This is a genomic window from uncultured Dysosmobacter sp., assembly GCF_947631165.1.
Lineage (GTDB): Bacteria > Bacillota > Clostridia > Oscillospirales > Oscillospiraceae > Oscillibacter.
In genome coordinates this window covers 57,672-112,564 of record NZ_CANRKH010000003.1, presented here as the reverse complement: position 1 = coordinate 112,564, position 54,893 = coordinate 57,672, and the positions used below count along the sequence as shown (strand labels likewise).

Sequence of the window (54,893 nt, the reverse complement as noted above, 5' to 3'; positions counted from 1 at the left end):
CGGGGCCAGGGGCGGGTACATTTACTGGGCCAAGCAGGAATCCACTCTGATCGCGGACGTGGTGGCAAACTCGCCAACTCCCGGCGTGGTGAAGCTCTATGTCCTGATGAACGATGGGACCCTGGCGAAAGAGGAACTCAAGAACCGGGTGCTGGCCGCTTGCAGCGCCGAGGAACGGCGCCCTCTTACCGATCAGGTATTTGTGGAGGATGCGGAAGAGGTGCCCTATGACATCAAGTTTACCTATTACCTCCAGACAGGCCGCACCAAGAGCGCGGCGGAAGTCGCGGAGGCGGTAAATGAAGCGGTTGAGCGGTACAAAGCGTGGCAGTGCGGCAAGCTGGGCAGGGACATCAATCCTGACGAACTGCGGGAATACCTCTATCATACCGGCATTAAGCGGATCGAGCTGACGGCCCCCACCTTTACCCCGCTGCGGGATGGGCGGGACAAGACCGTACCGCAGGTAGCAAAGGTGGGGACTGTCACCATTACGAACGGGGGCTATGAGGATGAATAAACATGGCCTTACCCGTGAAAACCTTGTGGCCACGCTGCCGCCTGCTTTGCAGAAAGATCCTTCTGCGGTGGCGCTGGCTGAGGCGGTGGCCGACCTGCTGTCCCAGCGTCCGGAGGAAATCAAACGGTTGCTCCTTTACCCGGCTATTGACAAGCTGGACGGGCCGCTGCTGGATATCCTCGCCCACGATTTCAAAGTAGATTGGTGGGATGCGGATTACACGCTGGAAGAAAAGCGGAAAACGCTGAAAGACAGCTGGAGGGTACACAAGCTGCTGGGGACAAAGGCCGCCGTCGTAACGGCCATATCCGCAGTATACCCGCATACGACACTGGAAGAATGGTTTGAATACGGCGGGGACCCGTTCCATTTTCGGCTGTGGATCAACTTGACCAATGACGATGTTGATTCAGAGCGTATGCGCCGGGTGCTGGACCGATTGAACTATTACAAAAGCCTCCGCAGTCATAACGACGGTATCCGCTACTTTACCGAGCTGGACGCGATGCCGCAGGTGAAGGCCAGTGTCCTGTATACCGGGTGCTTCTCCAAGCTGGATGTGCGAGTGCCGACGGAGCCAAAGCCCATCCCAGCCTATCAGGTGCAGGCAGTAACCGGCGTTGCGGTTAAAACCATGGAGGCAAAAATCGCAACGGTCCCCGTGGATATGAAAAAAGACGCTCCGACGTATCGTGTTCAGACCGGGAACTGTATCGGGGCGCTGGGTATGGCAATCGAGGCTTCTGCCAAACAGATTGAGGCACGGCAGGAGATCCCGGTTTATCACCAGCGGGCCGCGCCCGGCGTTGCGGTCAGCGTCATAGAAGCGAAACTCGGAACAAGTGAAATCCATGTTAATGCAGAAGTCCCCCGGTATGCCGTGTACGCCCCGCTGGGCGTCGGCGTTGGGGCTATCTGCATGAGCATAGATACAACAATTAAGGAGGGGTAGTATGGCTCATTTTACGGAAGCCGCCGTTACCGATGCAGGGAATGAACTGCTGAACGAGATGATGGCGGGGCGGTATGTCGAAGTCACAAAGGCCGCTGGAGGCACCGGCACGGTGCAGGAGGACCAGCTGCATGCACAGACGGACTTGCAGCAGAAAAAGCAGGACCTGAGCGTTATCGACGATGTGGTGGACAAGCAGGGGCGGACCATTGCCATCCAGATCGGGAATGCCGAGGAATCCTACAAGCTGGAGCAGATCGGCGTTTTTGGCAGGCTGCGGGACGGGGACGAAGAGGAAAAGCTGCTGTTTATCCTCCAGGATAGGGACCCGATCTCCGTTCCCGACAACACCGCGCCAACCTTCATGCTGAATATCTACACCCATTTGAACATCAACAACGTGGGGCGCTTCATTGTTACTGTCGATAAAACGGGAATTGTCAATATCGAGTTCCTGGAAAAGAAGATGCAGCAGCACAATGAAGCTGAGGACGCGCACCAGGATATCCGGAAGGAGCTGGCGGCCTTGGAGGAAGATACCGCTTCGGAAATCGGAACGGTCACGATTACCAATACCCAGCCCTATCCCTTCCCCCTGGACCCGGAGACTGTCAACCTGCAAACCCAGCGTAAAACCCTGGACTACACCGTTGTAACGGAGATTTCCAAAGCCACGGGGAATGTCCAGGCCATTGAGGTGTACGATAAGCAGCTCAATGGTTTTAAGATCAAGATTGATGGGTCGGCTACTTCGGCCACCATCAAATATTATGTGTCTGGAGGTATGAAGGCATGATTATCATTAACAAAAACGAGGGCAAGAAAATCCCCTATGAAGTCACCGGGACCAAGATCACTTTTGACGATGAAATTATGTGTAACCTCGCCAAGTATGAGCGGGACGATGCCAACCACCTGGACATCTGCCGTGATGCCTACGGCAATCTGGTGAACGGAGTCCCCGATGCGGCCGGGAAGTATGTGGCCCAGATCGACATCCCGCCCCGCACCTATCACATGGCAGACGCCGGCTATCAGGACGAGGACGGCCAGGAGGTTCAGGTTCCGGAGGCTGACCCCCTGGACATGGACAAGGTCAAACTGACCCTGTGGAGCGTGGAGGACTGAGGCATGAACTACTTTGACACAATGAAATTGGCCGTTGAGTCGGCCCTCCCCAATAACACGGTCCTTCTGGATGATGTAGGAATGCCGTCTATTATGGTGCGTGTTCCGAAATTCTATATCAAAGACGTATTTCCGGAATACAAAGGCGCCGAGACGGACGTATTCCCGGCCTTCATTGTGGACGGCAAGGAAGTTGATGAAGTCTACATCTCCAAGTATCAAAACATCGTTGTGGGAGAGCGGGCGTACAGCCTCCCCGGCCGTGACCCGCGCGCTCTGGTCACTTACGATCAGGCGCTTTCCTATTGCAAGGCCAAGGGTAAGGGATGGCACCTTATGAGCAATCCGGAGTGGATGGCCCTGGCCTTTTGGTGCAAGAAGCATGGCACCATCCCCCACGGCAACTGCAATTTCGGCCGCGATTTTACAGACCAGCATGAACACGGTATCGCCAGCTATACCTATATGGACTCGGCTGTAAAGCGTATCGGGCGGACGCTGACCGGCTCCGGACCTGCTACCTGGGCGCACGACCATACGCCGGCGGGTATCTACGACCTGTGCGGCAATGTGTGGGAGTGGGTGTCTGGACTCCGGGTGAAGGAGGGGCAGATTCAGGTTGTCAAGGATAACGACGCGGCCACCAATCCCGATATGAGCGACACTTCTGAGGCATGGAAAGCTATCAAGGCCGAGGATGGTTCTTTGGTCGAACCCGCAACCGGAGAGGGGACGCTGTATTACGACAGCCCCACCGAAGGGGACGCCCAAACGACGGATCATCAGTATGCCAATGACGTAGAGCTCAACACCAAACGGGAGCACCCCTTCTATACCGGCGATTCCAGCACCAACCCTTATTACGCATCGAACAACCGGGCCTTCGGCACCATTGGGAAAAACGCGAGTATTACCACCGTTCCTGATATCGCCAAAATCCTCGGTGTGTACCCCGTTGAATCCACCGCCGATGCACTTAACGGTGATTGGTTCTGGTGTCGTAACTACGGGGAACGGCTGCCTTTGCGCGGCGGCCATTGGTATGATACTTCTCGCGCTGGTGTGTTCGCGCTCAATTTGGACCACACCCGGCTGCTCTCCACTCAGTCTGTCGGTTTCCGCGCCGCTTTTGTAAATCTGTAATCTGTTTTTCGTAATCTGTTTTTCGTCGCGGTAGCGACGGTTCACCCCGCCGGGGCTTTGCCCCGGCGGGGTCGCGCAAAATTTGAAAATCGGGGGTAGCGTATCCGGCCCGGTTGTGATACAATCGACGGAGATTGAGACACAAAAGGGGGAACGATATGGACGAGGACCAGGAGCTTCAAGAGGATCAGCAGGAAACGGACATCAAGAAAAAAGACTTGCAGATTCAACAGCGAATTTATGACATGATCCTTTATGGGTATCCTGCACTGGAACAATTCCCCCGGTCCCAAAAATTCAGTTTGGCCCAAGATATCAAACGGTGTCTGGATCAAATTATGCGGCTGACCATCACCGCCAACAAGAAATACACCAAGCGTACCACCCTTCGGGATTTAGACGTGGAAGTGGCCTCGCTGAAGGTCTACCTGCGTATCGCGTATGACCTTCAGTATCTACCGCCAAAAAAATACGAAGTGTGGTCCGGAATGGCAGTTGAGGTTGGCAAGATGGTGGGCGGCTGGATCAAGTCCCAGGAGATGCCGGACCCCGGCCCAGACGCTGAAAAGCGGTACTGCGCGGACTGCTCCGCAGAGATGCCAGAAAAAGCATACCAATATTCCATGAAACACTTCGGAAGAGCGCTGTGCTACAAATGCCAGCGCAAGGAAAAAGGGAAAAAGTAAATACCTATGGGGGACAGGCCATAGCTGCCTTTGCGCGGCGGCAATTGGAATAATGGTGCCGGCGCTGGTGTGTTCGCGCTCAATCTGAACAACAGCCGGGTGGCCTCCAATACCAATGTCGGTTTCCGCGCCGCTCTACCCTCCCAGCCAGATATTCAGAGCTCAAGGGCTTTGTTTCAGAGCAGAGGGGATAAAGGGGCCTGCCTCCCTGCCAACGGAACTGTCTGCAAAAAAACAAAATCTTCATGGAGGCCGTGAGTAATCCGGGAAACCGGGTGAGCACCGTCACACATGAATCTCCCGGCAAACTGGGGGCGGCCCTGGGCTGCCTTTGCGCGGCGGCAATTGGAATGAAACTTCTCGCGCTGGTGTGTTCGCGCTCAATTTGAACAACACCCGGCTGATCTCCAATCAGAATGTCGGTTTCCGCGCCGCTTTACCCTCGCGGCCAGATACTCAAAGCTCAAGGGCTTTGTTTCAGTGCGGAGGGGATAAAGGGGGCTGTCCCCCATGCAGACCATTCCAGCGGCAAAAAACAAAAACCTCGTGGAAGCCGCCAGTAGTCCGGCGCAGGCCGGGCGAGAGCCGTGACACACGAACTTTTTTACGGAGTCGGACATGAAAACCATCAAGCACATCAAGGAGCAGGTCACGGATTACGACAATCTGTATAAGGCCTACCTTCACGCCCGGAGAAACAAACGCTTTCGGGATGAAGTGCTGGAGTTTTCCGCTAATCTGGAAGATTACCTCCACTGGATACAGGAAGGGTTAATCGACCAAACCTATGTGCCAGGACGATATTTCAGGCGCGTTATTCATGATCCGGTGGAGAGGCTTATCATGTGGCAGGCCTTTATCCACCGCGTGGTACAATGGGCCGTGTATCAGATCATCAACCCTGGTTTTGTCCGAAGTTACATTGAGGATTCCTACGCCTGCATCAAGGGCCGCGGCTCCGACGCGGCGGCCCAGCGGCTATTCTACTTCATGCAGCAGGCCGGGCGGGCAGAGAAAAGCGCGGGGCGGGATGAAAATGGCCGCCTCCGCCGGCGCTTTTATCTGGAAAAGCTGGACACCAGCAAATATTTTTACAGGATAGATCACCAAGTGTCCCTTGATTTAGTAGGCCGGAAGTGCGGATATGACCCGTGGCTTATGTGGCTTATGGATCTGTTCGTCAACGCCCCCGGGGAGAAATTCGGCTTTCCTCCGGGAAAAGGCGTGGGGGACGTGTCCCCGGAGGAAATGCTGGAGGACAAGGGGCTGGCGGTCGGGAGCCTGCTTAATCAGATGCTGGCGAACGTGAACCAAAACGAGGTAGACCACTTTGCCAAGCGGACGCTGCGCATCCACTACTACGTCCGGTACATGGATGATATCGTGATCCTGTCCGACAGCAAAGATCAGCTTGTAGAGTGGCGCCAACGGATTGAAGAGTTCATGGAGGACCGGCTGAAGCTGGAGCTGAACCCCAAAAAATCCTTCATCCAGCCCATAAACCAGGGGATAGACTTCTGCCAGTACCGGGTGTTCCCGGACCACATAAGGTTGAAGAAGTCCACCGCCCTGCGGATGAAAAAGCGGCTGAAGAAGATCCAACAGCTGTATGCGGACGGGGAGATTACGCTGGAGCGGGCGCAAATGACGGTCAATTCCTATCTTGGCCTCCTGTCCCACTGCGACAGCTACCAGCTGCGCAAGGCCATCTTTGGGGAATACAGTGATACCGAGTGGACGGAGGGCTGGTTTGTCCTCCGGCGAAACAGCGATAAAAATAATGGGAACGATGGATAAGCGTCCACCGTTCCCTTTTTTATGCGGGAGGTATGCGTATGTGGAAGGCAAGAGATAAGCCCGGCGGCACCGGGCAGGATCAATATTTCGGAAAAGGGAGTCCGGGGCGCCGGCCTCCCTATTTTTATTTGGCAGGTGAAGAAACATGACCCTTGAAACCCTTTTTGTCGCAGCCCTCCCTTCGCTGTGCGTGAGCCTCGTTATGATGTTCTTTAACGCGAAGCAGAAAAAGCGGGAGGAAGAGCTTAAGGAGCAGGCCGCCGCCCGGAAGAAAGAAAGTCTGCTGTCGCTGGAAATGCAAATGGCCACCGCAAAGATGTCCTATGCTGTGGCTATGGCCATGAAGCGCGGCCACGCCAACGGCGAGGTAGAGGATGCTATCACGGCCTATGAAGAAGCCCGAAAGAAGTATCTGGCCTTTCTCAATGAACAGGCCGCAGACCATTTGAATTAAGGAGGATTCCCCATGAAAGAAAAGATCGTCAATCGCCTGGTGTCGGTCAAATCCATCGTCACTATCGTTCTGACCCTTGTGTTCGCCGCTATGAGCATCAAGGGCCATCTGGACCAGAATTTTATGCTGGTTTACACGGTAATCATTTCCTTCTATTTCGGAACGCAGTCGCAGAAGGGGACTGATCCTACGCCCACTCCTTCGGATACCAGCCCTGTAGATGCAGAGGAATTGGGTGAGGCCGTGACAAAAGAAGTTATCTCCCGGCTCGGGCTCAATAATAAAGCGGTGTTGACCGTGGCGGAAACCAATACCAATGAACGGGCCTGAAGTAGCACTGCTTTTCACCGTCTGCATGATAGTTTGCCTCGGACTTGGCTACCATGTGGGTGAAAAGAGTGCTTCCTGGAACGGTAATCGCAGTAAAAAGGCAAAGAGGAAGAGCCGCCACATTGAGAAATCGACGGTTTTAGCCGTTATCTGCGTCCTTCTAGGTGGGGGGTCCATTGTAGCCTATTGGGTAGCAGTATTTAGGGGCTTTTATCCGGATGCCAGCGTCGCCACCACGAGCCTGCAAATCGTGGTCGGCGGCGTTTTGTCGTACTGCCTCTATCAGTTCGGATTGAAAAACAGCAGGAACAAGTATGGGGTGGATACCGAGGGAAACCCGTACAAGCAAAAGCTGACCGGGGAGGATGATCCCGGCGGCGTTGGATAGGAAGGAGGGCAGAAATGCCACTCACGGGAACTACGAATGAACAAAAAATCTGGAACTACCTGATTGCCAAGGGGTTATCCCCCTGCGGGGCTGCTGGCCTGATGGGGAACATCCAGGCGGAGAGCGGCTTTTCCTCCACCAACCTTCAGAACACCTACGAAAAGAAGCTGGGGTACACCGACGCCACCTACACGGCGGCGGTAGACAACGGCTCCTACACGAATTTCATTCACGACGGCGCCGGATACGGCCTGTGTCAGTGGACTTTTTGGAGTTTGAAGCAGGCCCTCCTTGCCTACGCAAAATCCGCCGGCCGTTCTGTTGGTGATCTGGAAATGCAGCTCGACTACCTGCTGGAGAGCCTGGCCGGGTACAAGGGACTCCTGGATCTCTTGAAAACCACTGATACCGTAAAGGCCGCGTCGGATGCCGTTCTGCTCAACTATGAGCGCCCTGCGGATCAGGGTGAAACCGCCAAAGCCAAGCGGGCCGGCTTCGGACAGGCCATCTACGATAAGTACGCAAAGAAACAGGAAGGAAGTGCGAACAAAATGCCGAGCTATACCAACAGTCCTCTGGTGACTGTCACCATGCTTTCGCCCAACAGGAGCAGTCCCCGCAACCACGCGCTGGACACCATCACCATCCACTGCTTTGTCGGCCAGGTGACGGCCAAACGTGGGTGCGAGGTATTCCTGCCAACCAGCAGGCAGGCATCGTGTAATTACGTTGTCGGCAAGGATGGCGACATCGGCCTGTGTACGGAAGAGAAGGACCGCTCCTGGTGTACCTCCAGCAGTGAGAACGACAACCGGGCTGTCACCATCGAGGTAGCCAGCGACACGGTAGAGCCCTACGCCGTCACCGACAAAGCGTATGCCGCCCTGCTGAACCTTGTCACCGACATCTGCCGCCGAAACGGGATCAAGAAACTGGTGTGGTCCACGAACAAAAACGAGCGCATGAAGCACCTGAATGGGTGTAACATGACCGTTCATCGGGACTATGCCAACAAGAGCTGCCCCGGCACCTATCTGTATGAGCGGCACGGCGCTATCGCTGCAGAGGTCAACAAGCGGCTGGGGGCCTCCGGCGGCAGCACCCCCGCCGGTAAGGATACCCTGTACCGGGTTAGAAAGACCTGGGCCGACGCCGGCTCCCAGATCGGGGCGTACACCCTCCTGGACAACGCCAAACGGTCTGCGGATGCCCACCCCGGCTATTCGGTGTTCGACGAAAACGGCAAGGCAATTTACCCTGTCGCTGCGTTCAGTCCGTACACGGTCAGAATCAGTATCCGCGACCTCTATATCCGGAGCGGCCCCGGTAAGGGATACGCCAGCAGGGGCTTCATTTCTCCCGGTATTTATACCATCGTTGAGGAATCTCCGGGTACCGGCTCTTCCACCGGATGGGGCAAACTGAAATCCGGGGCTGGCTGGGTAAGTCTGGACTACTGCACCAGGGTATAACGGCGGACCCCGTAGGAGGCGCTGACAGCCCCGTGGAGGGCGGGGCGGCCCCGGTAATATAAATTCACGTCCCCGCCCAAAACGTCGCCAGACGGGGCGGGAGGCGGCGGGATTCGCCCTTAGAAGTGGGCGGCCCGCCGCGACATCGTAAATGCCAAAAAGGGGCCCCCCTTGCAGGTAATGATCCTGCGAGGGGGCTTTTCTTCTTGCGTATTTGGTCGAATACTGCTATTATATTTTCGCTGCCCCTACCCCTAAACTGGTAGCAGAGAGGGGGTGAGCGAGTGGAAATCCTTCTTAGCTTCCTAGTGTCGGTCGGAGCGGGTATAGCTGCCTACTATATCTGCAAGTGGCTTGATCGGCACGACCATGACAAGGAGCAGTAAGCCCACCCCAGCAAGGTTTGACCCCCGGAGAGTGCCTACCTCTCCGGGGGTCTGCCTTTTGTGAGCGAGTGGACTCAACTCAGCTTCTTAGCTGTGCTTATTATAGCACAGCTAGAATAGTATACGCAAGAGGGAATTTGAACTTTCATAGGAATGCCCGTGACCGCCCCGTGGAGGGCGGGGAGGCTCCGGGAATATAAATACCCGCCCTCGCCCTAAACTGCGCCCCACGGGGCGGGAGGCGGCGGGAATCGCCCTGGGAACGGGCGCCCCGCCTTTGGAAATATAGCTCAGACAGCCCCGATGTCGGATTTCCGACATCGGGGTTTTCTTTATGTCCGGGAGGAGTTGCTTCAACGGTGTTCGGTTTTCAAGGTGCGGTATATTTCAAACGGGGCGGCGATTGACTCCCCCGTGGCCGTGGGGTATACCCATGAGCGCCCGCCCCGGCGGGGCGGCTGGACTTGCACCAGCGGCGGCGGTTGCCGTCGGCCTTGCGGGCTGGGGTCAGTAGCTTAAAAATCCGGCCTTTACAAGTTCTTCCTCCGTGCCGCGTTGCAACAGGCGGTGTTCTTCTTCGGTAAAACCATAATAAACCTGCGCAACATGCGAGGCGTTCAATCGGTCTGCCTCGGCCCGCGACATGGTGACGTAGCCAATGATTTTGTGGTTCTTCCAGACGGGGCGCTCTACAGGGGTAAATACTGTATACATTTTGTGTACCTCCGTTTTGTGGTTTTGGGTTTTGTGGCCCATGAGCGCCCGCCCCGGCGGGGCGGCTGGACTTGCACCAGCGGCGGCGGATGCCGTCGGCCTTGCGGGTCAAAACAACAGGTCCATCAAATAGTCCAGCTCCAAGCCGAGTTCTTCAGACAGGATTTCTTCGGCCAAATCGGAATCCCCGGAGGGGACGGCCTCGCTAAGAAGCCGCTGGCGGCAAGCGTCAACCATCTGCTGGGCTTCCCGCTCGGAAACCCCGTCCCGGTCAACCAGGATCTGAACGATATGCCCTACCTCCGGATTCCGATACTCAACGGCGGGCGACACCAGCTCATAGTCTGCGGCCTGCCTCTCGGTAAGCGGGCCAACGTAGTCGATGTAGCCCCAAGCCTCGCGGCTGATTTCCGGAATATACCGGCGGCTGTCGAAATTGACAACCTCCTTCACGGTCTGCGTCCTGGGGAATGTGCCGGGGGCAATAGGCCGCATGACGGAGTAGTAACGGTACATGAAAAGCTCCTTTCTCCCCGTATACCCGGTAGGTCAGGTGTTTGGATTCAGGCGGCGGGAGCTTCCTTGGCCTCCGCGCTGCCGGCGGTCTGCTTGGCCTTCGCCGTGGACTTCTTGGCGGTGGCCTTCTTCTCGGCCGGATTCTTGGGGTCAGCGGGTTTGGCGGCGGGGGCCTCGGCCTTCTTCCCGCCGGTGGCCTTCTTGGCCTTCTTCTCGGTGGTCTTGCCCGCCTCGATGTCCTCGATCTCGCTCATGCGCTTGACGATGCGGCGGGCCTTGCTCAGCTCGGCGCGGAGCTTGTTCAGCTCGCCCTTCTTCGCGGTGATGGTAGCGGTCAGGGTGTCGGAGTTCACCAGCTCCAGATCGGCGAAGTGCTTGGACAGCTTCTCGATGCTGCGGAGCTTGTGGAGGTCGGCGCGGAGGGCGGCAATCGCGGTCTGGTTGGTGGCGATAGCGGTGGTGTACTCAGTCTTAGTCATGATGTTTTCCTTTCTCCCCGTTGGCCCGGTAGGACAGGCTGTATGATGATTTGTGGTTTACTGCTCCTGGATGAAGCAGACATTGCAAACGCGGTTGACTTCCCAAGCGATAGCTCCCGCATCATAGCCGTCGGGGAGTTCGCTGTGAGTGAGGATATCCTGGGCAATCTCGATGATATCCTGAGTGGTTAGGTGGGACTTGTGAGCGGCGAGGTCGTACAGCAGGTGGCTGTACTCTTGCTGGGTGCCTCTGGTGTACCAATTTTGGGTAATGCAGAGGGCCCGGAGGTCGTAGGCGGACAGGCGGCGGATTTCCTTGTAGTTGCTCATGGGCAGCTCTCCTTTCTTAACCAAGGTGACAGGCCTTGGCTTTGTAGCTTACGGTGTAGCCCCTGCTGGACTTGCAAACCCTCACGTCGGCCTCGTTGATACGGCGCTTGACGCCGAGCCGGTTACGGATGATGTGCTTGGCAATTTTCATGCGCTCGGCGGTGAGAGGAAGCTCGGAGGGGGCGTTGCTGCGGGCCTTACGGACCCAATGCTCAATGCGGGTCTTGCTGGCGGCGAGAGCCTCTTCTTCGGTCCCGTAGAACTTGCCGCTCTTGCGGCTCTCGCCCAGGACGTAGAAACGGTCGCGGCTGAGGATTTCAAGCTCTTGGTTCCAGATGGTATTGTAATCATCCTCGACGTGGGGAACGGTGTTGCTGGGGACCCGGCCGGCAATGACCTCGACGCCCTCCAGGTGGTCCGTGTCGGTCCACGCGGAGAAATCAGTCACCAGAATGCGGATGATCTCGGTCCCGTTGGTGAGGTCGATGTGAGCGCGCTCACCCTGGCTGCCCCTCATGCTGGCGGAGTTGAAGATGTACCCGCTGGCAAGATACTGGTTGACCCGCTCGGTGAACTTCCTGTTGATGTCGATGTACTTCATTTTTGCGGCCTCCTATATAAGTTTTAAGTAGTTAAAAATTTGTTTTGCGTTCGCTGTAATGATAATGTACCATAGCCCTTTTAACTTGTCAATGGTTTTTTTCAAAAAATCTAAAAAAAGTTTTGACAAGTTAAAACTAATGTGGTATCATACGATTTACAGGAGGTGGTTACATGGTCAGCTATAAACCCCTTTGGCATACTCTGTTGACCCTTGACCTGAAAAAGATGGATTTGGTTAAAAGGGGAACCGTTTCGACAGCAACGCTGGCGAAGCTGGGGAGAAATGAATATGTGGCCTTGGAGGTTCTGGACCGTATCTGTACCGATCTCGGATGCCCCATAGAGGCTGTCATAGAGATTAAAGCGCCGCAGGGTTGATGTCCTGCGGCGCTTTCCCCGTCAGGACTGGATCTGCTCCCGTGATTTCTGAGGCGAGTCCCCATCATCCAGCAGCTTTTGAAGCATCCGGCGGAAACGGTTATATTCTTTGATGCTTTTGAGGTTGTTCCAATCGGTTTTAGCATGCTTTTCTTTGAGAATCCGGTAGTAATCATCTCTTGTCATAGCCTTGTGCCTCCTCAAAACGCCCTATTCCTGATTAGACCTTGGGAAGATTCTCCAGGGCAGCTTCACGGGTTTTCCCGAATCGGGGATGCTGGAGTACGCCAGGGGCCGGAAGATAGCACCAGGTATCCGGAGAATAGTCGCAATACTCAAGAATACCCTCTTTCAAAAAGTCCCCAACAGTTCCAACGACACCAAAACATACTTCTTTATCGTCGCTCCATACCTTGCGGATAGTGCCGTCGTAACCACGTTTCTTTGTAAATTTCATCCTCAGATTCCTTTCTGCCCTCGTGGCCTCCGGGGCGGGCGGTGTATCAGTTATTTTTTCAGTGGGAGTCCACGCCGACGTAGGTGCCGGGCCCCACCTCCAGCAGCTCCCCGATTCCGGGGGCCCGCCGGACGTTCTTCTCCATAGTTGCCAGGTCCTCGGCGGTGACGTATTCCAGAGCCTCCGCCCTGGTGATCTCGGTCCGGGTGTACGGCCGGCCGCCGGTGCCGTTGGCCGTCTCTTTGATATACTTCAGCTTCATAGTTTTTCACCTCTCTGCCCTCGTGACCTCCGGGGCGGGCTGTGTATCAATCGTAGAACGGGCGGATCTGGCCATTCCAGGCTTCCCACTGCCATCCCCCGCGGCCGACGTTGAAGCGGATGTAGTGATAATCCGTGGCGCAGTAGATGGGGCGACGGTCGATCTTCCGGCCACTGGCGCGGCATTGGTTGTGGCGGTTGATCTCCTGCTCATTGATTTCATGGAGGATGGTAACTTGGCTGCGGTCAAATCCGAACTCCCCGCAAACCCAGTCCAGAGCTTCATCGTCGGTCATGTAGTGCGCGGCCCCGCCGGGAACACTCTCCGCCAGCTCCGTATATTGCGCCTGGGAAATGTTCTGCGTGAACTCATAGGGCTTCCACTCCAGCTCCCGGTCAAGCTCGGCTTGGAGAAACGCCAGCCGCTTTTCATATACTTCACCGTCCCGCTTGCAGGCGCGGTCCAGCTCCAGGATTCGGCTGTTCAACCGCTCGATCTCAAGGGCGCGGGCCTGGTAGACCTTTTTCTCGCCGCCAGCCTTTACAAAGGCCCGGCAGAAGGCATCCTTGTCACCGTCGAAATTGTAATAGGCTTCCTCAATCTTCTCATACTCAAAGGCCATGGGCAGGAAGCCGGTGCGCTCGATGAACTCAGACATCATCATTTTGAAAAACCTCCCGTATTTTTGTCTTGAAATTGTGTCCGGGGAGTGCTACACTGTATGTGTCCCCCGGTGGGGACCCGGCTTTGGGCCGGGCCCCCGGGGTGCGGGTTTTACGAAGCCTTCTCGCAGGACTTCGGCCAGACGCTCAGCAGAGCGTCATGGAGGGTGGCGTAGGACTGGCCTTTGTACCACCACAAGCCGTTGAAGTGCCTCATGTTGCCCTCCTTTCTGCCGTTCCGGTGTTGCCTCACCGGGGCGGCGGATTTTTTTGTCGTTCGGGATTTCCTGTGGTTTTCCCTCCTGACAGTTATTATTGTACACTATACGATACAAAAATACAATTGATACTGTACACAAAAATGTACAATATATTTTGTACACTTTTATGTACGTCGTGCGCTTGACATTTTGTACATAATTCGATACAATACCCAATAAGGGGGTGTATGCCATGCCGATATCTTATAGGAAACTTTTTGAACTGATGGACAGTAAGAAAATCAAGAAATATGATCTGCGGAAACTAGGTATCTCACCTACTATCGTAGACCGCCTTGTAAAAAACAGTGACGTAAACACGTCCACCATTATTCGCTTATGCGAAATTATGGACTGCCAGCCTGGAGACATCATGGAGTATATAAAAGAAGCCGGGGATAACTCCCCGACTTCATAAGGCTGTGACAGAAGCTGCAAAATCAGACTGTCACTTGTGTCACAACTGTCACAAACCTGTGACTGTGGTGACAACCTTGTGACAGTCCATTGTCACACGAAAAATGCTTGCACCTCAAGGTTTTGAAGCGAATTTTAAGGGCTTGTGACAGTTGTGACAGTACCTATTATGAAATATACGGATTAAAGAGAAAAATACCGTTTAATGCGCTTAATGCGCCCGTATGTATACGCGCGCGAAAAAGCTGTCACAACTGTCACAGGGCATAAAAAAACCCGGACGTTGGAACGTCCGGGCGCAAGGAAGTACGGTTACTCTTTAGCCTTATCAGACTTTGGGTCGCCCCTCCGGGTTTTAGTTCGGGGCGCACTGTTGGGGACCAGCTCCAGCAGATCAGTAAGCTCACAGTTGAGGGCTTCACATATCAAATCCAGATGGTCCAGACTGACCCGTGTAGCCATTTCGTTGTAAAGCTCACTGATTGTGTTCTTTCGTATCCCGGTCATACGGGAAAGGTCTGCCTGCGTCAACCGTCGTTCGCCAAGTCGGGTTGACAGTAAAATCCTAATCATAGCCGTTCTCCTTTGCGATACAGTATAACGATAATTTTACCGTTTCGCTTGGAATTGTTACAAAATATCGAATTTCGATACAATAATTTTTGACGCCTTTTCCCCTGCGGGGCGGCCCGCGAATATTGAGATTTTGAACGGCTGGTTTTAGCGTCCGTTTAGCGTCCGAGGACGCTAAAACAGGCAAAATTGAAGAAGGTACACAAAAAGCAAAAACCTCCAAGCCCTTGATACACAAGGGTTTTGGAAGTTCACTAAAATACAAAAAATATAGCCAAGACAGTTGGTAAGGATGAGGTCGGCGGTTCGAATCCGCCCAGCAGCTCCACAAGAAAGCCTTGTAGTTTCAATGACTACAAGGTTTTTTCTTGCTACTTTGAGGATTGTTTTCCCTTATTTTTTCCCTTTTCAGCTTTTGGAAGGGTATTTTCAGCGTCAAATCCGCAGTCGCTTACGGATTTCCTTGGCAATCCAGGAAAAGCAAAAGCGGCCCTGTGCCCGAATCGGGCACAAGGACCGCAGCAGGCCCGGAGGGGCGGGGGCCTCCGCCGCCTGGCGGTGCATATCTCACGCCACGCAGAAGCGGCGGGCGGTGATCTTCTTGGTAAAGTGCGCCGCTACGTCCGGCAGGGCTTTTCGCAGGGCCGCCGTGTCGATTCTGACGGAAGTGACGGGCTTCCAGGTGATACGGTACTCCCCGGCCTGGATGCTGTCCTGATCTCCCATAGCGGCCTTGATGGCGTCTTTCAGGGCCTCGGCCTCTGCCTGGGCTTCGTCAATCAGGGCTTGGAGCTGGCGCAGCTCCCGCGCCTTGGCTTCCAGTTCGTTGATGCTCATACTGTTTTCCTCCTTGTTTCGTCTGGCGGCTGGTTTGGTGCTCTCCGGAACGTCCCCGGCCTTCACTAAGCAGGCCCGCCCTTGTTCGGTATCAGAGAGATTGTAGAGGGAATACCCGGCTCGTCCCCGGTCCGTCCGTCGCAGCTCTCTGTTCCCTTACTGTGATTATATATTACTATATTTATATAAATATATCAATAGGCAAAATAGACAATATTTATATAAATAGATTGTGCATTTTATATATTGATATAAATATATTTTTGGGTATAATAAGGCTATAATGGAAGAGGTGCATACTAAAATCAAACCTCCCCAGGAAAGGAAGCATGGGTATGCCGGTGTCAAAAGCGCAGCAGAAAGCTGTTAATAAATATGTGAAAGAAAAATATGATCGTGTGCTTGTAACGTTCAACATGAAAGGTCATAAGGACATCATAAAAGCCCACGCAGCAGCCCAGGGAGAGAGCGTGAACGCCTTTATCAACCGAGCGATTATGGAGACCATGCAGCGGGACAGCACCGCGCAGCGGCCAGCAGAGGGCCAGTAAAAAGGAGGAAAGCCATATGAGCAACCGTGAGAGAATCATTGAATTACTGGATAACGTGCCAGAATACAAGATGGGCTATGTGCTGGCCTATGTGCAGGGCATCACCGCCGATGAAGAGGCGGATGACGCCTTTTGCGAACGGATGATTGAAAACTATGAAAATGACCCTGACCCGGAAAAGGATGAGAGCTATTCTCTGGAAGAGTGCAAAAAGGCGTGGGGGCTTGACTGATGTACCGGATCATCGTTAAGAAGAAAGCCAAAAAGTTTATTGACAAACTGCCCGTGAATGAAAAAAGGCGGGTTGTCGCGGCCATTGAGCAGCTGCCGAACGGTGAGGATATCAAGCAGCTGAAAGGCCATGCGGGGCTGCTCCGCCTGCGTGTGGGGGAATACCGCATTATCTACACGGTGGACAGTGGAGAGTTGATCGTATACGTCATTGACGCCGGAAACAGAGGACAGATATATAACCGATATTGACAAGAGCGCCGGACAATCTGTCCGGTGCTTCTTTTTATCGCCGCCTGGAGAAATACACGAAAGCCGCCCTTGTGCCCGATTCGGGCACAGGGGCGGCACTGTCTATTTGCTGGAAACGCTTTTGATATATGCCTCCATGCGGCCCGCGCTGGCCTGCTTCATTTGCTTTGTCACGTGGCCGTAAACGTCCAGAGTGAAGGAGGCTGTGGCGTGCCCTAGATTCTCCTGCACTGTCTTGATATCGTCCCCGGAGCGGATGGAGGCCACGGCGTAGGAGTGGCGCAGATCGTGAAAACGGGCGTCCGGCCTGCCGATCTCCGCCGCCGCGCGTTTGAAAGCACGGTATACGATGGAGTTTGTCAAGTGGTGGCCCAGCTCGTCCGTGAACGCAAAGCCGCTATCCTCCCAGAGCCTCCCGGCACGGAGCCGCTGGGCCGCCTGGATGGCCCTGTGCTGCTTCAGGAGGGCCATGACGGATGCGGCGGGGGTGATCGTGCGGCCCTTGCTGTTCTTGGGGACAGATAGGCGGTAAACACCGCCGCCGGATTCCCGGTATCGCTGGAGCTGCTTGTTGATGGTGATCGTCCCGGCGTTGAAGTCCACACAATCCCACATCAGGCCCAGAATTTCACCTTCCCTCATGCCTGTAAACAGCGTGACCGTCAGGAGCGTTTTCAACGGGGAATCCTGGATAGCGGCCAGAAAGGCGGTTATTTGCTCATCATCCAGGGGCGCAAGCTCCCGTTTCTCCTGGCGTGGGAGCGTGCAGGCCTCCGTGGGATTGAAGCGCAGGGAACCAATCAAAACGGCCTGCTGCAATGCCTTGTGAAGGACACCGTGGATATTTTTTACCGTCTTAGGGGAAAGCCCCTCCGGGCGTTCTTTTGCGGGCTTGCCCAGGTCGTTATAAAAGCTCTGTATCATCTGTGTGGTAAGGGCCTCCAGACGGACAGCGCCCAGGGCGGGCTTGATGTGTACTCGAATATCCGTTTTGTAGATTTCCAGAGTACGGGGCTTGATGCTGCCGCAGTAGGTTTCTATCCAGGCATCTAGCCATTGGCCCACTGTCTGCTTGCTGGGGGCGGTATAGGTGCCGCTGTCAATGGCGGCAGTTGCCGCCTTCAGCTTCTGGGCTACCTCCTTCTGCGTCTTGCCAGTGATGGAGCGCTGCACCTGCTTGCCGGTGCCTGGGTCTGCCCCCTCTGTATAACGGGCCTCCCAGTATTCGTATTTCTTTCCGCCGCGTGTGACGGTTTTCTTTCTGATCGTGCCGGTTCCATTTGCGGACCGCCTTGCCATGTGAAAAAACTCCTTTCTTTTTGCGGCCCGGTGTGCTATGATAAAAAGGCATACAGGGCCTATATTAGCGTGTGGGTGTCTGGTTATGCTTGCCGTCCCGGTGTTGGTAGCGCCGGGGCGGTTTTCTTATTCTCCTTGCAAATTTGGATCACTTGCTAAGGCGGCAACTATTGTAACGGCCAAAGCCTTACCATGAAGATTTAGCGCGTCAAAGAGATTGTCATATTCGTGTTTTAACTCATCAGATATTATTTTGTTGTTTGAAATTTCGTCAGGAACCTTTCCAAGAAGTGCAGCAAGTTCTGTTAGAGCAGATTTATCTTCATCTGAAAGAATAATTGCGCCTCCGGCACGAGACCTTTTAGAAATTTCTTTGGCTTTATTAACTAGGGGAATTGCGGCGTTAAGAGAAGGACTAACGTCATTGATATCAACAAGTTCGGTAATATTGATACCAAGAGAATCCGCAATACGCTGAAGCTGTGAAAAAGAGGGGTCTACCATTCCGTTTTCGTATTTTGATATCACAGAACGTTTGACTCCTATCATTTTGGCTAATTGTTCCTGAGTTATTGAAGCTTTTTTTCGGGATTTTCGAATGTTTTCACCTAGCATATACACCACCATCCTTTGTGGCATTGTATCCTGTTAGGAACAAAATAGCAATATGATTTGAAAATGTTCTTGACAGTGGAATTTTATCATGTTAAAATGTTCCTGTCAAGAACAAAATGAGATATTCCGCAATAAAAGGAGTTGTTCAAGTGTTTGGAGAATATTTGAGACAGTATAGAATTGACAATGGCTTGACACAGGCGGATTTAGCTGGGAAATTATCTGTTTCCCAGAACGCAATTTCACAATATGAAGCAGGGAAACGGCATCCTCCGATTTCGCGTATTGCCCATATTGCAAAGGCGTTAGGATGTTCAGTTGGTGACCTTGTGTCCGATTTGGACACATAACCAGAAAGGAGCGGAAACATGAAAAGCGTGATCGAGGCAATCAGGGACAGCAGCAAGGGCTTTGTAAATCCGTCCATTGAGGAGATTTGCAGAGATGAGAACGACCGGACAAAGGCGGCGGTGGATGCTCTGGAAAAGGCCCTGGGTCTGGATGACGGGTCATATGCCCCGGAGCGGGCGGCACTGCTGGACATGATGACGGAGCTGGAATCTGCTCGGGAGGAACTGGGCTTTCTGAACGGCTTCCGGGTGGCTGTCCGGCTCATGACAGAATGTGCAAAATGACCTCCGCCGCGCGGCGGAAGCTTATAGAAAGGATGTAAAACATGGAAAAGATAGCAATTTCAGTCCCAGAGGCGGCGGAGATGCTGGGGATGTGCCCCAAAAGCGTCTATCAGCTCACGCGGCGGGCGGATTTCCCGGCCTTCAAAACCGGGAACCGCACTATCATTTCTGTGGAGGGCCTGCGGGCCTGGGTACTTAAACAGGCCACAGGAGAGGGGGCGGCGGTGTGATGGCAGAACTGACAGAGTACGGGCGGGATTTCGTAGAAACGCGAATGATTGAGCTGTCCCGCTATGCCATGAAGCAAGACCGGCTTATCTTTGCCTATGATGACGTGGCGGTTTCCTTTGCAAACTTTGTCCCGTTTGACCCTAGAGGCGTCGAAGTGTTCCGGCGACAGATGGAGCCAGGAAAGCCCTGGGGCTTTTATATCGGCGGCAAGGGATGCCCGCAGCAGATGCAAGGGCAGGACTGGGAGAATGTTGCCCGTGCGCTAGGCCAGTCTTTTGCGGCGGACGTTCTGACGGCAGCGGCGGAAATTGCCGCGGGAATTGAGACCTCCGCCGCTGCGGAAAGTCAAAAAGGAGATGCAAAAGCATGAGCGGAGCGGAAACCAGTATTTACAATAAGTTGTCCGATGTTGCGGCGGAGGTTTCCAAGGCAAGGCCGTCCTCCAGGGCGTGGAAACCTATGTGGAGTATCACTTCCAAGATGGGCGGTACGGAGAATTGCAAGCCCTTATCAATCACAACGCCGGAAATGTCCAGGTGCTGCTGCACGTCATATCGTCTATGCTGAGTAAGGCGGAAACGGAGGCGGAAGAGTTGGACGCTATGCTCCATGATGCGGAAGAAAAAGAAGTATGTGCATGAGTGAAGCACAGGCGCGACGGCTGGCCGCCATGCTGACGGAGAGACAGCGGCGGGATATGCTCCTGATCGCAGCCATTCTTCAGGCGGAAAGCGGACCGCAGCAGGAGGAAACCACGAAAAAATAAGCACGAATTAGCCTTGCCGGAGACGGCAGGGCTAAACGTGCTTTTACGGGGGCGAGGGCAACGCATGGTAAACGAGGCTTTTTTGGAGGAAATTCAGAGCGGAAACCGGGAACATTTGCCGGAGATGTGGGACAGCGTGAAGCCATTTGTGGTAAAACAGGCCCGCCGCCGCGTGCGGGCATCCCAGACCGGAGGGGCACTTTGTTCCGTGGAGATGGAGGACCTGATACAAGAAGGTTTTATCGCATTTCTGCGGGCGGTGGAAACCTACCAGCGCGGCGGGCGCATGACCTTCCTGGGATGACTGGATTTGCACCTGAAAACCGCCTTTAATGAGGCCCTGGGCGTTCGCAGGGTACGGGACTACCGGGAACCGCTGCAATGGGCGGTAAGCCTCTCACAGCCCATCGGAGAGCCAGGAGGGGACACCCTGGCGGATGTGCTGCCGGGGCCTGATACGGGCCTAGAGGATGCAGAAGAAGAGATATGGCGCGAACAGCTATGCACTGCCCTGGTGGACGCGCTGGAGAAGCTGCCAACCGACTGGCGGCGGATTCTAAAGATGAGATACTGGTGGGGGAAAAGAATGAAGCAGATTGCGGCGGAGGAGGGTATATCACATCAGGCAATCGCCAACAAGACAGCCAGTGCGTTAAAGCGGCTGCGAAAGATGGACACAGCCGGACGGCTGCGGGAGTTTATATGTCAATGACAGGGGGCAAGTATGGCAAAACGGAAAAAGACCATCATAGCCGGACCAATCGTGAAAACCATCATATATACGGCTCCGGAGCCGCAGGACGGCAAGAGAGCCAGGGCGGAGAAGTCCCGCATGACCTCCGCCGCGCAAAAGGCAATGAACGACAAGACGGCCCGTGGACGCTTGGAAATGCTGCTGGCGGCGAATTTCACCGGACGGGACCTCTTTATTACATTGACATACCGTGACACTGATCTACCAGCCAACCGGGCCGCAGCGGTCAAAAATGTGCGGCATTTTCTGAAGCTGTTTCGGGAGCACCGAAAGGCCAGAGGCCAGGAGTTGAAGTACATATACACCACGGAAGAAAAGCACGGGGAGGCCCGCCTGCATCATCATTTGGTGGTGAGTTCCAACGGGGAGGACATAGAGATCATACGTAGCTTGTGGCCGTTTGGGGATATTGTGGACTTGGAGTATGTCGGGAAATTCGGTTATGAGACACTGGCGGAATATGTGACAAAGGAAAGCGTGACCGGGCGGCCCGTGGGGGCGCAAATGTGGACCGCAAGCAGGAACATGAAGAAGCCTATCGTGAAAACCGCCTACGTTCCCAATGATACCATGCTGGCTGTGCCGGTGGGCTGCCATATCATTGAGCGGGAAGAGAAGGTGACGGAGTTTGGGAACTATTGCTACATTAAGTACAGGTTACCCAGGGGATACAAGGAGCCGCCCGGGTGGGTGACAGCCGGAGAAAAAGGCCGATTGGAAGCCTTTTTACTTACTTGAAATAAGATATAACTTTAGGAATGGGGCCAGAGAAAAGACCCGCAAAGGCTTGAAGGAGAACCACAAAAGGGCTACCATGAAATCACAAGGGGCCAAACCGCGCGGGCGCGCATGTGCGGGAGGCCTGCCCAGAAAGGAGCGGTTTCATGAACAGGAAAGCCGTTGTGATTTGCAAATTAACGCCGTCTGGCGTGTTCGTTCCCTGCCCGGTATGCAGACATGGGAAGATGCTGCGGCTTCAGCCAGACACAAGCGCGGCGGGGCTTGTGATCTATTGCCGCCATTGCAAGCGGGAAAGCGTGGTTGATATCCGGGCAGGGGAGAGCCTGGACCGTGTGACGCTGCGGAAAATCAGCTAAAACAGGCGAAAAAACGGCGGTCCGCGACGCAAAAAATGGCGCAGCTTTGGGCTTGCAGGTGCTTGTGTGTGCGTGCGCGGGGTTCCTTGCAGCCCTCCCCCCGGTCAAAAAAAGTTTGGGTGGACTGTGTGAAAGACCGCAGGCCCCCCTTCGTGAGAGATTTTTTCCCCACGCTGGAGCGTGCCCCCGGTGTGGAAAAATGCCAAATCCTAGTCGGCATCCAATCGCAACGGGTCCAGGACAAGAGAAAAAGCCTCGTGGGCGCGCGGTGCCGTGTGGGCGCGTAAGGAAGTCCCCCGGCAAGAAAAAACACAGATAGTCAGGGCCGCTGAATGGCTACAGGAGACCCGCAGAAGGACGCCATTGGGAAAGCCGTCCAAGGAACCACGGGCGGCCCTTAGGAAGCACGGAGCGGCCACACAGCCCAGCTGCGAGGGGTGAAAAATTTACGCTTAGAAATCCGGGCAATCGGGGGTAAAAGTTTCCCTTTATTTTTCCCTTTAAGCGATTCCAGGCACTAGGAAGAAAACACCACGCGATACCATAAAACCGTTGAAACAAGGGACTAAAAGGAGCGGGAAACTGTGCGGGAAAATTGCTTCGCGCAATTCGAATCCGCCCAGCAGCTCCATAAAAGCCAGCCTTTTCTGCTGAAAGGGCTGGCTTTTCTTTGCTTTTTTGCACCTTTTCTCTGGATTGAATTTGAGGCATTTGCCGTTGACCACAAGCTACAGACAGCAAAAAACGGCCTGCCGGGATTTGCTTCCTGATGGGCCGCTCTTTGCTATTAACTTGCTTTCGTTTCATTTTTAAATCGCTCCCGTTCAGCGGTGATTTCCGCTTTCATCTCAACTATCAATTTTGCTAACAGTTCCCCGCACTCAGCCTCACTGTGGGCATAGACATTCCTGGGATATTTCTTGCCATCCGGCCAGACAGGGGAGTATTCTGGGTAGTATTGTAGGCTGGAAAATCAATCAAAAAATCAGCAGCCAGACGGTCAATAAACTGTTCTTGGGCTGGATGATAGATGGCTTCATGGAACGGTATCTCCACACCGACTCTCATGAAGCCATTATTTTTGATAAAATCTTCATGGCTGTGCAACAGGAAAAACGTAAACGAGCTAAGAATCCTGAAAATACGGTTGCCAAGAGTTTTGCACTTTGATAAAATTAACTGAACAAGGTAAATTGACCCGGCTCTGATAAATTCTAGTAGCCGCTTTAGGCGGAATACCTTTGATATGATGAGGCATTGCAGAACCCGCGTGGCTCAGGAATAGAGGTCTACCTTGAGCGGGAAAATATGTGGCTTAATGAACAGCAGATTTAAGTGCGGCCAATTGCATGGTGTGTTCTCACTCAAGCGGAGAGCGAGGATGTGGGCCGGAATATCAGATGGTGGATCAAACGAGAGTTTGAAAATGGCACCTCTGGTTACGCCGAATTTGTCTGCTTTGGCTACAAGCGGGGGAACAATGGGAAACTGACAATTGATGAACTAGATGCGAAAATTGGCCGGAAGATATAGATTGTCGGCGGTTTGATTCATAAAAGGAACCATTCAGGGCAGATAAGCGGGAAAGATTGCCTTGAACACCGGTATATCCAAGAGAGAGTCCTATTACTGGAAGAAGTCTGGAGGTTGGCGGATGAATATAAATTATGAAAACAATATTTATATTATAGACCGAAATTTTCACCTTGTGGAATTTGACAAGGCGGTGGCGGATCGTTATCCGGGAATCCGGGTGGGCGATCTGTGCTACCGGGCCGTCATGAACCGGGATGCGCCGTGCGCCCACTGCCCAATTGCGGACCGCTCGGACAATCCTTCCGTGATGTACTATGATTCCTTCTACGACGGATTTGTGGAGGCTGCCTTCTGCGAGCTGACCGGGGGTAAATACTGCGTGACGCGCCACAAGGTGGGCGTGGAGAGCGAACATATGAAGAAGCAGATCGAGCGCTCCGTCGGCTTCTTTGACGCGTACTGCCATGTCTTTTTATCTGCCTATTATGTGGAATTTTCCTCGGGGACCTATTCGGTGTTTATCCGCAAAAGGAGCCTTGAAGAGCGGTTCGGCCGAGACAACCGTTGGGAGAGCTTTGACGACTATATCCGCGATTTTATCTATAAGGACGATCAGGAAAAGCTCTTTCAGGCCAGCCGGATCGAGATGATGCGGAAACGGCTTCAAGAAGATGCGCGGTATGCAGTGGTGGTCCGAGAGCGTCCAGAAAAAGGTGGACGGTGGGTCCGTTTCGAGGTGAATCGCGGCATAGACGCTGACCATGCGCTGGTCAGCTTCATGGATGTCTCCGAGGAGAGAGAGACGAAAATCAAGCTGGAGCAGGTGGATATCGTCAAAGCGCTCAGCCGCGATTATACGGAGATCACCCAGGTTGATTTGGAGGAAAACACGTCCGTCCCCTTCAAGTCGCAGGGCGAGATGGTCGATGATGGCCACAGGAAAGTCCATCCGTATGATCAGACCTGGGCGTGGGTGATTGAAAAATATGTGTATCCGGCGGACCGTGAAATGTTTCGGAAGAGAATTTCCGCTCCGGCAGTCGAATGCGCACTGAAAGACGCGGATGCGCTGGTGATTCCCTTTCGGGCGACACTGGAGGGCGAAGTCCATCACTATCAGGTGAAGATCGTCACAGCGAGCGGTGACAGACGGCATCTGATTCTGGGCATCCGCAACGCGGACGCGGAAGTCAGGGCGGAGGAAGAGCAGAGGAAGGCCCTACAGGACGCACTGGCTGCTGCGGAGCACGCGAACAGGGCCAAGACCACCTTCCTCAACAATATGTCCCACGACATCCGCACCCCGATGAACGCCATCATCGGCTTTACCGCCCTTGCGGCGGCGCACATTGACAACAAAAAGCAGGTGGCGGACTACCTGGGAAAGATATCGGTGTCCAGTGAACACCTGCTCTCCCTGATCAACGACGTTCTGGACATGAGCCGGATCGAGAGCGGCAAGGTCAAGATCGAGGAAAAAGACGTGCATCTCCCAGACGTCCTCCACGATCTCCGAACCATTATTCAGACAAACGTGCACGCGAAGCAGCTTGAGATCTTTATCGATACCGCCGACGTGGTTCACGAGGATATCATCTGCGACAAGTTGAGGCTGAACCAGGTCCTGTTGAATCTGGTCAGCAACTCCGTGAAATTTACAAAGCCGGGCGGCATGATCAGTATTCGTGTGATCGAGAAGAGCGACGCACCCAGCGGCTACGCCAGCTATGTCTTCCGGGTGAAGGATTCCGGTATCGGCATGAGCAAGGAGTTCCAAAAGCACATCTTCGAGGCGTTTACCCGGGAGCAGACTTCCACCGTCAGCGGCATCCAGGGCACAGGCCTCGGCATGGCGATCACGAAGAACATTGTGGACATGATGGGCGGGACCATCTCCGTGGAGAGCGAGGTCGGCAAGGGATCAGAGTTTACGGTGTGCCTGCAATTCCGCATCGGCGGCGGTCCGGTGCGCTGCGAACAGATTCCCAAACTGGCCGGCCTGCACGCGCTGGTGGCCGACGACGATTTCAACACCTGCGCCAGCGTCACCCGGATGCTCGGGAAGATCGGCATGCGGGCGGAATGGACCACTTCCGGAAAAGAGGCCGTCCTTCGCACACAGCTTGCCGTGGAAAACGACGACGAATTCAGCGTTTACATCATCGATTGGGTCATGCCGGATATGAACGGGATCGAGACGGTCCGGCGCATCCGGGCGATCATCGGCGACAGCAAGCCCATCATTATCCTGACAGCCTACGACTGGACAGAGATCGAGGAGGAGGCGAGGAAAGCAGGCGTTACGGCCTTCTGCTCAAAGCCGCTGTTCATGTCGGAGCTTCGGGATGTCCTCCTGGGACACGTTGAAAAAGTTGCAGAGAAGCCGGAAGAGTCTGACGCGCTTTTCGAGGGCAAGCGGATCCTCCTGGTGGAGGACAATGCGCTGAACCAGGAAATCGCGGCGACCATTTTGGAGGAAAGGGGATTCGAGGTCGATGTGGCTGGGGATGGAACCGTGGCTGTCGAGAAGGTAGAAGCCGAGCCTGCGGGCCGATACGATCTCATCCTCATGGACATCCAAATGCCGCGCATGGACGGTTACGAGGCGACCCGCCGGATCCGCTCTCTGGGGGACAAGGCGGCTATCCCGATCTACGCAATGACGGCCAACGCCTTTGAAGAGGACCGCCAAAAAGCGCTGGACGCCGGTTTGAACGGACATATTGTGAAGCCGATCAACATTGCAAATTTGATGGAGGTTTTGAAGGAAGCCTTGAAGTGAACAGAGGCTTTCTGGAAGGTGGGCAGGACAATGAAAGACAAGATCAAGCATTTTCTGGCCGGCAGCCTCGCCGTCGTGTGTGTTGTGTGTATCACGGCATTCGCGGCACTGGCAGTTTATTTGAACCGTCAAAACGAACAGGCCATCGCCCAATTGGGAAGCATTTATATGGCAAATATCAATGAACGGATCTCCAAGCATTTCGAAGCCATCAGCGATCAGTGCCTGATTCCGATGACGACATTTTCGGAAAACCTTCCTCCCACGTGCGAGAACAATAAGGAGGCATATTACCAGTGGATGACCTACTATGGGCACAGCCGGGACTATGAGTCCATCAGCTGGTGTGATGACGAGGGAAACCTTGAGACGATCTACGGAGATCCACTCCAGTACTCCGGGCCCCCAATCTTTCTGGAGACGTTGAAAAACGGGGAGAGCCGGATCGCTGTTGGCTATAACGGCTCCGGGGAACAGGTCGTGCTGATGTGCGCGCCCGTGAGACTCAGTGTTCCGGGCATGGAGAACTGTGTCGCCATGATAGGCGAGCTGCCGATCAGTTATTTGTCCGAAATACTCTCGCTGGACACACTGGAGGATAAAAGCACCCTCATCTATTCTCTTGTCATCCGCAAGGACGGCACCTTTGTGGCCCGCAATTCCGCCGCGGTGCGGGACAACTATTTCGACCGGGTCCGCGCCGTATACGCAGAGACGGACGGCCAGACCCCGGAGAACTACATTGCCGAGCTTGAGGCTGCCATGCAGGCCGGCAGCGATTACTCCACCATGGTCCAGGTGGATGGCGTGCGGCAGCATATGTACGCGTCCAGCCTGCCCAACAGTGTGTGGTATCTGGTGACGTTCATGCCCTACGGCGCGTTGAACGAATCGGTGGAGAGCATGGGAACACGCTCCTTATCCGCTTCCGCGGCCGTCTGCGCGGTGATCCTGCTGTCCCTGATCGCCGTGTTCCTGCGGTATTTCACCCTGAACCGGGCGCAGATGAAGGAATTGGAGGAGGCCCGGCGGTTGGCTGAGGAGGCCCGGATTGCAGCTGAGAAAGCCAGCAGGTCCAAAGGCGAGTTCCTCTCCAACATGAGCCATGACATCCGCACGCCTATGAACGCCATTGTGGGCATGACGGCCATCGCCACCGCACATATCGATGATCCCCAGCAGGTGCAGAACTGCCTGAAAAAGATTACCATGTCCAGCCGTCACCTGCTGGGTCTGATCAACGACGTGCTGGATATGTCCAAGATCGAGAGCGGCAAGATGACACTCAACGAGGAGCTGGTATCCCTGCGGGAGGTCATGGACAGCATGGTCAGCATCGTGCAGCCGCAGGTGAAGGCAAAGCATCAGAAATTCAATATCTCTATCTTCAACATTACCTCGGAGAACGTGCACTGCGACAGCGTACGCCTGAACCAGGTGCTGCTGAATCTGCTCTCCAATGCCATCAAGTTTACGCCGGAGGGCGGCTCCATCGAGGTGTCCATTTACGAGGAAGAGTCTCCCAAGGGAGGGGATTATGTCCGTATCCGCATCAGCGTGAAGGATACCGGTATCGGTATGTCCAAGGAGTACCAGACCCATATCTTTGAATCTTTCTCCCGGGAGGACAACAAGCGGATCCACCGTACCGAGGGCACCGGCCTGGGCATGGCCATCACCAAGTACATTGTGGACGCCATGGGCGGCGAGATCACGGTGGACAGCCGGCAGGGCGTGGGAACCCAGTTCCAGGTGATCCTGGATCTGCAGCGGGCGGTGGAGCAGGTCGAGGATATGCTCCTGCCAGACTGGGTCATGCTGGTGGTGGACGATGACCAGCAGCTCTGCGAGAGCACCGTTGATTCCCTGCGCTCCATCGGCATCCGGGCGGAGTGGGTTCTGGATGGCGAGGACGCCGTTCGGATGGCTGCCCAGCATCATGAGGCGCATAATGATTATCACGTGATCCTGCTGGACTGGAAGCTTCCGGACATGGACGGCATCCAGACCGCACGGGAGCTGCGGCGGCAGCTGGGCGGCGATGTGCCTATCCTGCTGATGTCCGCCTACGACTGGACCGAGATCGAGGATGAGGCCCGGGCAGCGGGAATCAGTGGTTTCCTGATGAAGCCCCTGTTCCGGTCCACCCTGTTCTATGGATTAAAGCCCTATGTAGGCGCAGAGGAGGTTCAGACCGCCAAGGAGGAGCAAGCGCCGGAATTTTCCAACAAGCGTGTCCTGGTCGCGGAGGACAATGAGCTGAATTGGGAGATCGCCAATGAGCTGCTTCACGATCTGGGTCTTGAGCTGGAGTGGGCGGAAAACGGCGAGGTCTGCACGGAGATGTTCCAGCGCTCCGATCCCGGATACTATGACGCCATCCTGATGGACATCCGGATGCCCATTATGGACGGCTACGAGGCGACCGACGCGATCCGCGCCATGGACCGGCCGGATGCCGCGCTGCCTATCATCGCCATGACGGCGGACGCATATTCCGACGATATTCAGAGGTGCTTGAGCCACGGCATGAACGCCCACGTGGCCAAGCCCATTGACATCAGTGAGGTAACCCGTATCCTGAAAAAGTACATGGATGATTGATGGCTGTGTTTAGCTGAAACGGGCGTGTGACCGCGTAAGGCGGGGAAGCGCAGAACGGTCCCGCACACCCTCCCCCGAAATCTCTTGCTCAAAATAGTATATTTCTCTCCTTGATACAACTCAGAAATTCCCTGTTTAGCACAAATCCCTGCCTGCGGCGAGGATCCTTAGCTGGACAGGGAATTTCTTCACTTCCGACTGTGATTCGCTCCGCTGGGATTCGCGGTCAAAAATATTTGCTGCACAAAGCCGCCGCGGTACGCTTTTTCAGCGCCATACCGCCTCTTGCATTTACCTCAAATATGTTCTATACTTCCAATAGGATATAAGTGTCAAAGGTGGTATCCCTATGCTGGTTTTTTATAGCGTGATTGTTTTGGAAGTCATTTTTTTAATGGCGATCCTTGCAATCATGGCAAACACCAATGAGCTGCTCCCGCAGCATAAACGCAGACTGTTTCTGCTGCTCTTTCTCAGTGTGATCCTGGCGATCATTGCGGAGTGGTCGGGCACTGTGACCGTTCATTTCGGCGGGAGATTCCGGCAGGTCCACATCTGGACCAAGGTGCTGGAGCTCTCTTTGACGCCGGTTGCCCCGCTCCTGTGCGCGGAGATCCTGAACTGTTCCGCCGATCTGTCCAAAAAAGCCCGGTGGATCTGGCATGCTCTGATCCTGCACGCCGGGGTGGAGATCTTGTCCGCTTTCAGCGGATTCATCTTCTATGTGGACAGCAGCGGCCTCTTCCGCCACGGTCCTTTTTACTGGATCTATCTGGCGACCTACTTGTGCGGTGCTGCCCTTGTGCTGTGGACCGGCTATCAGGTCAGCCGTCAATACCAGAACCGGAACCGGATCATCCTGGTCCTGCTGCTGCTCTTTTTGCTGTTCGGCGTCGCCGCAAACCAGATCGACAAGAGTATAAAGTCCGCTTGGCTCACAGTCGCTATCGATGTGGCGCTGATCTATGTCTTTTATAACGATATGATCCAGCGCATTGATAAGATGACCATGCTGCTCAACCGCACCAGCTACAATAACCAGCTGTCCCGGCTGCGTGAGCCAGCTGTCATCCAGCTGTTCGATGTGGATCTTTTCAAATCAGTCAATGAACAGCACGGCCGTCTCTACGGCGATCACTGTTTACAGGTCATCGGCAGCATCATCCGGAACACCTATGGGAACTATGGAAAATGCTACCGGATCGAAGGTGATAAATTCTGTGTGATCTTGGAGACAGCCGGCGCTCTGGTGGATACGCTGAACGAACAGTTTCTATCCGCTATGGGGAAGCACCGCAAAACAGATCCGAATTTTCCATACATCTCTCTGGGCTATGCCCAGTATGAGCCATTCCGTGAGAGCCTCGAAGATGCAGTACAGACGGCGGATGCTGCCCTGTACCGCAACAAGGAACGCAATAAGATCAAATATGGCCCCATCCCTCACACCATGCTCCGCGAGGAACCGCTGCCTTCCGGGCAGGTCCTGACGGAAGGCCAGGAGTCCGCTTCGGCAGCGTTGGACACCAGCGGCTTGACTGACCGGACGTTCACAGCTTTTTCCGGCACTTCGGAGCGCAGCTATATCTATCTCTGCAACATGAACACCGGGGTATCCCGCTGGTCTCCGGCTGCGGTGCAGTATTTCGGCCTGCCGGGTGAATATATGTTCAATGCCGGCAAAATTTGGGAGTCCCACATCCATCCACAGGACCGGGAAATGTACCACGAAGATATCACAGCGGTCTTTTCCGGGCACCGTCAGGTCCACGCGCTGGAATACCGGGCCAAGAACCGCCTGGGAGAATACGTCGTTTGTACCTGCCGGGGCGTGGTGCTGAAGGGAGACGGCATGGCCCCTGACCTGTTTGCGGGTACGATCATCAATCACGGCATTGTGGACGATGTGGACCCTATCACCAATCTGCATAACAACGCGGAATTTACCAAGAGCATTTACCGCCTTGTCGAGGAGCAGACAGATGTCTGTGTGATCAAGCTGGGGATCGAGCATTTCCGTCATATCAACGCCATGTATGGCCAGCAGGGCGGCAACCAGGTGCTGCGGCTTTTCGGCATGGAACTCCAGGAGCTTGTAGGCGGCAAGGGGCGCGTGTTTCGACTGGAGGGGGCCAAGTTTGCCCTCTACCTATACGGCGCCGATCAAGATGAGGCGCAGGAATTTTTCCGTCAGCTCCAGACGCTGGCGGAGAACAACATCCAAATCAACAACCTGCAGATCCCGCTGCGGATCTACGGCGGCGCGGTGCTGTTGGATAGTTTCCACTCTTATAATGCATCCATCGTCCGCAGCAGCCTGATCTACGCGATGGAGCAGTCCTTGGAAAACTACCGCAACCAGCTGGTCTTCAGCAAGGATATTCGCAAGGGCATCAACACCAAAAATGTCCAACTTCACACGGATATTCACCGCAGCGCCATAGAGGGCTGCAGAAGCTTTTTCCTGTGCTATCAGCCTATCGTCTCCTTCTCCACGGGAAAAATCATCGGCGCTGAGGCGCTGCTTCGATGGAAGCAGGAGCCTTACGGCGTCGTGCCGCCGGACAGCTTCATTCCCTGGCTGGAAAACGATCCTGTCTTTATCCAGGTTGGAAACTGGATCCTTCGTCAGGCGATCGAAGAGACCAAGCCCATGCGCGAGGCCGACCCTGATTTTATCCTGAATGTCAATATCTCAGATACCCAGCTGGAGCACAGCGGCTTCCGCGAGGATGTCCTGAATATTCTGGACGACACGGGCTGTCCTCCGCGGAATCTGTGCCTTGAGCTTACGGAGCGCTGCCGCCGCTTAGACCTTGCCTTTTTGGCGGATGAATTGAAGTTTTTCCGCTCCCACGGCATCATCGTTGCCCTTGATGACTTCGGTACAGGCACCTCCTCCCTGACACTGCTGCTGCAGCTTCCCATCGACGAGGTGAAGGTGGACCGGGTCTTTCTCTCCAATATCTTTACCGATCAGAAGTATCGGTATATGATGGAGTGCATTACGAGGGGCTCCCGGATGGCGGGCTTCCGCACCTGCGTGGAGGGGATCGAGACGCGGGAACAGCACGACCTGATCGCGTCCCTCGCCGGTGATTGTTATCAGGGCTACTATGCCTCCAGGCCCATTCCTATTGGGGAGTTCCTGGATTTCTACCGCGAAAATATGGGAACATAAATTCCTGCGGCACGATCTTGTGTTTCGGTTTGAACAGGAGCAGCAAATGCGAACAAATTTTTTGAATTTGTCCGGGTTGCTGTTCCTGTTTTTTGTTTCACAATAAGTGTAATAAGGAATGGGGCGCTATAGGCTTGCTATCTGTTGTGCTATAATGCCTCCAAATGTTCTTTTGATAAAATCCCCAAAAACTGGTTAGTCAAATCCAATGCATTTAATAGGCGGCTTGCGCTCATTTCAAATGTTTTTTGATTCGGCAGATCAGAGATTCCTTCTTTCCTCCGGTGGCAGGAACATAATCGCTTATCAACACCGCAGCAAGAAGGTCGTTTGTATTTTGAAAAAAATTATGGGGGCGAAAAAGAAGATGATTGTAATACCTAATATCCGGCCAATTCTGAATATATCTTAATAAATCTGAAGTAATGGCATCCATATGTGACCAAAACATTTCTGGAGTATCCTTTCGAGATAAATCTAAATCTAATGCATAAAACTCAAACCGAAAATCTGAGAGAATTCGATCCATAGCATCGTTCATCACATCGTTTAATGTTAACATATACCTTTGAGATTGGAGATAATCAATTGACTTGTTAACAGCTTTTTCGGCTTCAGTGAGTTGCCTATAGAAAAAATTCAATAGATGCGCTTGGCGTTCTGGCGTACATTTATCGTAGTTTTCTTTTACTATTTTAAACCAATCGTTCCATGTGTGCTTTTCTTCTTGATAATCTTTCTCTTTGAATGAAACAACACATAATTCTGCCCATGTCCCGATAAAAGCACCAATGTGAAACTTTAATTCTCCATATACTGCATCGTATATACTGTTTGCTTTCCTGTTTAAATTCCTGGTGGTCGCACAATCAATTATCCATGCAACGACGGTAGATGCTACACAACCATACGAAAGGTTTTTGATTATGTCGGATAATGTGCTGCAGATACCCGCTGAGATAAAGAAAGAGAACATAAGAGTTCCTGAAAAGAGGGAAATAAGGCAAATATATATTTTGTGGTTCACCTTATTTGGTTTTTCGATAGTACGTTTCATAATCTGCATCCCCCCACTGTGTCCTATCGTACTGATGAAATAAATCATACGGTATATTTTACTGTTTTGCAACATTGCTTGAACTCATGTATGTTTCTCCGGCAGTTATTGCCTGTATTTCAAAAGTAATGGTTTTATAGAGAGAAGGTTTCAAAACCGTTAAAAGAAAACTAGTATACACCCCCTGATGTAGTACTTTCATTTTCCTACATCAGGGGGTGTTTTGCCTGTTGCCCGTTTTTGCTGGTCCTGTTCATGCACCGAGGAGTGTTTCTTTGTTTGCTGTACCCGTCTTGTTAAATGGGCTGCTATTTCTTACATGCCCAGAAGCTTTGGAAGGAATAGCGAAATTTCTGGAACATACGTGATTAACAATATGAAGAGAAACAATGTAATGATGAATGGCAGTTCTCCTTTGCCAACGACGCTCATCGGTTCCTTGAAAGTTCCCATGGACAGATACAAACAGGTACCAAAGGGCGGAGTCATGGTGCCAAGCTGGCAGTTCAAGATACAGATGATGCCAAACTGGGCAAAGTCGACATGATACCCTGCAAGTGTGGAGGACAGAATTGGCCCCAGAATCAAGACCAGAGGCGTCACATCCAAAAAGAAACCGCAGATTGCCAGAAAAATATTCAGTACCAACAGAAACAGGATCTTATTGGGGATCATTGCCTGGATGAACATGGCAATAGCCTGAGGAACTTTCTCAATCGTGATAAACCAAGTCAGTGCTTGGGCGGCAGCCGTCAGGAAGCAAAGACTTGCCGAGATCATGATTGCGTCTCCGCTGATTTTCAGAAGGCCTTTGAAGTCAAGGGATTTAAAGAAAAACATTTCCAGCACGAGCACGTAGACAATGGAGATGACAGCTGCCTCAGTGGCAGTGGTCAGCCCACTGTAAATGCCCCCCAATACAATGACTGGGAACATGATGGCGGGAATCCCTTTTACCAGCGCTTGACACTTTTCCTTCCAGCTATAAGCCTTTGCCTCTACAAGGCCATGCTTTTTTGAATAGAAAAATACGCAGGAGCACCAGATGATCGCCAACAGGATGCCGGGAACGAAGCCAGCGGTAAACTGCTTGGAAACAGAGGAGCCCATTGCAATGGACAGCAGCACCATGGGGATGCTGGGCGGAATCAGGATGCCCAGTGTGCCGCCTGCGGTAATCATGCCGATGGAAAGGGACTTAGGATAACCCGCCTCCACCAAATAGGGATACATGATAGTACCAATGGCCAGGATTGTGGCAAAGGTGGTGCCGGAAATAGCCGCAAAGAACGCACAGGCAAAAATGGTGGCGATTCCCAAGCTGCCAGGAATCCTGCCCAAAAAAGCACGGAACACATTGACCAGACGTTCCGCCGTCTCGCCGCGAGAGGCGATATTGCCTGCGATGATGAAGAACGGGATCGCAAGCAGGGAAAAGTTGTCCAAGCCAAAGTACATCTGTTGGAGCATGGTAACACCATCAAAACCCACCACATGGACAACGCCAATGGCAGATGCGATCAGGATCCCCACAGATACAGGCAGGCCTACCACCATTAACACGATAAAGACAATGCCGACCAGTGCCATTTATTCCATCCTCCCTTCCAGCAAGTCATTGTCCGGACGGAAGGCCCGCAGAAAGCTGACATAAGTCAGCAGGAAAAACCGGCCCCCCATGCCGAACAAGGCGATTGCGATGGGCAGATATGTGACCCAGTATGGAACACCCAGGGAAACAGTGCGTACATTCTGCTCGATCATGCCAACCATAGCCGTCCAGCCCCGTGTGCCTAACCAGATACTGAAGATACCACCGATGATATTGGTAACAACCGCCAGCATATTCCGCTTTTTTTCGCTGAGCAAATCCGTGACCAAATTTAAAGAAGTCAGCTCACCGCGGGTCAGCGCTACACAGGCACCCACAAAAGTGGTATCTACCATGATGACACGGCAAAGTTCGTCCAGCCAGACGAGATTGCCGGTCTTGGTGGTACGCAAAACAATCTGTGTGAATACAATAAGGGTCAATGCTAAGAAAACGGCTCCCAGCAGCATGGATTCCCATTTTGTAATCTTATCTATGATTCTCAATATCTTTTTCAAAATCTTCCCTCCATCGCCCCACTAAAAATCTCTAATTGCTCCTTATTTCTCCAAAATGTCGCAGGCGATTTCGTAGAGTGCCTTGGTGGAAGCATTTGTATTGACGATCTCTGCAACCACAGGCTGTGCCCGATCAGAAAAAGCGGCCAATTCTTCGGCAGTGGGGACAATGACCTCCACGCCGTTCTCCAGCGCGGTCTCTCTGCGTTCGGCATAATAATCATCATACAGGGTCAGGGCATACTCAAAACCCGCAGCGCCAGCCTCCAGCATCAGGGCCTGCTGTTCCTCGCTGAGCTTGCTCCATGCCTGCTTGGACATCAGATTCATGCCGCCGGAGATCACGTAGTGCAGTTCAGTATGATATTTCTCCTGTTCATGAAATCCCATGTCAACCATGGTTTCCAAACCGGTCTCCTCACCGTCAATCACGCCCTGCTGCAAGCCGGTATAGACTTCAGAGAAGCCCAGAGAAACGGGTGTTGCTCCCATAGCCTCCCACAGCTTAGAGTAAATGGGACTGGTCATGACGCGGATCTTCAGGTCAGAGAGATCGGCAGGAGTCTTAACAGTATGTTTTTTGTTGCTTAGGCTTCGAGTGGCGATATCGCTGTTTCCGATGGGGATCAAGCCCACAGCTTCGATCTCATTCCACAGCTTGGTGTGAAAAGTTTCGTCGTTCTGAACCCTTAAATAGTCCTCAATGGTACCATAAAAGAAGGGCAGCTCACAGACATTGCAGGCGGGTACCGCATTGGTCAGCTCGGAGAATGTCAGGCCAACCATGTCCAGTGTGCCCGCCAGAGCAGCCTGCATCATGGTGGATTCGTCACCCAGCTGGCAATCGGGATAGATATCGATGGCAATGGTTTCGTCCCGGGACTCCACATATTCCTTGATGTACTCTGCGAGGGACTGCCATATGCTGTCGCCTGTCTGGGGATGGCCGAATTTCAGAACGATCTTGTCACTGCTGGTCTCTGCCTGCTTGGATCCGCCGCAGCCAGTCATGATGCCGACGACCGCCGCCACAATAAGTACCCAGGCAATCATTTTCTTCATCATATCCAATATCTCCTTTTCCCTTTATTTTTAAAAGGATGTACTTGATACCATGAATAATAGCACAAAAACAAAGTTTTACGTTACCCACTTTCTTGTTGGCGGGATAGCGTAAAAATCAGTATATAAAAAATAAGCCTCCAAAAGAGACTTGTTTGTGGTCCTCCAAGCATAAAACGGTGGGATTATAGGCATCTTGCCCTGATACAAGGAGCCTTTTTCGTGAAATACGAATAGTGCTTCCAGTTTTTTTGGTAACCGCTTAGCAAGGCAAACTATTGGACGGGCGCTCTGAATCTTTGTAATATTTGAGCAAGGAACCACAACCGGGTTACCCGAAACATTGACAGAAAGGGAGAAAACTATGAGTTTACAAACAGAATCCAAAGACACATCATATTACATTAAAAGTCTTATCGGTATCATCATCATGTTTGGTGTAGGATTCCTTCCGCCCATTGCAGGCGTTACCGAATTGGGCATGAGAATTCTGGGCATCTTCATCGGCATGATCTACCTGCTGTGCGCGGTAGAGATTATCTGGCCCAGTATGCTGACTATCGTCGCGCTGGGTCTCTCTGGTTATTGTTCCGTCCCTGACGCCATCGCTTCCGGCTTTGGCAGCGATATCGTGTGGATGATGTTGATCCTGCTTGTGCTGGCGGAGGGAATCGCCTCCAGCGGCTTAGGTGAGGTCATGGCTCGCTGGATCATTACCAGAAAGGTCCTGAACGGCCGCCCGATGCTGTTTACTTTCATCTACATCGTGGCATTTGGCATCTGCGCTCCGCTGGTGACCTCCAATGTGACCATCGTCCTGTCCTGGACAATTTTCTACTACATCGCTGAGTATGCTGGCTACAAGAAGGGCGAGCGATACAGCACCATGCTGATCCTGGCCAGCTTTTTGACCTCCATTATGTATGAGGGCCTGTTTTCCTTCCAGAGCTGGCTGATCGCCTTGGCCATGATCTTCCAGGAGATGACCGGCATCGCTTTCAATCATGTTTTGTATTTCTTCCTGGGCCTCATTGCCTTGACTCTGATGTCCGCGCTGATCGTACTGGCTATGAAATATATATTCAAGTGCGATTTCGAAAAATTGAAGACCATTGATGTGACCACCTTGAAGAATGAAGAGATGAGCAAGCTGACTAAGCAGCACAAGGGCTACATTCTCTGCTTCGTCCTGATCGTCTTTTACATCATCGGCACCACTATGATCCCCACCGGTAACGTGATCCGCACCTTCTTGGACTCTGTTACGCAGGTTGGTTGGTTCACCATCGTCTTCTGCCTGGCAATCATTGTTCGTCTGGACGGCAAGCCCCTGATGGACTTCCCCAAGGTCGTAAAAAACGGCGCCGATTGGAACATTCTGCTGATGTGCGCCGCCGTTATCCCGGCTGCCCGCGCATTGACCTCTGATGGCACTGGTATCAAGGACGTTATGACCAATATCCTGGCTCCCATTTTGGGTTCTATGAGTCCTGTCATGTTTGTCGCTGTTGTGATCATCGTGATGCTGATCCTGACCAATTTGGGGAGTAATATGGCTACTGGCTTGGTCATGCTGACTATCGTTGTTCCGATTGCAGAGCAGATGTCCTTTAACCCCATGGTCATTGCCATGGCCATCATTCTGGTTGCCAACATGGGCTTCATCCTGCCGGGGTCCTCCGGCATGGCTTCCTACATTTACAGCAACAAGTGGCTGACTACGAAAGATATCTATAAGTATGGTCTGGTCTACTGCGTATGCTTCCTGATCCCTACCATTGCGGTGTATATCGTGGCAAGTTACATTATCTGATAGATAGAATAAAACCTCATACGGCTGAGAGAGCGCGGTAAAACTCTTTGATCTCGCTGAGTGCCGCTCTCTCAGCCACACTCAGCATACTGTATTTCTCATAGAGCAGGTAGTTGGTCAGGCCGGTGGGAAAGCCGGTGATAGGGATCTGGCGGATGAGGCCCTGCTGGATCCGATGGTCGCCCAGGGTCGCAAGACCCGGGACGAACGCAATGACGCTGTTGTCCGCCACTGCCTGTTTCAAAGCCTCAATATTGTTGAAGATCGTAAAGGTCCTGAACTTTCGTATGATGGGCGCAATCGTACGGTCCCGCAGAGAGGGATATACGTGGGTAAAAGCCAGGCGGTCCTCCAGAATTTCCGAGATATCAACGCTTTCCCGGTCAGCCAGACGGGACTGCGAAGATACGATCAGATCAAAACGATCCTCATAAAGCGGCTCAATGACCAGGCCCCGTTTGATCATTTCGTGGTGGATGTCGATCAGGTCACTGTTTTCAGCGGCGACCGCGATATGGGTCAGCCCCTCGCTGATGGCGTTGAAAGTGCGGCTGTACGGCAGCTCATGCACCTGCAGGGAAACATCGGGATTGGTCTCGACAAAGCGCCGCGCCAAATACACGGAAAGTGATGTGGCGACAGAGGGGTATGCCGCCACATTTACGATGGAGTTGATCCGTGAGCTCGAATCGAAGATGTTCCGCAGCTCGTCGTTTTTTTCCAGAATATCCTTGATGATCTCCAGAGCCTGCTTCCCCTCAGGCGTCACCACGATGCCCTTGTGGGTCCGCCGGAAAAAGGTGATGTTCAGTTCCTTTTCCAGAGATGAGATGATGGCGCTCAAGCTGGTCTGGCTGAGATACAGCTTTTTGGCCGCCGCGGAGATCGAGGAACAGTTTGATACCTCCACAAGATACTGCAAATATTCAACGTGCACAAATATCCCCCCACATAAATTTATTTTTTTAAGTAGTATACATGATTTAAAATAGAATGTAAAGGAGCAGTCATTATGAAACAGTACACGAAGATCCTTGCCGACTATCTGTCCGACTTGAAATATGAGGATATCCCCGCGGAGGTTTTGGAGCGGGCCAAGTTGGTGACGCTGCACACCATCGGCGCGGCGCTGTCCTCCATGCGCTCCAAGTCCGCACAGGACATTATCCGGATCGCCAAGACCCTGGGCGGAGGCGGCGTGGAAGCCACCATCATCGGTGATGGCACCAAAGTTGGTGTTGCCAATGCGGTGCTGGCCACCGGCACGATGGCTGATCTGCTGGACTGGGAGGACTGCGCTTGGACCGGCCATCCCTCCGCCGGTGCTGTTCCTGCCTCTCTGGCAGTCGCCGAGGCCTACCATAAGAGCGGCAAGGATTACCTGACCGCGCTGGTTGGCTGCTACGACATCTATCAGCGCGTTGCCATGGCCGTGCAGCCCTCTGACGAGCGTTTTGAACAGGGCTGGGGCCTGCACTGCTGGCAGATTTTTGCTCCCACCGCCGCTGCTGGTAAACTGATGGGAATCAAAGGCGACAAGATGAACCAACTGCTGGGAACTGCAGCGCACATGACGCCTGTTGCCATCAACGTGATCCACTCCAGCTTCAGCGATTTCTACCACTTTACCCATGGCCTAACTGCTCAGCTGGGCGTAGAGTGCTCTCTGATCACCGAAGCTGGCATCTCTACGCTGATGAATTCCCTGGAGGATGACGGCGGTTACTATTTGGGCGTTTCTGACCAGTGCGACTGGGATTGGTACGATAAAGACCTGGGCAAACGCCATATGATCATGGAATTGATGATGAAGAACTGGCCCGTGAACATGTGGATCCAGACACCCATGGACCTGATCGACAAGCTGTATCGGAAGCATCAGTTTGACCCCGACAGCATCGCCAGCATCGAGGTCTCTCCCTACATCCCCGAGCGTAGCGAGGAGGCTCCCGCCGATGGTTATGCCTCTCTGGTCCGTGCGCAGTTCAGCATCCCCTTCTGCATGGCCATGTACTTGAAGGGGCCCAAAGTCGGCTACGACTGGCTGGATGCCAAGTATCTGAACGATCCTGCGATCCTGGAGCTTGCCTCCAAGGTCCATGGCGTGGGCGAAACATCTCTGATCCCCCACAACTTTGATAAATTCCAGAAGGGCTCCTATCCTGTGTACGGCATGAAGATCACTATGCAGGACGGCACGGTCTATGAGGAGACCATGCAGTTCCCCAAGGGACATCCCCAGAACGATTACACCCGTCAGGAGTGTATCGACGTGTTCAAGCTGGCCACCAGCGACGTGATGAGCGAAGAGAAGCAGAACGCGCTCTGCGACTTCATTTTCAACATCGAAAACGTCGAGGACATGAGTGAGGTCGCAAAGTATATTACGCTGTAAGCCTGATTTTTCTGAGTTTGGAGGAATCGATATGTTATTTTGGCGTGCGCAGATCGGCCTGATCTCTCCGGGAACAGGCCCAAATATGGAAAATGACTTTCATCGGTATATCCCCGAGGGCGTCGGGATCAATACGACCCGTATCCCCTTCAGCGGCATGCCGTCTCCCGAAGGCTTGATGGATATGGTGGACTGCCTGGAGGACACTGCCAAGATCTTCCGTGGTTCACCCCACGAGTGCGTCATGTTCGGCTGCACATCCGGCAGCCTGATCGGCGGCCCCGGCTTTGACAAGACCTGCATTGAGACCATTGAGCGGGCCAGCGGCTGCCCGGGTATGACCACAAGCAGCGCTCTGGTAGAGGCATTTCACGCTCTTGGCGTAAATCATGCCGCCGTGATAACGCCCTATCCCGATAACACCAATGAGGTGGAGAAGCAGTTCCTGGAGGCCAACGGCGTTCATGTGACCAACATCAAGGGCATGACCTATCCCGAGGACGATATCGCCGAGATCCAGCCCAGCCTGGTATACCGCCAGCTCAAGCAGCTGGACAAAACTGGCGCCGACTGCCTGTTTATCAGCTGCACCGGATTGAATGTGCTGGACCTGATCAGGCTGGCGGAGGAGGACTATCATGTGCCGGTTCTCACCAGCAACCAGGTGACTCTGTGGGGCGCTTTGCGCCACTCTGGCGTAGGCACCAAGATCTCTGAACTGGGCAAATTGTTCACTATCTGAGTAAGCGAGGTAATCTATGAAACCCACGATTGAAGAAATGATCAAGGCCAAAATTCCCGGTCCCGAGACTGGGATTGAGGTCAAACACACGCTGTGTGATATTTGCTGTCCTGGTACGCATTGCGGAATCAATGCCTATGTAAAAGACGGCAAGATTATCAAGGTAGAAGGCACAGAAGGACATCCTTTTAACGAGGGCAAGCTTTGCCCGAAGGGTTCCTCCAACCGCCAGTACATTTACAGGCCGGACCGGGTCCAGACTCCTCTGCGTCGAGTGGGTCCCCGTGGATCGGGTCAATTTGAACCCATTTCCTGGGATGAGGCTTATCGGGAGATTTCCGACAAGCTGCTGGGTTACCGTGCCCAGTATGGTGCAAACTCTGTTGCATTTTTCTCCGGCTTCACCAAGTGGTATCGCCAGACTCTGCACCGCTTTGCCTATTCCTTCGGCAGCATCAACTATGGCTCCGAATGCAGCGTGTGCTGGAAGTCCACCGAGATGGCGTGGATGGCCACCTGCGGCACTATCATTGAGCCGGATTACGGCAACGCCAACACCATCCTGGGCTGGGCGCTGAACGGCTTCTACTCCAACCATACGGTGGCCCCCGCACTTCTGGAACTGAAGGAGATGGGCAAGAAGTTCATCATCGTTGACCCCAGGAGGACGCCCGCCACGGAAAAATTGGCAGATATCCATCTGCAGCTGCGTCCCGGCACAGATGGCGCCCTTGCCCTGGGCATGGCGAAGATCATCATCGAAAACGGCTGGGTGGATAAGGAGTTCATTGAGAAGTACGCCTACGGCTATGAGGAATACGCGGAATATGTAAAGCAGTTTGATTTGGATCGGGTTGCCAAAATCACTGGCCTGGACCCTGATGACATTTATCGCGCTACTGAGATGTATGCCACTAACGGCCCTGCCTGCATCCATGACTCCCCCTCCCCTGTGACCCATCACCTCAACGGTTTTCAGAACTATCGCGCCATCATCTGCCTGAACGCGCTGACCGGAAACTTTGACCGTGCAGGCGGCAACCTGCCTGTACGGGCGACCTACTACGATCAGATCGCAGGCTTTGACACCCATGAGCATGAATATTATCTGGAAAGACAGCCCGGCCCCCGCACCGAGGCGATCGGAGCCGGCCGCTTCCCGCTGTGGACCCGTCTGGTGCCTGAGTTCCAGGCTATGGATCTGTGCCGCCAGATTGAAGAGGGAACGCCTTATCCCATCAAGGCTGTGTTTGCAATGGGTATGAATGCCAAGATGTTCCCCGATACGCCCGCTTTCTATGAAGCGCTTAAAAAACTTGATTTCTTTGTCAATACGGAGCTGTTTATGACCGATACCTGCAAGTATGCGGATATCGTGCTGCCTGCTTGTACCTCTTTTGAGCGCGGCGAGTTCAAGGTGTACCCTGGTGGCTTTGCCACATATACCAATCCTGTCATCGATCCGCTTTACCAGTCCAAGAGCGATGTACAGATGCTGGCTGATTTGGCGAAGATCATGGATCTGGATGATGATTTGCTGAAAGAGGGCTACGAGGCCGGAATCCGCTTTATGACTCGGGATCTCAGCATTACCATTGAAGAAATGAAGGCAAACGATATGCCCATCCATGTGCCTGAGGCCAAGGAAGTCGTTCCGGGTGCGTATCTCGCCGCCGGCTGCAAAACTCCCACAGGAAAGTTCGAATTCAAGTCCACTATCGTTGAGGAGTTCCAGAAGAGCCATGGCCTGGATCCCATCCCCACCTTCCGAGATCCTCTGGACGATGACGCTAATGCCGAGGAATATCCCTTCACACTGGATACCGGAGCCCGCATACCCAATACCATTCACTCCAGACTGCACGAGGTGCCCTGGCTGCGGCAGATGAGAAAGTATCCCATGGCTGATATCAGTTTGGAGGATGCTGAGGAACTGGGCATCACCAGCAATGATTGGATCCGCATTTCCAACTCCTCCGGCAGTATTGAAGTTGCCGTGAACCCCTCTGCCAAGATCCGCAAGGGTGACGTCCACTTCTACCACGGATACAGCGAGGCGAATGCCAACGACCTGGTTGGCAGCTGGCATCTGGATCCTTACAGCGGCTTCCCCGGTTACAAGTCCAACCGCTGCAAAATTGAAAAGATTCCGATGCCTCAGCGTTATCTGAACAGGGACTGATGATATAAGAGAGTACAGCGCCTGCCGGGAAAACCCCGGCAGGCGCTGTGCTCTTTTAGTAGAGATGCCGCCCTTCTCCAGTAACAGAGAAAGGGCGGCAAAGAGAAAGGAAAGCTATTGAAAAGCGGTAAACGTCAATTAGCGTTCTTCGACCATCTTATCCATAATCCGCTTCATGGCAGAAGTGGTCCGTTCGTCTTTCCACTCCTCAGCGGGGACAAGACGAAGAGCGCCTGTGGGGCAGTTATGGACGCAGGCGGGCTGTAAACCCAGGCGGACACGGGTGACGCAGCCGTCGCACTTTTTCATTTTGCCGTCGGCACCATAGGTAGGAGCACCGAAGGGGCAGGCCATGGCGCAGCTGTGGCAGCCAATGCAGTTGGTGGTGTCATACAAGGTGAAGCCGGTCTCTTCGTCCTTGTACAGGCAACCGCAAGGGCAGGCACTGATACAGGGAGCATCCTCGCAGTGGTTGCAGGCCACGGACATAAAGGTGATCTGATTGAATTCGTTTCTTTGACGCTCCATGGCGCAGGTCACACGGAAGGGCTCTTCCAGACTTTTGATATCGATGTCATTCTGATCCATACAAGCCACCGCACACGCACCACAGGCGGAGCAGCGGGCGGGATCAAATTCAAAAACATAAGACATGATTGTTTACTCCTCTCGATCAAATATCAGATGCGGCAGATGTTTCCAGCAAGTCAACCAGAGCGCGGCCCAACGGATCTTCCATGATTCGGACTCTGCTTTTATCGTCGAAGGGTTCATCACTGCCAAGTACACGCTTAATCATATAGTTTTTCAGAACGCCGCTGATTTTGTAATTGTCCAGAATATTGATGCAGGCGATTTTGCCGTTTTCAATAATTGCACGGAACATTACATCTCCGCTGGGGCTTTCATAGGCCAAAATGTCGCCCTGCGCCCGGTTGTCGCCGATGCCGATGAAGTCCATTCCAAGAAAGTGGGTGATATTGTGGGTAAAGTTGCCCTGGAAGGACTCGTCTCCGCCTGCCGCGTTGCTGCCGGCGACAGTTCCCTGGCGCACGGCGTTCGCCCACAGGTTCACCACTACATACTGGTCGTGAATGATCTCTTTGGCCTCGCAGCAGTCTCCCACCGCGTAAATATGGGGGACACTGGTCCGCATTTTCATGTCCACGACTACGCCGCGGTTGATTTTGATCTCAGCCGGGTCCAGATAGGAAATGCTGGGGCGCAGGCCGAGGCACAGTGCCACGATCTGCGTTTTGATGCTGGTGCCGTCGCTGAAGCGGCACACGATGCCGTCCTCCTGTTCCTCCATGGAATCGATGCCCCGGCCAAACAGCAGGGAGATGCCCTTGGCCTCCAAACGGGCATGGATCACGTCCGCCACATCCGGAAGAATAGCGGTAGGGAAGATGCGGGGCGCCATATCCGCCATCGTGGTGGGAACCTGATGGGCGGCCAGGGCCTCCACGACCTTGATGCCGACCCAGGACGCGCCGATGACCAGGGCGGAGGAGATCCCGCCGTGGATGGCGTTCAGAAGAAGATCTGCGTCGTCCACCGTCCGCATGACGTACACATTGCGCTTGGGCAATCCCTTGATCGGAGGCATGAACGGATGGGAGCCGCTTGCCAGGATGATCTCGTCATAAACGGTTTCCGTACCGTCCTCCAGCACCACGGCCCGCTTCTCCGCGAGCACCCGCTTCACCGGTGTGTCCTCATGGAGGCGGATGTTCAGAGAGGACACGATCTCCTCCTTCGTTCCGAGGGGGAACACACCGCTGCGGGGAAGCTTTCCCGCGACGTAATAGGTGGTCAGCATGGGATTTGCCGGAGCCTCATGGGTGTTGGAATACACATGGATATCGCATGCGGGACATTTTTCCCTAAGAGCTTTGGCCGCGTGATAGCCGGCGCAGCCGAAACCAATAATTGCAGCATTTTTCACACTTCTAACCTCCCAATGGATTCTGCTCGATAAAATACTATCCTTTATCATGCGGGATGTCCAACAGTAGTTGTCGGTAGGCCTCTAACAAAAAAGGCGATAACACAAGCCGTGAAAACCGTGGTATGGTATTGATATCGATAAACGGTCCCCAAATTGAAAAGGAGGTTCATTATGATCCGAAATATCACTGTGATCGGCGGCGGCTCCACCGGCTATGCCGCGACGGCGTTTTTCACGGCAAAGGGCTTTTCCGTAACCCTGTACGACAACGACAAGTTTTCCGACGTTCTGGAAAACGTCCGGGAGGCGGGCGGCCTGCTGATGCGCGGCAGCGCCGGCTGCGGTTTCTATCAGCCTGCCGGGGTCACCACGGACCCGGAGAAGGCCCTGGCCGGCGCGGAGCTGATCGTGGTCTGCGTGCCCGCCACAAGACAGGAAGAGGTGGCGAATACCATCGCCCCCTGTTTGAAGCCTGGCCAGCACATCCTGCTGTCCCCCGGTAATCTGGGCTCCTTCTCCGTCCGGCGGGTGTTCGACCGGCACGGCATCGATCCCGAGGCGAACATGATCGCCGAGCTGGAGGGCAACCTCTGCCCCTGCCGGATCAGCGGCAAGGCGGAAGTGACCATCGGCCTGCCGATCCGCAAGAAGAAGGTGGCCGCCCTTCCCGGCAGCAAAACGTCCGCATTCATCAGCTTTGCAGAGGGCGTACTGGATTTCGTCCCCAACCGCAATGTGTTTGAGGGGGCGCTGCTGTCTGACAACTATGTGCTGCATATCGGCACGACGCTGCTCTCTGCCGCCAAGATCGAGGACATGGGAGAGGACTTCATCCTGTTTCAGCACGGCCTCAGCGACGCCGCGATCCGCTGCACGGACGCCATCCGGCGGGAGCGGATGGCACTGGTGGCGAAATTCGGCCTGGAGGAGCGGGACTCTGCCACAGAGTTTTTCGAAGAGCTGCGGGATTGGAAAAACCATCCCGAATATGATGTTTTCCGCACGCTGACCGGTCCCGACAGCCTGACGCACCGCTACGTTGCCGAGGACTGCTGGGCCTGCGGCGCTCTGGCGCTGTCCTGCGCGGAACGGCTGGGCGTGCCGATGCCGACCCTGCGGGCCATCATCCAGTTAGCCTCTTCCATCAACGGCACGGACTATGCGGCGGAGGGCCGGAATCTGGAGAACCTGGGCTTTGACAAGTCCCTCTCCATGGACGAGATCGTGGCCCGTATTTCTTGAGAGGACACGGGATGACGAACAAACTGACGGAAGAGATCCTGTTTCTCAGTGAACAGGACGTGCGGGAACTGCTGACCCCTGCGGATGCCATCGCCGCGGCGGAGAGCACTTTTTACCACATTGGGACCGGCGATATCGAGGTGGGCAGGATGTCCCTGATGGTCACAGATGAGGGCGGCAGCAATAATTTTCATTCCATGCCGGCCGTGCTGCGGGACAAGAAGGTGGCCGGGCTGAAATGGATCAGCACATTCGGCGCGCCTCAGCCCGGCTATCCCTTCAGCCACGGCAACCTGGTGATCCTGAGTGACACGACCACCGGGTCTCCGTTTGCCATCGTCGGCGCTACGGCCATTACCGCCATGCGGACAGCCGGCGGCCACGGTGTGGTGCAGGCGAAGCATCTGGCGAATCCGGACCCGGAGGTCTTATCCGTTTTTGGCTGCGGCGTGCAGGCCCGGGCGGGGATCAGGGGATTTCTGACCCAGTTCCCCACGATCCGCCAGGTGCGGGTGTTCAGCCGCAGCAGCGGCCCTATCCAGCAGGTGCGGGATGCGTACAGGGAGCGGGCGGAGATCGTGGGCTGCGCCACTCCGCAGGAAGCGCTGGAGGGGAGCCTGCTGGTGCTGCTGGCTTCTGGTGCGATGAAGCCGCTGCTTACGGCGGACCAGCTGAAGCCCGGCATGACCATCATCGGGATGGAGGGCTTCCGGGATATGGACTCCGAAATTTCCAGAAAAGCAAAGTGGTTCCTGGGCTACCGCCCACCGGATATGGATATCATCGAGGACCCTGAGCTGGACCCGGACGGGACGCTGTCCATCGACGACGTGTTTGGAGACATGACAGAGGTGCTGGCAGGAAAGTGCCCGGGCCGCGAGGACCCGTCCGAGATCATCGTTTCCACCCACATGGGAATGGGCGCTCATGATCTGAACTGCGCCTACCTGGCCTATTTGCGGGCAAAAGAGCAAAACCGCGGCGTTTCCCTGCTGCTGAACCAGTGGGAAGCGTAACAATTTGACCGAGATCATCTCCGAGCCATCCCGCCTAAAGGAGACCATGGCGGCCTGGCCTGGGTCGTTTCGGAAACGAAGCGGCCTTCCGTGTTTGAGAAGGGGACTGTATGATAGGACCGTCCGAGAGCTGCCGCTCTGGAAGGGACCTGTCCTTTACAGCCATTTTCCTCTTGGATCAGCAAGAGCCGGAAGGGAAAAGCCCTCCGGCTCTTATCATTTTTTAGAGAAAGGAAATGGTGATTTGAAAAATTATCGCTTGCGAACTGTAATCTTTCTGGCCCTGTGCTGTGACCTGGGCCTGTTTGCTAAACGGCTGATCTCCCCCCTGACGAATATTGTCACAGATGCGCTCCATGTTCCGGGGGGCATCGCCACCAGCTTTTCCCTGATGTTCCTTGTGATCGCCGTTATTCTTGTGCCGGGGGGCTTCTGCGGCACGCTGATGGGTGCTGTGCAGAGTGTGATCGCGTTATCCTTTGGCATGGTGGGCAGCATGGGGGCACTGGCACCTGTAGGCTATATCGTCCCGGGGCTGGTGATCGACCTGGTTCTGAAGGGGACCGCCAAAACACCGCTCTCCCGGGCGGACCGCATGGCACTGGCCAACGGGCTGGCCGCTATTAGCGCCGCCGCTACGGCAAATCTCATCGTCTTCCGCCTCAGCGGAATTGTATTGGCTCTGTATGCCTGTATTGCGCTTTCCTCCGGGATCCTCTGCGGGCTGCTGGGCGCGAAGATCGCGCAGCGCCTGACGCCTGTGATCGGTGTGCAGATCAGGCAGGATTTTAAGATCAAACCCATAAAGGATGGTGTTTCCGTATGAAAAAGAAACATATACGCGTACTGCTGGCGGCGGGGGTCATCCTGCTGACGGGCGTGGTGGCATGTGTCCACCTGGCTACAAGGACCAGCACCGAAGAGGGTCAGATACAGATCATGTATGAAGAAAAAACGGTCTCTGTCAGCCTGACGGAGCTGGAACTGCACCCCGTGCAAGGGAGCATTTCCAACGCAAAGGGCGAGACGTTCGAGATAGACGCTATGGGATTCCCGCTGGAAGAACTTCTCGCCTCTGCCGGCGTGACATCCTATGAGACCGTCTCTGTGATCGCGGACGATGAATACTACGCGGAGCTCACGTTCGCGGAGCTGCATGGGGAGCGGGAGGTCTACCTGCTGGAAGAGGAAGAGGGCGCACGGCTGATTGTTTTCGGCGACGCCAACAGCAAGCGCAACGTGTCCCATGTCGCACGGATCGAAATATCATGACTCTCTTTTTCAGCCGGCGGAACCAGGTCTATCCTGTCACCTGGAACGGCCGCTGTGCGGTGGAAAAGCACTTCACGCAAATAGAGGATTGGCAGCGGGAATATGATGTTTACCGTGTCCTGCGGATGCCGCATCCGGAACTGCTGGAAGCGCGGCCTGGTATGCTGACACTGGCGCGTTGCCCGCAGCCGACGCTGCTGGAGGAGCTGGAGCGGCAGGAGCGCGCCGGATTTTGCCCAGAGCCCTGGGACGCGCTGGCGGCATGGATCTCCGGGTGCAGCCGCTCCCTGGGACAGTTGCCTGCGGAGGGGAATCTGCGGAATTTTCTGTGGGACGCGGAACAGGGCACAGTGCTTGGAATCGATTTTGAAGGCTATATGCCCGGCTGTCCCAGCTGGTGCGGAGCGCTCCTGATCGCCGCACTGCTGGAGTATACCCCCAAGGACACACAGGTCAAGCAGGCGGCCGCGGTGCGGCTGGCAAAGCGGTTGGAGGTATCGGAGCTGGAGATCCGGATAGCGCGGGCCAACTTGCAGAAGGAACGGGCAGAAAAGCAAAAACGGCAGTTCAGCGGCATGATTCTCGCAGGGGGAAAATCCAGCCGTATGGGACGCGAAAAGGCCAATCTGCTCCTGCATGGAAAAACACTGCTGGAGTGGCAGGCCGATAAGCTGCGTGCCCTGGGCATCACGGATATTCTGCTCTCCGGCGCCAACTGTCCCGCCTTGCCGGGAACCAAGATCATACCAGATATACTGCAGGAGCGCGGCCCACTGGGCGGGCTGCATGCGTGTCTGCAGACGGCAGAGCATCCTCAGTGTATTGTTTTGACCGTGGATACGCCCCTGCTCCCGGCGTGGGTCCTCTCTAAAATGTGCTGTGCTCACGAGATGGGCGTCACCGTTTTGGGGCATCACGGCAAACAAGAGCCGTTGATCGGTGTGTACGATAAATCTGTGGGAGAGGTCATCGCACCGCTGATCGCGGAGCGCAGCGCACCGGTCCGCGCGCTGCGGGACCTGGTGGAATGGTCGGTTTACGAGTATTACGGCCCGGAGGAACTCCTTTTGAACTGTAATACACCGGAGGAATTCCAGCAGGCGGAAAGCTGTGATCTGACATGGCCGGGCCTGTGCGATGATGACGGCCTTTTTTCAGAAAGTCCGCGGAAGCCTGATTGCAGGAAAGGCTCCGCATGATTTGACTTGTGGAGCACAAATCATTTTCCAGGCTTGACATTGTGCGGGAATCCCATTTATATTATAAGTAACATATGTAATAACTCTTTAACGAAAGAGGCGCTAATGTGAAAATCAGTCAGGAAAAGCAAAAACGGCTGGCCCATGTGGCCCGCCGGTATTATCTGGAGGACTGGAAACAGAGCGATATTGCCAGAGAGCTGGGGGTCTCCCGTCCCCTGATCAGCCGGATGTTGTCCGAGGCGCGTGAGCTTGGCGTGGTGGAGATCACAGTCCATGAGCCTGGGGCCAAAGCGGCGACTCTGCTGGAGCGGCTGCGGCAGTCCAGCTCGATCCAGGGCGGCGTTTTGGTAGAGGACGGCGAGGGCGAGGACGCAACGAATCAGACGCTCTCTCAGGGGATTGTTGAGCTGTTGCGGCAGCTGGGTACCCGCCGGCTGGGTGTGGGCTGGGGCTATCTGATCGGGCAGCTGGTGACGTGGCTGGAGGAAAACTCCCAATTGAACAGCACAGTTACCGATATTTGCCCGCTGGTGGGAAACGCCAGTATTCCCGCCCGCAATTACCAGTCCAATGAAAACGTCCGGCTGATGGCCCAGCAGTTAGGCGCGACGCCCCATTTCCTCTATCTTCCGGCCCTGCCGGATAGTTTGGAGGAAAAACAGCTTTTGTGCTCCACGGAGGTCTACCGTCAGATCTATCAGGAGTGGGAACAGGTAGACACTGCGCTGGTCAACATCGGAAACTACCCCTCCAGCCCGGATTTTGCCTCGCTGGTCCGGTATGGCAGCCTGCTTCAGCGGCAGCATGCGTGCGGCCGGCTGCTGGTTTACTATTTTAACGAGGAGGGAACGGTGATCCAGTCGGAACAGGACTTCGCCATTCAGGTTCCCCTGGATACGCTGCGGAGGTGCCCGCATATCATCGGCATCTGCTCTGCCAATACCAGCGCAAGATCTCTGCGGGGAGCGCTTCATTCCGGGCTCTTTACGCACATTGTAGCGCGCTCGGCTCTTGTCCAATCACTATTTGCAAAGAATTAACATATGTAACCACTCGGACGTGAAATACACGCCCGAGTGGATTTTTCTATACTTTTCCTACAAATTAAAATAAGATAATATATAAAATACGGAGAAAATCAATACAGCGATTGACTTATGTAACATTGAGTGATATTATTACAGCACAAAAGTAACAATTTGAATGACGGGAGGAGAATTCATCATATGACAAAGAGTGAGTTTGCGGTACGTCTCAAATGCGCCTGCGCGTCAGTCCTCGCGGCGGAAAGCGAATTGACAGAGATCGACTCTAAATTCGGCGACGCCGATCATGGTTTGACCATGGCTAAGATCGCCGGAGCCATTTCAGCTGCCGTGGACGGAGCGGAGGGGGGCATCCAGGCTATGCTGGATGACGCGGCCATGGCGGTTATGGCCTTGAACGGAGGCAGCGCCGTCCCCCTGTGGAACACCTGGCTGGATGGGATGCAGGAGGCAGCACCTGAGGGAGATGCAGTGGATGTGACAGGCATCCAGGCAATTTTTGCCAAGGCGCTGGAGGAATTGAACGAGATGTCCGGCGCCAAAGTGGGCGACAAGACCATGATGGACGCACTGATCCCGGCCAGCGAGGCCATTGCGGCTTACAAGGGCGGCGATGAGAATGAATTGTTTGCCGCCGCCGCCAGGGCCGCCGCTGAGGGCGCGGAGAATTCCAAAAACTTCGTATCCAGGTTTGGCCGGGCCAAGAGCTATGGCACACAGACCATCGGGATCCCGGACGCCGGAGCCGTATCCATGGCCCGCTTCTTCCAGGGGCTGGCCCAGGCATGAGCATCGTGTCCTCTGCCCTGGCAGCGGGGCTTGCACAGATATCTAAAAATTTGAATTGGAGGGACCTCAAATGAAAAAGTTTATCAACGCTCCGGAGACGATCACGGATGAAGAGCTGGTGGGTTTGGGATTGGCCTATCCCGATATTCTGGATGTGGACGGCCATCTGGTCATCAGCAAGGACCTGAAGGATGCAAACCGCGTGACTGTCGTTACCTACGGCGGCTCCGGCCATGAGCCTGCCCAGGCCGGTTTTGTGGGAAAGGGGATGCTGGACGTTCAGGCTGTGGGCGACATTTTTGCCGCTCCCAACGGACAGCTGGTCTTTGACGCCATGAAGCTGGCCGACAAGGGCCATGGCGTGCTGCTGCTGACGCTGAATTACGCCGGTGATCAGCTTGCTGGAAAGCAGGCTATGAAGCTGGCGAAAAAGGCCGGTCTCAATGTCCGTCAGGTCATCACAGGCGAAGAGATCCAGTACGATCCCAACGGCGAGGACAACAAGCGGGGATTGGCCGGCGCGGTGGCCCTGTATCATATTGCCGCAGCCGCTGCCCGGGAGGGGAAGTCCCTGGACGAGGTCGCCGAGATCGCGCAGCGTTACGCTGACAGCATGGCCTCCGTCACCGTCAAGTCCACTGACGCGACCCATCCACAAAACGGCATGTCCTTTGGCGATCTGGGCGAGACGGATTTGATGGAGATCGGCGCTGGCCAGCATGGAGAAGGCGGCGGCATCCGGGTCCCCATGATGTCCGCGAAGGACACTGTGGCTACTGTGGCCGAAGCTTTGAGCGGTAAGCTGGAGCTGAAAGCGGGCGACAAAACCTTTGTTATGATCAACGGCTGCGGCGCCACCACCATGATGGAAATGCTGGTGCTGTTCAAAGATACGGTGGAATTCCTGAAGGCCAAGGACGTCGAGGTCGCCGCCAGTATGGTGGGCGAGATTCTCACCGTACAGGAGGCGGGCGGCTTCCAGATGAACATTGCCAAGTGGGATGACGAATTCCTCCGCCTGTGGAACACCCCCTGCCACACTCCTGCGTACAGCAAGGAGTGAGCCATGGCAGACGCGATCGGAAATAAGGCCGCGAAGGATTATCACTTTGATGTGGCTGCTCCGGAGCAGGGATTCTTCGCAAAAGGTCTGGGACATGGGGATTGGGGCGCGAAAAACCGCCTCTCCCGCCTGTTCAATCCTAAAAGCGGCAACACGGTCATGCTGGCCTTTGACCACGGCTATATCATGGGCTCCACTGCGGGCTTGGAGCGTATGGACGTGACCATTGCGCCCCTGTGCCAGTATGCCGATGTGTTGATGGGGACCCGGGGCGCCATCCGCTCCTGCATCCCGCCCACGGTCCACAATGCTGTCTGTCTCCGGGCAACCCACGACGCCAGCGTTCTCATTGATGATATGAGTACTGGTAATGGGATCGGCGCCGACATGGAAGCCGCTATCCGCATGAACGCTTCCGCCGTAGCCATGCAGTGCTTTATCGGCGGCGTGGGCGAGGCCCAATCGCTGGAGACACTCTGCCGGGCGGTGGATGCCGGGGAACGCTATGGCATCCCCGTTCTGGGCGTCACCGCTGTGGGCAAGGAGATGGCCCGCACGACCCAGTATTTCCTGCTGGCGACCCGCATTCTGGCGGAGCTGGGAGCATCCTTCGTAAAGACCTATTACTGTGATGACTTTGAAAAGGTGGCTGCCGCCTGCCCCGTGCCCATCGTCATCGCCGGCGGTAAAAAGCTGCCGGAGGCTGAGGCGTTGACCATGGCTTACCGGGCCATTTCCGACGGTGCCAGGGGCGTGGATATGGGCCGCAACATCTTCCAGAGCGAGAACCCCGCTGCCATGTGCCGGGCGGTGGCCAAGATCGTCCACGAGGGGTTTACCGACAAAGAGGCTTATCAGTTCTATCAGGAAGCTCAAAACCAGACATAGAAGGAGGGGCCTTCCGAAGAAGGCCCCTCCCGGGAACTGCGGCAAACGCTTATACGCGCTCCATCGGGCAAGGATGGAGACGCGGCCTTCGCACAGCAGTTTGATTATACACCGCGTTTATAAAAATTGCAATGCGGAGGCTCTATTTAAAAGAAAGAAGGAGTCTCTTATGAATGCAAAAAAATATTTTCCTATCGCTCTGTTTATTGGCCTCCAGGCCGCTGTTCTCCAGGCCATCGACCAGGGTATTTGTACATTTATCGTCCCCTTGGCTGCCGGAGGTGGCTGGATTTCTTTTCAAGCTTGGGCTATGTACTTCCTGGCTGGCTGCACGCCAAAGAATGGCCTGCGGGCCCTCATTGGCTATGTCCTGGGTATGATTGCCTCTATCGCCATCATCTTCTGCGGCGGCCAGTTGGGCAGTTTGGGCTTTTGGGCCATGCCCTTAGTACTGCTGATCCTGGTGCCCATCGTTCTGTATCTGGATATTGCCCCCGAGATGATCAACATGGTCCCCGCTGTCTTCGTGGGCGCAGGCGTGTTCTTCGGCATTATGAGTTATATCCCTGGCGCTACCTTTACCAATACTTTTATCAGTGAGGGGATCTACTGTCTGATCGGCCTGGCCTTTGGCTGGCTGACGATCATCTTCCGAGGCTGGTATGAGGGAAAATACGTCAATAAGTAATACAGCAGGCACAGCCTGCAAATAAAGAGGAGGATGATCCACAATGTCCGCTGCATATATGCATATCGGTATTCCCATCACCAACCGCAAGCCCGGCA

65 protein-coding genes and 1 riboswitch (2 of these 66 cut by a window edge) are annotated in these 54,893 nt (G+C 54.3%); of the genes, 45 read left to right on the top strand and 20 right to left on the bottom strand.

The window, feature by feature from the left end; all coding sequences use genetic code 11:
- From Q0Z69_RS02735 to Q0Z69_RS02685, 11 genes are all read left to right on the top strand, one after another.
- Nucleotides 1-520, top strand: partial view of a baseplate J/gp47 family protein gene (locus Q0Z69_RS02735; RefSeq protein WP_298029668.1) — the final stretch only. Its footprint begins 617 nt before the window's first position; only the last 520 of its 1,137 coding nucleotides appear in the window; the start codon falls outside the window, past its left edge; it ends in the stop codon at nt 518-520.
- Nucleotides 513-1,472: a phage tail protein I gene (locus tag Q0Z69_RS02730; protein ID WP_298029665.1), complete on the top strand. Its 960-nt coding sequence runs from the start codon at nt 513-515 to the stop codon at nt 1,470-1,472. Before Q0Z69_RS02735 ends, Q0Z69_RS02730 begins: the two co-directional genes overlap by 8 nt.
- A 1-nt stretch (nt 1,473) precedes the next feature.
- A complete protein-coding gene (locus Q0Z69_RS02725) occupies nt 1,474-2,268 on the top strand; it encodes a hypothetical protein (RefSeq protein ID WP_298029663.1) in 795 nt (264 codons plus the stop codon).
- The gene (locus Q0Z69_RS02720; RefSeq protein ID WP_298029661.1) at nt 2,265-2,600 is read left to right on the top strand and encodes a hypothetical protein; all 336 of its coding nucleotides are present in this window, start codon (nt 2,265-2,267) and stop codon (nt 2,598-2,600) included. The genes Q0Z69_RS02725 and Q0Z69_RS02720 overlap by 4 nt, the downstream gene beginning before the upstream one ends.
- 3 nt (nt 2,601-2,603) lie before the next feature.
- Nucleotides 2,604-3,743, top strand: a complete 1,140-nt coding sequence (locus Q0Z69_RS02715; RefSeq protein WP_298029659.1) for an SUMF1/EgtB/PvdO family nonheme iron enzyme — start codon at nt 2,604-2,606, stop codon at nt 3,741-3,743.
- Between the two features lie 158 nt (nt 3,744-3,901).
- Nucleotides 3,902-4,429: a diversity-generating retroelement protein Avd gene (gene avd / locus Q0Z69_RS02710; RefSeq protein WP_298029657.1), complete on the top strand. Its 528-nt coding sequence runs from the start codon at nt 3,902-3,904 to the stop codon at nt 4,427-4,429.
- Between the two features lie 618 nt (nt 4,430-5,047).
- Complete coding sequence (locus Q0Z69_RS02705) at nt 5,048-6,226, top strand: RNA-directed DNA polymerase (RefSeq protein ID WP_298029655.1); 1,179 nt, start codon at nt 5,048-5,050, stop codon at nt 6,224-6,226.
- 202 nt (nt 6,227-6,428) lie between these two features.
- Complete coding sequence (locus Q0Z69_RS02700; protein ID WP_298029653.1) at nt 6,429-6,680, top strand: hypothetical protein; 252 nt, start codon at nt 6,429-6,431, stop codon at nt 6,678-6,680.
- A gap of 12 nt (nt 6,681-6,692) precedes the next feature.
- Nucleotides 6,693-7,010 (top strand): hypothetical protein, encoded by a 318-nt coding sequence (locus Q0Z69_RS02695; protein ID WP_298029651.1) that lies wholly within the window; start codon nt 6,693-6,695, stop codon nt 7,008-7,010.
- The gene (locus Q0Z69_RS02690) at nt 6,997-7,398 is read left to right on the top strand and encodes a hypothetical protein (protein WP_298029649.1); all 402 of its coding nucleotides are present in this window, start codon (nt 6,997-6,999) and stop codon (nt 7,396-7,398) included. Before Q0Z69_RS02695 ends, Q0Z69_RS02690 begins: the two co-directional genes overlap by 14 nt.
- 14 nt (nt 7,399-7,412) lie before the next feature.
- Nucleotides 7,413-8,870, top strand: coding sequence for a phage tail tip lysozyme (locus Q0Z69_RS02685; protein WP_298029647.1), 1,458 nt, complete (start codon nt 7,413-7,415; stop codon nt 8,868-8,870).
- 893 nt (nt 8,871-9,763) lie between these two features.
- Here the strand turns inward: Q0Z69_RS02685 and Q0Z69_RS02680 are convergent.
- The 5 genes from Q0Z69_RS02680 to Q0Z69_RS02660 form a co-directional block, all read right to left on the bottom strand.
- Nucleotides 9,764-9,970: a hypothetical protein gene (locus Q0Z69_RS02680; RefSeq protein ID WP_298029645.1), complete on the bottom strand. Its 207-nt coding sequence runs from the start codon at nt 9,968-9,970 to the stop codon at nt 9,764-9,766.
- Nucleotides 9,971-10,078: 108 nt separating this feature from the next.
- The gene (locus tag Q0Z69_RS02675; protein ID WP_298029643.1) at nt 10,079-10,486 is read right to left on the bottom strand and encodes a hypothetical protein; all 408 of its coding nucleotides are present in this window, start codon (nt 10,484-10,486) and stop codon (nt 10,079-10,081) included.
- A 47-nt stretch (nt 10,487-10,533) separates the two neighbouring features.
- The gene (locus Q0Z69_RS02670) at nt 10,534-10,965 is read right to left on the bottom strand and encodes a hypothetical protein (protein ID WP_298029641.1); all 432 of its coding nucleotides are present in this window, start codon (nt 10,963-10,965) and stop codon (nt 10,534-10,536) included.
- A 57-nt stretch (nt 10,966-11,022) separates the two neighbouring features.
- Nucleotides 11,023-11,295, bottom strand: coding sequence for a hypothetical protein (locus tag Q0Z69_RS02665; protein WP_298029639.1), 273 nt, complete (start codon nt 11,293-11,295; stop codon nt 11,023-11,025).
- A gap of 16 nt (nt 11,296-11,311) precedes the next feature.
- Complete coding sequence (locus Q0Z69_RS02660; RefSeq protein WP_298029637.1) at nt 11,312-11,896, bottom strand: hypothetical protein; 585 nt, start codon at nt 11,894-11,896, stop codon at nt 11,312-11,314.
- Between the two features lie 173 nt (nt 11,897-12,069).
- Between Q0Z69_RS02660 and Q0Z69_RS02655 the strand changes: the two genes are divergently transcribed.
- Nucleotides 12,070-12,276, top strand: a complete 207-nt coding sequence (locus Q0Z69_RS02655) for a helix-turn-helix transcriptional regulator (protein WP_298029635.1) — start codon at nt 12,070-12,072, stop codon at nt 12,274-12,276.
- A gap of 21 nt (nt 12,277-12,297) precedes the next feature.
- Here the strand turns inward: Q0Z69_RS02655 and Q0Z69_RS02650 are convergent, their stop codons facing one another.
- The 4 genes from Q0Z69_RS02650 to Q0Z69_RS02635 are packed head-to-tail and all read right to left on the bottom strand — an operon-like array spanning nt 12,298 to nt 13,659.
- Nucleotides 12,298-12,462 (bottom strand): hypothetical protein, encoded by a 165-nt coding sequence (locus Q0Z69_RS02650; protein WP_298029632.1) that lies wholly within the window; start codon nt 12,460-12,462, stop codon nt 12,298-12,300.
- A 34-nt stretch (nt 12,463-12,496) separates the two neighbouring features.
- On the bottom strand, nt 12,497-12,733 hold the full coding sequence (locus tag Q0Z69_RS02645; protein ID WP_298029630.1) for a hypothetical protein: 237 nt from the start codon (nt 12,731-12,733) through the stop codon (nt 12,497-12,499).
- A 58-nt stretch (nt 12,734-12,791) separates the two neighbouring features.
- The gene (locus Q0Z69_RS02640; RefSeq protein ID WP_298029628.1) at nt 12,792-12,995 is read right to left on the bottom strand and encodes a hypothetical protein; all 204 of its coding nucleotides are present in this window, start codon (nt 12,993-12,995) and stop codon (nt 12,792-12,794) included.
- 46 nt (nt 12,996-13,041) lie between these two features.
- Nucleotides 13,042-13,659 carry a hypothetical protein gene (locus Q0Z69_RS02635; protein WP_298029626.1) on the bottom strand — a complete coding sequence of 206 codons (618 nt, stop codon included), beginning with the start codon at nt 13,657-13,659 and terminating at the stop codon, nt 13,042-13,044.
- Nucleotides 13,660-14,110: 451 nt separating this feature from the next.
- On the opposite strand from Q0Z69_RS02635, the gene Q0Z69_RS02630 reads away from it, so the two are divergent.
- Nucleotides 14,111-14,335 (top strand): helix-turn-helix transcriptional regulator, encoded by a 225-nt coding sequence (locus Q0Z69_RS02630; protein ID WP_298029624.1) that lies wholly within the window; start codon nt 14,111-14,113, stop codon nt 14,333-14,335.
- Between the two features lie 311 nt (nt 14,336-14,646).
- Here the strand turns inward: Q0Z69_RS02630 and Q0Z69_RS02625 are convergent, their stop codons facing one another.
- The gene (locus Q0Z69_RS02625; RefSeq protein WP_298029622.1) at nt 14,647-14,907 is read right to left on the bottom strand and encodes a helix-turn-helix transcriptional regulator; all 261 of its coding nucleotides are present in this window, start codon (nt 14,905-14,907) and stop codon (nt 14,647-14,649) included.
- A 567-nt stretch (nt 14,908-15,474) separates the two neighbouring features.
- Nucleotides 15,475-15,744: a hypothetical protein gene (locus Q0Z69_RS02620; RefSeq protein WP_298029620.1), complete on the bottom strand. Its 270-nt coding sequence runs from the start codon at nt 15,742-15,744 to the stop codon at nt 15,475-15,477.
- Nucleotides 15,745-16,073: 329 nt separating this feature from the next.
- On the opposite strand from Q0Z69_RS02620, the gene Q0Z69_RS02615 reads away from it, so the two are divergent.
- The 3 genes from Q0Z69_RS02615 to Q0Z69_RS02605 are packed head-to-tail and all read left to right on the top strand — an operon-like array spanning nt 16,074 to nt 16,778.
- Complete coding sequence (locus Q0Z69_RS02615) at nt 16,074-16,295, top strand: ABC transporter ATP-binding protein (RefSeq protein ID WP_367272208.1); 222 nt, start codon at nt 16,074-16,076, stop codon at nt 16,293-16,295.
- Between the two features lie 16 nt (nt 16,296-16,311).
- Nucleotides 16,312-16,527 (top strand): hypothetical protein, encoded by a 216-nt coding sequence (locus Q0Z69_RS02610; protein WP_298029618.1) that lies wholly within the window; start codon nt 16,312-16,314, stop codon nt 16,525-16,527.
- Nucleotides 16,527-16,778, top strand: coding sequence for a type II toxin-antitoxin system RelE/ParE family toxin (locus tag Q0Z69_RS02605; protein WP_298029616.1), 252 nt, complete (start codon nt 16,527-16,529; stop codon nt 16,776-16,778). The genes Q0Z69_RS02610 and Q0Z69_RS02605 overlap by 1 nt, the downstream gene beginning before the upstream one ends.
- Before the next feature lie 102 nt (nt 16,779-16,880).
- Here Q0Z69_RS02605 and Q0Z69_RS02600 read toward each other — a convergent pair whose 3' ends face one another.
- Nucleotides 16,881-18,077 carry a tyrosine-type recombinase/integrase gene (locus Q0Z69_RS02600; RefSeq protein ID WP_298029613.1) on the bottom strand — a complete coding sequence of 399 codons (1,197 nt, stop codon included), beginning with the start codon at nt 18,075-18,077 and terminating at the stop codon, nt 16,881-16,883.
- A 126-nt stretch (nt 18,078-18,203) separates the two neighbouring features.
- The gene (locus Q0Z69_RS02595) at nt 18,204-18,692 is read right to left on the bottom strand and encodes a helix-turn-helix domain-containing protein (protein WP_298029611.1); all 489 of its coding nucleotides are present in this window, start codon (nt 18,690-18,692) and stop codon (nt 18,204-18,206) included.
- A 116-nt stretch (nt 18,693-18,808) separates the two neighbouring features.
- On the opposite strand from Q0Z69_RS02595, the gene Q0Z69_RS16830 reads away from it, so the two are divergent.
- The 14 genes from Q0Z69_RS16830 to Q0Z69_RS02525 all read left to right on the top strand — a co-directional run bounded on the left by Q0Z69_RS16830 (nt 18,809) and on the right by Q0Z69_RS02525 (nt 32,278).
- Complete coding sequence (locus tag Q0Z69_RS16830) at nt 18,809-19,042, top strand: helix-turn-helix domain-containing protein (protein WP_367272206.1); 234 nt, start codon at nt 18,809-18,811, stop codon at nt 19,040-19,042.
- Between the two features lie 18 nt (nt 19,043-19,060).
- Nucleotides 19,061-19,327: a hypothetical protein gene (locus tag Q0Z69_RS02590; protein WP_298029609.1), complete on the top strand. Its 267-nt coding sequence runs from the start codon at nt 19,061-19,063 to the stop codon at nt 19,325-19,327.
- Between the two features lie 41 nt (nt 19,328-19,368).
- A complete protein-coding gene (locus Q0Z69_RS02585) occupies nt 19,369-19,557 on the top strand; it encodes a helix-turn-helix domain-containing protein (protein ID WP_298029607.1) in 189 nt (62 codons plus the stop codon).
- A complete protein-coding gene (locus tag Q0Z69_RS02580; RefSeq protein ID WP_298029604.1) occupies nt 19,554-19,928 on the top strand; it encodes a hypothetical protein in 375 nt (124 codons plus the stop codon). The genes Q0Z69_RS02585 and Q0Z69_RS02580 overlap by 4 nt, the downstream gene beginning before the upstream one ends.
- 79 nt (nt 19,929-20,007) lie before the next feature.
- Nucleotides 20,008-20,199: a hypothetical protein gene (locus Q0Z69_RS02575; RefSeq protein WP_298029602.1), complete on the top strand. Its 192-nt coding sequence runs from the start codon at nt 20,008-20,010 to the stop codon at nt 20,197-20,199.
- Nucleotides 20,196-20,324: a hypothetical protein gene (locus Q0Z69_RS02570; protein ID WP_298029600.1), complete on the top strand. Its 129-nt coding sequence runs from the start codon at nt 20,196-20,198 to the stop codon at nt 20,322-20,324. The genes Q0Z69_RS02575 and Q0Z69_RS02570 overlap by 4 nt, the downstream gene beginning before the upstream one ends.
- Nucleotides 20,325-20,388: 64 nt before the next feature.
- Nucleotides 20,389-20,628 carry a sigma factor gene (locus Q0Z69_RS02565; RefSeq protein WP_298029598.1) on the top strand — a complete coding sequence of 80 codons (240 nt, stop codon included), beginning with the start codon at nt 20,389-20,391 and terminating at the stop codon, nt 20,626-20,628.
- A 6-nt stretch (nt 20,629-20,634) separates the two neighbouring features.
- On the top strand, nt 20,635-21,036 hold the full coding sequence (locus Q0Z69_RS02560) for a sigma-70 family RNA polymerase sigma factor (protein ID WP_298029596.1): 402 nt from the start codon (nt 20,635-20,637) through the stop codon (nt 21,034-21,036).
- Nucleotides 21,037-21,048: 12 nt separating this feature from the next.
- Nucleotides 21,049-21,816: a hypothetical protein gene (locus Q0Z69_RS02555; RefSeq protein ID WP_298029594.1), complete on the top strand. Its 768-nt coding sequence runs from the start codon at nt 21,049-21,051 to the stop codon at nt 21,814-21,816.
- A gap of 146 nt (nt 21,817-21,962) precedes the next feature.
- On the top strand, nt 21,963-22,175 hold the full coding sequence (locus tag Q0Z69_RS02550; RefSeq protein WP_298029592.1) for a cysteine-rich KTR domain-containing protein: 213 nt from the start codon (nt 21,963-21,965) through the stop codon (nt 22,173-22,175).
- A 584-nt stretch (nt 22,176-22,759) separates the two neighbouring features.
- Complete coding sequence (locus tag Q0Z69_RS02545) at nt 22,760-22,945, top strand: hypothetical protein (protein ID WP_298029590.1); 186 nt, start codon at nt 22,760-22,762, stop codon at nt 22,943-22,945.
- Between the two features lie 884 nt (nt 22,946-23,829).
- Nucleotides 23,830-26,493 (top strand): response regulator, encoded by a 2,664-nt coding sequence (locus tag Q0Z69_RS02535; RefSeq protein WP_298029588.1) that lies wholly within the window; start codon nt 23,830-23,832, stop codon nt 26,491-26,493.
- Nucleotides 26,494-26,523: 30 nt separating this feature from the next.
- Complete coding sequence (locus tag Q0Z69_RS02530) at nt 26,524-29,097, top strand: response regulator (protein WP_298029587.1); 2,574 nt, start codon at nt 26,524-26,526, stop codon at nt 29,095-29,097.
- Between the two features lie 349 nt (nt 29,098-29,446).
- A complete protein-coding gene (locus Q0Z69_RS02525; protein ID WP_298029586.1) occupies nt 29,447-32,278 on the top strand; it encodes an EAL domain-containing protein in 2,832 nt (943 codons plus the stop codon).
- 232 nt (nt 32,279-32,510) lie between these two features.
- On the opposite strand, the gene Q0Z69_RS02520 is transcribed toward Q0Z69_RS02525, so the two are convergent.
- The 4 genes from Q0Z69_RS02520 to Q0Z69_RS02505 form a co-directional block, all read right to left on the bottom strand.
- Nucleotides 32,511-33,335 (bottom strand): hypothetical protein, encoded by an 825-nt coding sequence (locus tag Q0Z69_RS02520; RefSeq protein WP_298029585.1) that lies wholly within the window; start codon nt 33,333-33,335, stop codon nt 32,511-32,513.
- Between the two features lie 315 nt (nt 33,336-33,650).
- Entirely contained in the window at nt 33,651-34,925 is a 1,275-nt protein-coding gene (locus tag Q0Z69_RS02515) for a TRAP transporter large permease (protein WP_298029583.1), read from the bottom strand.
- On the bottom strand, nt 34,926-35,444 hold the full coding sequence (locus Q0Z69_RS02510) for a TRAP transporter small permease (RefSeq protein WP_298029581.1): 519 nt from the start codon (nt 35,442-35,444) through the stop codon (nt 34,926-34,928).
- A gap of 42 nt (nt 35,445-35,486) precedes the next feature.
- Nucleotides 35,487-36,509: a TRAP transporter substrate-binding protein gene (locus Q0Z69_RS02505; protein WP_298029579.1), complete on the bottom strand. Its 1,023-nt coding sequence runs from the start codon at nt 36,507-36,509 to the stop codon at nt 35,487-35,489.
- 361 nt (nt 36,510-36,870) lie between these two features.
- Here Q0Z69_RS02505 and Q0Z69_RS02500 point away from each other — a divergent pair, with 361 nt between their 5' ends.
- The gene (locus Q0Z69_RS02500) at nt 36,871-38,319 is read left to right on the top strand and encodes an SLC13 family permease (RefSeq protein WP_298029577.1); all 1,449 of its coding nucleotides are present in this window, start codon (nt 36,871-36,873) and stop codon (nt 38,317-38,319) included.
- 16 nt (nt 38,320-38,335) lie between these two features.
- Here Q0Z69_RS02500 and Q0Z69_RS02495 read toward each other — a convergent pair whose 3' ends face one another.
- A complete protein-coding gene (locus Q0Z69_RS02495; RefSeq protein WP_298029575.1) occupies nt 38,336-39,256 on the bottom strand; it encodes a LysR family transcriptional regulator in 921 nt (306 codons plus the stop codon).
- Between the two features lie 75 nt (nt 39,257-39,331).
- Here Q0Z69_RS02495 and Q0Z69_RS02490 point away from each other — a divergent pair, with 75 nt between their 5' ends.
- The 3 genes from Q0Z69_RS02490 to Q0Z69_RS02480 are packed head-to-tail and all read left to right on the top strand — an operon-like array spanning nt 39,332 to nt 43,638.
- On the top strand, nt 39,332-40,714 hold the full coding sequence (locus Q0Z69_RS02490; protein ID WP_298029573.1) for an MmgE/PrpD family protein: 1,383 nt from the start codon (nt 39,332-39,334) through the stop codon (nt 40,712-40,714).
- 31 nt (nt 40,715-40,745) lie between these two features.
- Nucleotides 40,746-41,456: an aspartate/glutamate racemase family protein gene (locus Q0Z69_RS02485; RefSeq protein ID WP_298029571.1), complete on the top strand. Its 711-nt coding sequence runs from the start codon at nt 40,746-40,748 to the stop codon at nt 41,454-41,456.
- A 16-nt stretch (nt 41,457-41,472) separates the two neighbouring features.
- On the top strand, nt 41,473-43,638 hold the full coding sequence (locus Q0Z69_RS02480; protein ID WP_298029569.1) for a molybdopterin-dependent oxidoreductase: 2,166 nt from the start codon (nt 41,473-41,475) through the stop codon (nt 43,636-43,638).
- Between the two features lie 138 nt (nt 43,639-43,776).
- Here the strand turns inward: Q0Z69_RS02480 and Q0Z69_RS02475 are convergent, their stop codons facing one another.
- Both Q0Z69_RS02475 and Q0Z69_RS02470 read right to left on the bottom strand, forming a co-directional pair.
- The gene (locus tag Q0Z69_RS02475) at nt 43,777-44,292 is read right to left on the bottom strand and encodes a 4Fe-4S dicluster domain-containing protein (RefSeq protein WP_298029567.1); all 516 of its coding nucleotides are present in this window, start codon (nt 44,290-44,292) and stop codon (nt 43,777-43,779) included.
- A gap of 19 nt (nt 44,293-44,311) precedes the next feature.
- The gene (locus tag Q0Z69_RS02470) at nt 44,312-45,586 is read right to left on the bottom strand and encodes an NAD(P)/FAD-dependent oxidoreductase (protein ID WP_298029565.1); all 1,275 of its coding nucleotides are present in this window, start codon (nt 45,584-45,586) and stop codon (nt 44,312-44,314) included.
- Between the two features lie 174 nt (nt 45,587-45,760).
- On the opposite strand from Q0Z69_RS02470, the gene Q0Z69_RS02465 reads away from it, so the two are divergent.
- From Q0Z69_RS02465 to Q0Z69_RS02415, 11 genes are all read left to right on the top strand, one after another.
- Nucleotides 45,761-46,831: an NAD/NADP octopine/nopaline dehydrogenase family protein gene (locus Q0Z69_RS02465; protein WP_298029563.1), complete on the top strand. Its 1,071-nt coding sequence runs from the start codon at nt 45,761-45,763 to the stop codon at nt 46,829-46,831.
- Between the two features lie 11 nt (nt 46,832-46,842).
- Nucleotides 46,843-47,847, top strand: coding sequence for an ornithine cyclodeaminase family protein (locus tag Q0Z69_RS02460; protein ID WP_298029561.1), 1,005 nt, complete (start codon nt 46,843-46,845; stop codon nt 47,845-47,847).
- Between the two features lie 6 nt (nt 47,848-47,853).
- Nucleotides 47,854-47,968: riboswitch (molybdenum cofactor riboswitch) on the top strand.
- A 123-nt stretch (nt 47,969-48,091) separates the two neighbouring features.
- A complete protein-coding gene (locus Q0Z69_RS02455; protein WP_298029559.1) occupies nt 48,092-48,673 on the top strand; it encodes a hypothetical protein in 582 nt (193 codons plus the stop codon).
- Complete coding sequence (locus Q0Z69_RS02450; protein ID WP_298029557.1) at nt 48,670-49,119, top strand: hypothetical protein; 450 nt, start codon at nt 48,670-48,672, stop codon at nt 49,117-49,119. The genes Q0Z69_RS02455 and Q0Z69_RS02450 overlap by 4 nt, the downstream gene beginning before the upstream one ends.
- Nucleotides 49,116-50,318, top strand: a complete 1,203-nt coding sequence (locus tag Q0Z69_RS02445) for a molybdenum cofactor guanylyltransferase (RefSeq protein WP_298029555.1) — start codon at nt 49,116-49,118, stop codon at nt 50,316-50,318. Before Q0Z69_RS02450 ends, Q0Z69_RS02445 begins: the two co-directional genes overlap by 4 nt.
- A gap of 107 nt (nt 50,319-50,425) precedes the next feature.
- Nucleotides 50,426-51,361 carry a sugar-binding transcriptional regulator gene (locus tag Q0Z69_RS02440; protein WP_298029553.1) on the top strand — a complete coding sequence of 312 codons (936 nt, stop codon included), beginning with the start codon at nt 50,426-50,428 and terminating at the stop codon, nt 51,359-51,361.
- A 186-nt stretch (nt 51,362-51,547) separates the two neighbouring features.
- Nucleotides 51,548-52,156 (top strand): DAK2 domain-containing protein, encoded by a 609-nt coding sequence (locus tag Q0Z69_RS02435; RefSeq protein WP_298029550.1) that lies wholly within the window; start codon nt 51,548-51,550, stop codon nt 52,154-52,156.
- A 70-nt stretch (nt 52,157-52,226) separates the two neighbouring features.
- Nucleotides 52,227-53,219: a dihydroxyacetone kinase subunit DhaK gene (locus tag Q0Z69_RS02430; RefSeq protein ID WP_298029548.1), complete on the top strand. Its 993-nt coding sequence runs from the start codon at nt 52,227-52,229 to the stop codon at nt 53,217-53,219.
- Nucleotides 53,220-53,222: 3 nt separating this feature from the next.
- Complete coding sequence (gene lsrF, locus Q0Z69_RS02425; RefSeq protein ID WP_298029545.1) at nt 53,223-54,107, top strand: 3-hydroxy-5-phosphonooxypentane-2,4-dione thiolase; 885 nt, start codon at nt 53,223-53,225, stop codon at nt 54,105-54,107.
- A gap of 169 nt (nt 54,108-54,276) precedes the next feature.
- Nucleotides 54,277-54,795, top strand: a complete 519-nt coding sequence (locus Q0Z69_RS02420) for a DUF1097 domain-containing protein (protein WP_298029543.1) — start codon at nt 54,277-54,279, stop codon at nt 54,793-54,795.
- A gap of 43 nt (nt 54,796-54,838) precedes the next feature.
- Nucleotides 54,839-54,893 carry the 5' portion of a hypothetical protein gene (locus Q0Z69_RS02415; protein ID WP_298029541.1) on the top strand. It continues 269 nt past the right edge of the window, so only the first 55 of its 324 coding nucleotides appear in the window; its start codon is at nt 54,839-54,841; its stop codon lies beyond the right edge, outside the window.

Coding starts and splice junctions, on each gene's coding strand:
- Q0Z69_RS02500 (WP_298029577.1), top strand. CDS start 36,871: ATGAGTTTACAAACAGAATCCAAAGACACATCATATTACATTAAAAGT.
- Q0Z69_RS02605 (WP_298029616.1), top strand. CDS start 16,527: ATGTACCGGATCATCGTTAAGAAGAAAGCCAAAAAGTTTATTGACAAA.
- Q0Z69_RS02630 (WP_298029624.1), top strand. CDS start 14,111: ATGCCGATATCTTATAGGAAACTTTTTGAACTGATGGACAGTAAGAAA.
- Q0Z69_RS02700 (WP_298029653.1), top strand. CDS start 6,429: ATGATGTTCTTTAACGCGAAGCAGAAAAAGCGGGAGGAAGAGCTTAAG.
- Q0Z69_RS02690 (WP_298029649.1), top strand. CDS start 6,997: ATGAACGGGCCTGAAGTAGCACTGCTTTTCACCGTCTGCATGATAGTT.
- Q0Z69_RS02610 (WP_298029618.1), top strand. CDS start 16,312: ATGAGCAACCGTGAGAGAATCATTGAATTACTGGATAACGTGCCAGAA.
- Q0Z69_RS02655 (WP_298029635.1), top strand. CDS start 12,070: ATGGTCAGCTATAAACCCCTTTGGCATACTCTGTTGACCCTTGACCTG.
- Q0Z69_RS02420 (WP_298029543.1), top strand. CDS start 54,277: ATGAATGCAAAAAAATATTTTCCTATCGCTCTGTTTATTGGCCTCCAG.
- Q0Z69_RS02460 (WP_298029561.1), top strand. CDS start 46,843: ATGACGAACAAACTGACGGAAGAGATCCTGTTTCTCAGTGAACAGGAC.
- Q0Z69_RS02570 (WP_298029600.1), top strand. CDS start 20,196: ATGAGTGAAGCACAGGCGCGACGGCTGGCCGCCATGCTGACGGAGAGA.
- Q0Z69_RS02665 (WP_298029639.1), bottom strand. CDS start 11,295: ATGAGCAACTACAAGGAAATCCGCCGCCTGTCCGCCTACGACCTCCGG.
- Q0Z69_RS02595 (WP_298029611.1), bottom strand. CDS start 18,692: ATGCTAGGTGAAAACATTCGAAAATCCCGAAAAAAAGCTTCAATAACT.
- Q0Z69_RS02465 (WP_298029563.1), top strand. CDS start 45,761: ATGATCCGAAATATCACTGTGATCGGCGGCGGCTCCACCGGCTATGCC.
- Q0Z69_RS02600 (WP_298029613.1), bottom strand. CDS start 18,077: ATGGCAAGGCGGTCCGCAAATGGAACCGGCACGATCAGAAAGAAAACC.
- Q0Z69_RS02520 (WP_298029585.1), bottom strand. CDS start 33,335: ATGAAACGTACTATCGAAAAACCAAATAAGGTGAACCACAAAATATAT.
- Q0Z69_RS02445 (WP_298029555.1), top strand. CDS start 49,116: ATGACTCTCTTTTTCAGCCGGCGGAACCAGGTCTATCCTGTCACCTGG.
- Q0Z69_RS02525 (WP_298029586.1), top strand. CDS start 29,447: ATGCTGGTTTTTTATAGCGTGATTGTTTTGGAAGTCATTTTTTTAATG.
- Q0Z69_RS02650 (WP_298029632.1), bottom strand. CDS start 12,462: ATGACAAGAGATGATTACTACCGGATTCTCAAAGAAAAGCATGCTAAA.
- Q0Z69_RS02480 (WP_298029569.1), top strand. CDS start 41,473: ATGAAACCCACGATTGAAGAAATGATCAAGGCCAAAATTCCCGGTCCC.
- Q0Z69_RS02505 (WP_298029579.1), bottom strand. CDS start 36,509: ATGATGAAGAAAATGATTGCCTGGGTACTTATTGTGGCGGCGGTCGTC.
- Q0Z69_RS02515 (WP_298029583.1), bottom strand. CDS start 34,925: ATGGCACTGGTCGGCATTGTCTTTATCGTGTTAATGGTGGTAGGCCTG.
- Q0Z69_RS02675 (WP_298029643.1), bottom strand. CDS start 10,486: ATGTACCGTTACTACTCCGTCATGCGGCCTATTGCCCCCGGCACATTC.
- Q0Z69_RS02635 (WP_298029626.1), bottom strand. CDS start 13,659: ATGATGATGTCTGAGTTCATCGAGCGCACCGGCTTCCTGCCCATGGCC.
- Q0Z69_RS02720 (WP_298029661.1), top strand. CDS start 2,265: ATGATTATCATTAACAAAAACGAGGGCAAGAAAATCCCCTATGAAGTC.
- Q0Z69_RS02535 (WP_298029588.1), top strand. CDS start 23,830: ATGAATATAAATTATGAAAACAATATTTATATTATAGACCGAAATTTT.
- Q0Z69_RS02530 (WP_298029587.1), top strand. CDS start 26,524: ATGAAAGACAAGATCAAGCATTTTCTGGCCGGCAGCCTCGCCGTCGTG.
- Q0Z69_RS16830 (WP_367272206.1), top strand. CDS start 18,809: ATGAGATATTCCGCAATAAAAGGAGTTGTTCAAGTGTTTGGAGAATAT.
- Q0Z69_RS02705 (WP_298029655.1), top strand. CDS start 5,048: ATGAAAACCATCAAGCACATCAAGGAGCAGGTCACGGATTACGACAAT.
- Q0Z69_RS02660 (WP_298029637.1), bottom strand. CDS start 11,896: ATGAAGTACATCGACATCAACAGGAAGTTCACCGAGCGGGTCAACCAG.
- Q0Z69_RS02490 (WP_298029573.1), top strand. CDS start 39,332: ATGAAACAGTACACGAAGATCCTTGCCGACTATCTGTCCGACTTGAAA.
- Q0Z69_RS02625 (WP_298029622.1), bottom strand. CDS start 14,907: ATGATTAGGATTTTACTGTCAACCCGACTTGGCGAACGACGGTTGACG.
- Q0Z69_RS02430 (WP_298029548.1), top strand. CDS start 52,227: ATGAAAAAGTTTATCAACGCTCCGGAGACGATCACGGATGAAGAGCTG.
- Q0Z69_RS02435 (WP_298029550.1), top strand. CDS start 51,548: ATGACAAAGAGTGAGTTTGCGGTACGTCTCAAATGCGCCTGCGCGTCA.
- lsrF (WP_298029545.1), top strand. CDS start 53,223: ATGGCAGACGCGATCGGAAATAAGGCCGCGAAGGATTATCACTTTGAT.
- Q0Z69_RS02715 (WP_298029659.1), top strand. CDS start 2,604: ATGAACTACTTTGACACAATGAAATTGGCCGTTGAGTCGGCCCTCCCC.
- Q0Z69_RS02475 (WP_298029567.1), bottom strand. CDS start 44,292: ATGTCTTATGTTTTTGAATTTGATCCCGCCCGCTGCTCCGCCTGTGGT.
- Q0Z69_RS02615 (WP_367272208.1), top strand. CDS start 16,074: ATGGGTATGCCGGTGTCAAAAGCGCAGCAGAAAGCTGTTAATAAATAT.
- Q0Z69_RS02730 (WP_298029665.1), top strand. CDS start 513: ATGAATAAACATGGCCTTACCCGTGAAAACCTTGTGGCCACGCTGCCG.
- Q0Z69_RS02695 (WP_298029651.1), top strand. CDS start 6,693: ATGAAAGAAAAGATCGTCAATCGCCTGGTGTCGGTCAAATCCATCGTC.
- Q0Z69_RS02485 (WP_298029571.1), top strand. CDS start 40,746: ATGTTATTTTGGCGTGCGCAGATCGGCCTGATCTCTCCGGGAACAGGC.
- Q0Z69_RS02565 (WP_298029598.1), top strand. CDS start 20,389: ATGGTAAACGAGGCTTTTTTGGAGGAAATTCAGAGCGGAAACCGGGAA.
- Q0Z69_RS02585 (WP_298029607.1), top strand. CDS start 19,369: ATGGAAAAGATAGCAATTTCAGTCCCAGAGGCGGCGGAGATGCTGGGG.
- Q0Z69_RS02450 (WP_298029557.1), top strand. CDS start 48,670: ATGAAAAAGAAACATATACGCGTACTGCTGGCGGCGGGGGTCATCCTG.
- Q0Z69_RS02640 (WP_298029628.1), bottom strand. CDS start 12,995: ATGAAGCTGAAGTATATCAAAGAGACGGCCAACGGCACCGGCGGCCGG.
- Q0Z69_RS02620 (WP_298029620.1), bottom strand. CDS start 15,744: ATGAGCATCAACGAACTGGAAGCCAAGGCGCGGGAGCTGCGCCAGCTC.
- Q0Z69_RS02725 (WP_298029663.1), top strand. CDS start 1,474: ATGGCTCATTTTACGGAAGCCGCCGTTACCGATGCAGGGAATGAACTG.
- Q0Z69_RS02555 (WP_298029594.1), top strand. CDS start 21,049: ATGGCAAAACGGAAAAAGACCATCATAGCCGGACCAATCGTGAAAACC.
- Q0Z69_RS02680 (WP_298029645.1), bottom strand. CDS start 9,970: ATGTATACAGTATTTACCCCTGTAGAGCGCCCCGTCTGGAAGAACCAC.
- Q0Z69_RS02590 (WP_298029609.1), top strand. CDS start 19,061: ATGAAAAGCGTGATCGAGGCAATCAGGGACAGCAGCAAGGGCTTTGTA.
- Q0Z69_RS02645 (WP_298029630.1), bottom strand. CDS start 12,733: ATGAAATTTACAAAGAAACGTGGTTACGACGGCACTATCCGCAAGGTA.
- avd (WP_298029657.1), top strand. CDS start 3,902: ATGGACGAGGACCAGGAGCTTCAAGAGGATCAGCAGGAAACGGACATC.
- Q0Z69_RS02670 (WP_298029641.1), bottom strand. CDS start 10,965: ATGACTAAGACTGAGTACACCACCGCTATCGCCACCAACCAGACCGCG.
- Q0Z69_RS02550 (WP_298029592.1), top strand. CDS start 21,963: ATGAACAGGAAAGCCGTTGTGATTTGCAAATTAACGCCGTCTGGCGTG.
- Q0Z69_RS02685 (WP_298029647.1), top strand. CDS start 7,413: ATGCCACTCACGGGAACTACGAATGAACAAAAAATCTGGAACTACCTG.